Source organism: Dactylosporangium siamense (assembly GCF_016862795.1).
GTDB lineage: Bacteria > Actinomycetota > Actinomycetes > Mycobacteriales > Micromonosporaceae > Dactylosporangium > Dactylosporangium siamense.
On record NZ_BONQ01000091.1, the window covers coordinates 1 to 55,291 of the forward strand.

The window sequence follows — 55,291 nt, forward strand, 5'->3', positions numbered from 1 at the left end:
CCTGGTCATCGAGGGGTCGCGGTGATCCGCGTCCTGGTCATCGAGGGGTCGCGGTGATCCGCGTCCTGGTCGTCGAGGACGAGCCGATCGCCGCCGACGCGCACGTCGTCTACGTCGGGCGGGTGCCCGGGTTCGCTGTCGCCGGCCGGGCCGGCACCGGCGCCGACGCGCTGCGCCTGCTCAGCCGGGTGCCGGTCGACCTGGTGCTGCTCGACATGCACCTGCCGGACCTGCACGGGCTCGAGGTCGTGCGGGCGATGCGGGCGGCCGGTCACCGCGCCGACGTGATCGCCGTGACGTCGGCGCGGGACCTGGCGGTGGTCCGCGCCGCGGTGTCGCAGGGGATCGTGCAGTACCTGCTGAAGCCGTTCGTGTTCGCGACGCTGCGGGACAAGCTCGACCGGTACCGCGACTACCGCCGGCAGGTCCTCGACGCCGGTTCGGTGTCCGACCAGCACGAGGTCGACCGGCTGCTGGCCACGTTGCGCAGCGCCGACCCGGTCAACCTGCCCAAGGGTATGAGCCAGGAGTCGCTCGACGCGGTCTCCGCGTCCCTGCGCGGCGCCGCCGCCGGCCGGTCGGCCGCCGAGGTCGCCGCGGTGCTCGGCGCGTCGCGGGTGACGGCGCGGCGCTACCTGGAGCACCTCGCCGACGTCGGGCTGGCCTCCCGGCACGCCCGGTACGGCAACGCCGGCCGCCCTGAGGTCGAGTACCGCTGGAAGGCGTGACCGCACCGGTCAGCGGGTACAGCGCGCCGGTGCCCAGCAGTGCGGTCCCGGAAGAAGGCAGGTAGGCAGATGCCCACACGCGTGTTCCTCGCCGGAGCGTCCGGCGTGATCGGCCGGCGGCTGATCCCCCGGCTGGTCGACGCCGGATACGTCGTCGGCGGCATGACCCGCTCACCCGACAAGACCGACCTGATCAGCCGGCTCGGCGCCGAACCGGTCGTCTGCGACGTGTTCGACCGCGCCGCGCTGACCCGGGCCGTCCGGGACTTCGCCCCGGACGTCATCATCAACCAGCTCACCGACCTGCCGGACGACGTCGCGGACATCGGCGCCCACGCCGAGATGAACGCCCGCGTCCGCACCGAGGGCAACCAGAACCTGATCGACGCCGCCCGCACGACCGGCAAGCCCAGGATCCTCGCGCAGACCGTCGCCTGGCAGCTGCCCGACGGCCCGGACGCCGCGGCCGCGGCGGAGCTGGAGCGTTCCGTCCTCGCCGAAGAGGGCGTCGTGCTGAGCTACGGGCAGTTCTACGGCCCCGGGACCTACCACGAACGCGACGTCCCCGCGCCGCCCCGCATCCAGATCGACCGCGCCGCCGAACGGACGGTCGAGCTGCTGGACGCGCCGTCGGGGGTCGTCGTCATCACCGACTGACCGTGACGGTGAGAAACGGGGTGACGCCGGCGTCTGCCGCCCGCGTGCTCCATACGCTGGGGTGATGTCGACGATCCGTGACGCCGTCGAGCGTGTTCCGCGGCCCACCGTGTTCGTGCTGTTCGGTGCGACCGGCGACCTCGCCAAGCGGATGGTGCTGCCGGCCTTCGCCACGCTCGCCGCCGAGGGACTCCTGCCGAAGGAGTGGGTACTGATCGGCAACGGCCGTGGTGACATCCCGCACGAGGACTTCCGCGACCACGTCCACAAGGCGCTCAGCGAGTTCGGGCCGCGGCCGAAGAAACGGTGGTGGCGCGACTTCGAGCCGAGGCTGCTGTTCGCCGGCGGCGGGTTCGGGGCCGACGACCCGGGCAGCCTGCTCGACGTCATCGAGCAGGCCCGCTCGCGGACGGGCGAGGACCCGCAGCTCGTGCACTACCTCGCCGTCCCGCCGGTCGCGTTCGGCGGGCTCACCGAGGCGCTGGGCAGGCACGGGCTGGTGGACGACGCGCGGGTCGTCTACGAGAAGCCGTTCGGCACCTCACCGGACACCTTCCGCACCCTGAACCGGACGGTGCGGCGGGTGCTGGACGAGTCGCAGGTGTACCGGATCGACCACTTCCTCGGCAAGGAGGCGACCCAGGACCTGCACGTGCTGCGCTTCGCCAACGAGGTCTTCTCCGCCATGTGGGACCGCGACCACATCGAGTCCGTGCAGATCGACGTGCCGGAGACCCTCGGCGTCGACGACCGCGCCGGGTTCTACGACGCCACCGGCGCGGTGCTGGACATGCTGGTGACGCACCTGTTCCAGGTCGCGGCCGAGGTCGCGATGGAGACCCCGGCCTCGCTCGGCGCCGCCGACCTGCAGGCGGCGCGGGAGAAGGTGATCCGCGCGTTCCGGCCGCTGGATCCGGCGGAGGTGGTGCTCGGGCAGTTCGCCGGCTACCGGGAGGTGCCCGGCGTGGCGCCCCGGTCGAAGACGGACACGTTCGTCGCCGCGCGGCTGTGGATCGACAACCCGCGCTGGCGCGGGGTGCCGTTCCTGCTGCGGACCGGCAAGCGGATGGCCGACAGCCAGCAGCGCGTCAGCGTCGTGCTGCGCACCCCCGTGTGCCCGTTCCCCGGCCTGCCCGAGCAGACCAACCTGCTGTCGTTCTCCCTGTCGGGCACCGGCGAGATCGACCTGCGACTGCTGGCGAAGCAGCCCGGTGTGGGCCTGCGCGTCGAGCCGGCGACGGCACGGCTGCCGCTGTCCCAGCTGCCCGACGCCGAGCCCCTGCCGCCGTACGTGCGGCTCATCCACGACGTCCTGCTCGGCGACCGGTCGCTGTTCACCCGGCCGGACGGGCTGTCGGCGGTGTGGAAGGTCGCGCAGCCGCTGCTGGATCACCCGCCCCGCCTCGCCACATACGCGCAGGGCTCCTGGGGCCCGGCCCGCGCCCGTGCCCTCCCCGCGCCGCAGCGGTGGCTGCTCGGCGAGTAGCGCGCTTCTGCAACGCCGGCGTTTGTGTGCGGCCGGTGCGGGCAGCTTCCCCGGCGTGAGCACCTGGACCAGGCGTGAGGACGAGCGGCTGCTGTCCGGCCGGGGTCGTTACGTGGCCGACATCCAGGTCCCGGGCTGTCTGGACGCGGCGTTCGTGCGCAGCCGCGTCGCGCACGGCACGCTGCGCGACGTCGACTGCGCCGCCGCCCGGCAGGTGCCCGGGGTGGTCGGGGCGTGGTCCGCCGCCGACCTGCACGACCTGCCGCCGTGCGCGCACGCAACCGCCGACCTGCCGGACCTGCCGCCCATGCCGCACACGGTGCTGGCGAACCTGTCCTCGGACGAGGCGGTCGCCGGCCGGGAATGGCCGGTGCTGGTGAAGGACCGCGTGCGGTACCCGGGTGAGGCCGTCGCCGTGGTCCTGGGCGAGGACCGGTACCGGGCCGAGGACGGCGCCGCCGAGGTCACGGTCCGGATCGACCCGCTGCCCGCGGTGGTGACGCCCGAGGCGGCCCTGGACGACACGGTCCGCCTGTTCGAGGGGCTGAGCAACGTCGCCCTCGAGGGCTCCACCGGGCAACCCGTCGACGAGTCGGTGTGGCAGCACGCGGCGGCAGTGGTGGAGGGCAGGTACCGCCAGGCGCTGCTGCTGCCGACGCCGATGGAGTGCCGGACGCTGCTCGCGGTCCCCGACGGCGACCGGCTGACGGTGTGGTCGGGGCATCAGGCGCCGCACCGGCTGCGCCGGGAGCTGGCCGCCGCCCTGGGCTGGCCGGCCGAGCGGATCCGGGTCGTGGTGCCCGACACCGGGGGCGCGTTCGGGTCGAAGAGCGCGTCGTTCCCCGAATACGTCGCGGTCGCGTTCCTGGCGGTGCGGCTCGGACGGCCGGTGCGCTGGATCGAGGACCGGCTGGAGTCGATGCTGGTCGCGACCCGCGGCCGGGGCCAGGACCAGCGCGTCCGGCTCGCCGCCGACGCCGACGGCCGGCTGCTCGCCTACGAGCTGCACATCGACGCCGACGTGGGCGCCTACCCGCACATCGGCGCGGGGCTGCCGATGCAGACCGCGTGGATGGCGACCGGCCCGTACACGACGCCACGGGTGCACGCGACGCTGCGGTCGGTGCTGACCAACACGATGACCACCTACCCGTACCGCGGGCCCGGCCGGGCCGAGGCGACCATGGCCCTGGAACGGTCGATGGACACCCTCGCCGACCGGCTCGGCATCGACCCGGCGGAGCTGCGCCGGCGCAACCTCATCCCGCCCGACCGGTTCCCGTACGAGACGCCGACCGGCCGCCGGTACGACAGCGGCAACTACGCCGCCGCGCTCGACCTGGCACTGGAGTCGCTCGGCTACGACGCGTGGCGCGCGGAGCAGGCCCGGCGCCGCGCGGACCCGCACGCCCTGCCGCTGGGCATCGGGCTGTCCTGCTACGTGGAGCGCTCCGGCGGTGAACCCGGCGGGCTGCACGAGTTCGGCAGCCTGGAGGTCGGCGAGGACGGTGTGATCACCGCCCGGTGCGGCGCCGCCTCCAGCGGCCAGAGCCACGAGACCGTGCTCCCCGCGCTGGTCGCCGCGAGCCTCGGCGTGGACGCGGACCGGGTCCGGCTGGTCGACGGGGACACCGGCGAGCAGGCCGACGGGGTCGGCTCCTTCGCCAGCCGGACGGCGCAGGTCTCCGGCGCGTTGCTGAGCCACCTGTCCGCGCTGCTGGCCGACGAGGCCCGGGACCGGGCCGCGAAGCTGTGGGACCTGCCGCCGGAGACCGTGCGGTGGTCCGGCGGCACCGTGCACGGCCCCCACGACGGCGCACCGGCGATGGACCTCGCGGCGCTGGTGCGGGCCACCGGGCCGCTGCGGGTCGACGACCGCTTCGAGTCGGCGATGGCGTTCCCGTTCGGCACTCACGCCGCGGTCGCCGAGGTCGACCCGGAACTCGGCACCGTCCGGGTGCTGCGGCTGGTGACCGTCGACGACTGCGGTGTGGTCCTGGACCCGGCGGTGGTCCACGCGCAGGCGTTCGGGTCCGCGGTGCAGGGTCTCGGCCAGGCGCTGTACGAGGGCATGTGCTTCGACGACGACGGCGTGCCGGTGCTCACCGACGGCCTGCTGGACTACCTGCTGCCCACGGCCGCGGAGGTCCCGCCGTTCGTGGGCCGGGACACCTGCACGCCGAGCCCGGCGACGCGGCTCGGCGCCAAGGGAGCCGGCGAGTCCGGCTGCATCGGCACCCCCGCCGCCGTGGTCAACGCGGTGGCGGACGCGCTGCGGCCGGCCGACCGCGACGTGCTGCAGCTGCCGCTCACGCCGGAGCGGGTCTGGCGGGCCGCGCGGTGAAGCCACCGGTGTTCGACTACGTCGCGCCGCGGTCGGTCCGCGAGACCGTCGACGCGCTCGGCGACCCCGGACGCACCGCCGCGGTCATCGCCGGCGGGCAGAGCCTGCTGCTGGAGATGCACCTGTGGCGGCGCAGACCCGACCTGGTGGTCGACGTCAACCGGGTCGCCGGACTCGACGGTCTCGGCGTCGACGGCGGCTCGCTGCGGGTCGGCGCCCTGGTCCGGCACGCGGCCTTCGAGGCGCCGCAGGCCGTGCCGGGCCCGCTCGGCACGCTGTTCCAGCAGGCGGTGACCAACATCGCGCACCCGCCGATCCGCGCCCGCGGCACGCTGGTCGGCAGCCTCGCCTGGGCGCACCCGGCCTCGGAGTGGTGTGCGGTCGCACTGGCCCTGGACGCCGACCTCACCCTGCGGGACAGCGACGGCGCCCGGCAGGTCCCGGCCCGTGACTACTTCCAGGGGCCGCACCGGACCGCCCGCCGGCCCCGGGAACTGATCACGTCCGTGCGCTTCCCACTGCTCAGCGACGACACCGGCGTCGCCTTCATCGAGCACCGGCGCACGCACTTCTGCTTCGCGACGGTGGCCGTCTCCGCGACCCTGACCGTCCGGGACGGCGTGATCACCGGCAGCCGGATCGGACTGGTCAACGCCTCGGACCGGCCGGTGCGGGCACTGGCCGCCGAGCAGTCGCTGCTCGGCGCCGAGATCGCCGACGACCTGTACCACCGCGCCGGCCGCGCCGCCGCGGAGCAGGACGCCGCACCGGTCGCCGAGCCGTTCGCCGACCCCGGGTACAAGCGGCAGGCCGTCGCGGTCCTCGTCGGCCGGGCCCTGCGACGGGCGGCGGCGGACCAGCGGTCGCGTGCCGCCGGACGTACGGAAGGACTCCGATGAAGATCACCCTCACGGTCAACGCCACGGACTACCCGCTGGACGTGGAGCCGCGCCGGATCCTCGCCGACGTGCTGCGGGAGGACTGCCGGCTCACCGGCACCCACCTCGGCTGCGAACACGGCGTCTGCGGGGCCTGCACGGTGCTGGTGGACGGCGAGGCGGTCCGGTCCTGCCTCATGCTGGCCGTCCAGTGCGACGGCAGGTCGGTGCGCACCGTCGAGGGCCTGGCGGGAGCCGACGGCGGACCGCATCCGCTGCAGCGCGCGTTCTCCGCCGAACACGCCCTGCAGTGCGGCTTCTGCACCCCCGGCTTCCTGATGCTGGCCGCGGGCGCCCTGGACGCCGACCCCGACCTCGCCGAGCACCCGGAGCGCGTCGACAGCCTGGTCGGCTCCAACCTCTGCCGGTGCACCGGCTACGCACCGATCCGGCGGGCCATCCTGCGCGCGGCCGAGGAGCAACAGCGCCTCGATCTCCAGGCATGAATCAGCTGGACACGCCGCACCACCACGGACCGATGGTGGATCAGGCGGGCTGCGAGTCGGGTCCGGCACCCCAGCGGCTGAAGGCGATCCGCTTGCCGTCCGGGGAGTAGACCGGGCCGAGGTCCACGATCGCCGGCGTGTTGGTCAGCGCCAGTACATTCGTGCCCGCCGAGGTCATCGACATGATCTCGGGCTCGGTGCCGGGCAGGTCGTCATTGCGCGAGAACACGATACGAGCGCCGCGGACCAGGGCCGCCCCGGCCGGGCTCGCCGGGACGAACGGCAACAGCGCCGACACGATCAGCACGGCGAGGCCAGGCACGAACGGTCGCTTCATCCCGAAACCGGGACCCGCTCATTTCGGTCAATTCTTCGACGAGACCGAGAACCGACAGCAAAGTACCTGGTCGCCAGCCGGTGGCGTCCTGCCGAAGGATCTCGTTGCGCCGCGGCAGCGGCGCACAGGTTAGAGTGCGCTGTTCGTATCTTCGTTCCTGTCGATAGGGAGCCGCCGTGACCGAGCCGACGCAAACGTCGCCAGCGATCGACACGTCCGTCGCGCATCCGGCCAGGCGGTACAACTACTGGCTGGGCGGGAAGGACAATTTCGCCGCTGACCGCGAGTCGGCTGACGCGATCGAGCAGAAGTTCCCCGGCATGCGCGCCGGTATCCGCGCCAACCGGGATGTCCTCGGCCGGATGACCCGGTTCCTTGCCGCGGACGGCGGCATCCGGCAGTTCCTCGACATCGGCACCGGCCTGCCCACCGAGGACAACACCCACGAAGTGGCCCAGCGCGTCGCACCGGACAGCCGGGTCATGTATGTCGACAACGACCCGCTCGTCATGACCCACGCCCGTGCGTTGCTGACGAGCACCGGTGAAGGCGTCACCGACTACATCGAGGCGGACCTGCGGGACCCACAGGCCATCCTGGCCGCCTTGCGGCAGCGGGACACCCTGGACCTGTCCCGGCCGGTGGCTTTGATGCTGATCGCCATTCTGCACTTCATCCCGGGTCAGGGAGAAGCCCGCCCCATCGTGCGGCAGTTGCTGGACGAGCTTCCCTCCGGCAGCTACCTCGCCGCGACACATTTCACGTTGGACTTCATGCCGGAGCACGAGCAGAACACCTACCGGCAGATGCTCGACTCCGGCATGAGCGACATCTGGCCCCGCGACCGCGCCGAGTTCACCACGTTGTTCGACGGTCTGGAGATGGTCGATCCCGGCATCGTCCTGGTCTCGAAATGGCGCCCGCAAACCGACGACGACTCGGTCGACCCCAGCCGGATCAGCATCTGGGCAGGCGTCGCCCGCAAGCCGTAGCGCTCGGCCCGCTGGCGGCGTCGGGTCGTGGCGCCGCCGGACGGGCGAGGGCCGCGTTGCGTTGATCGTGGACAATCAACGTGCGTGGTATCCAAAGCAAGGAGCGCGGATGATTGCGGCAATCTTCGGATTCGCGGGCGTGATCCTTGGCTCCCTCACCACGTCGGTCCTCACCATCTATCGGGAACGGCTCGTCACGCAACGCGAGAGCGCCGTGCGTGAGCAGCAGCATCAGCGCGAGCGCAAGGCACTGCGCGACACGTTCCAACGCGACAGCATCCTGGCGCTGCAATCCGCGGTCACCGAGCTGATCAGAGCCGCATACGCGGAACTGGATCGCCTTCTGGACGAGCTGCGTCGGACCGGAGAGTGGAAAGCCCGCCAGTGGGAGACGCCCACCGCCACTGGATGGTCCACGGCGCTGCTCAGCCTCGAGTCCTCGCGAGCTCGCATTTTCGACGACGAGATCCGATCATTGGCGGATGACCTGAGAACCATCGCGGGCGAATCGGTGTGGGCGAGGGATGTCGAAACCGCGAAGGAAGCCAGTCGAAAGCTCGAGCCTCTGCTTGGCCGTTTCAACGCAACCATCAATCGCGCCCTGCCGGCCCTCTACTGACCGCATGCATGGGCACAGCCCAGCCCTCGCATGCGTCGATCGCCGTCCCGGCGAGTGACACCCGGCGAGTGACACCCGGCGGGCTGTCGGCACACCCGGTCGACGGCAGGACCGCACGCGATCATCCCCTGCGCCCCCGCGGACGAACGCGCAATGATGGTTGAGTGAAGGCGATCTACCCAGACGGCGGCGGTGGCGACCCGGAGGCCATGCCCGGCGTGTGTCCCGAAACCCAAGGTGCGGCCGGCGTCAGGTCACTCACACTTGCCGTCGACGGAGAGTCGTTCGCCCTCAGCCCAAACGAGTTCGGAGGCACCGACTACGCCTGGCTGAGCGGGCCGAACCCTGGCTACGGATTCGGCGTGAGTCCGACCCGGAGCCTGTCGCTCGACGAGCACATGGAGAACATCCGCAACTTCCTGGCCCAGGTTGACCCCGCCACGGGATACATCGAGGACGACTGAACCCTGCGTGGGCCCCGCCCTGCCGAGCCGGCAGTCATCGCCGGAAAAGTGTCAGGGGGTCCTCGTAGCATCCAGGGCGAGACGGGGGTGCACGATGGTCGGAGGGCCGTTCGCGGCGCTGGATGAGTGGCGGCTGATCCGCCGGTATGCGGTTCCCGCGTGGATGATCGCCGAATGCGCCGAGGCGCGGGAGCGCGGCGACTGGCGGGCCGCGTGCGAGGCGGCGCGGGTCACGGTCGCGTTCGACGATGCCGGGCCGGTCGCCGACCTGCTCGCCGGGCTCGCGCCGGACCTGCTGCGCTGGCACCTGCCGCGGGCGATGGACGGCACGGCGGCGCTGCTGCCGAGGACCCGCTACGTGCTCGCGCCCGAGGGACCGGTCACGGCGGAAACCGTCGTCCTGGGAGTCCGGTCGCCGCACTGGGTCTCGGCATCGCAACGCCTCACGTTGCAGGCGGTGCGCATCGGCGACATCTCGCCAGGGCCGGTGTTTCCGGTGCCGCCACACATGTGGGACGCGCGCCGGGCACACGAGCTGCGGGCACTGCCGGTCGACGAGTCGACCTGGGTGAACGATCCGTGGAAGTCGGCCGGCTGGATCATCGACGCGCCGAGCTCACGGCGGCGGATGCGCGATGGCCACGAGTTGCTCCGCCTCACGAACCCGCGGCTCGCGGCGGTCGAGCTGCGGCGCGTCGCCGCGCAGTATGGGCAGAGGTCGTGGGAGCTGCGCTCCAGCATCCTCAAGCGGCGGTCGTGGTTCTCCCGGCAGCTGCTGCTCGAGGTCGCCGGCCGGCGCAACCGGGTCGCTGTCGTCGACGACGAACAGCAAGGGGCGCAGGGAGGGCGGGCGCGGCACGAGGAGCCGGCCTCGGTCGAGTTCTGCCTGCACCCGTCGCTGCTGCGCGGCGCGGTCGACCTGGAGCTGGTCCAGCACGGGCGGCTCGGCGTCGCGGACGTGCACCCGCTGGTGCGGGCCGCCCTTTTCCCGTCGAGCGCGCCTGCTCCGGACGTGGTCGCTCCGGGTTTGGCACCGCCTGCGCCCCGCGAGCCGGCCGTGACGCCCGCCGGTTTCAGGGATGGGGAGCGGGTCAGGGTTCGCTGCGGGCCGGACTGGCACTGGCTTGCCCTGCGGGGCGGGCAGCTGGAGCCGCTCGACCACACCGCCGACGAGCGACGGCGTGAGCTGGCGCTGCAAGCGTTCGGCGGGATGCTGCGGGGTTGCTTCGCCGCCGAGGTCGCCTGGCACCAGGGTGGGGGCAGGCTGCCCAGGCGGCTCGCCGAGTATCGCCGCGACCTCTGGCGCCGCATGCACCACGGCGGCGGCAGGGTGGTCAGCTCGTTGCTCGACGAGGGCATGGACCCGCGGGTCCGCGACAATGTCGGCAGGACGCTGCTGCACCGGATCCACCAGTTCGAGCACGCCGACGTGCTGACCCGCCTGCTCTCCGCGGGCGCCGATGTCAACGCCGTCAACCATCTGGGTTACACGGCGATGTGTGAGGCCCTGGTCCACGGCGCCCCAGCCGATCTGGTCGCCGCCTTGAGCGACGCGGGTGCCATTCCCCGGCTGTCCCGGCTGGACCCGGCGACCTGGCCGGAGCCGGAGCCGGAACCAGTGCCGGCCGGGCCGCTGGCGGTGGGCCTGGACTGGGCCGACGTGGAGCAGGAGGCCAGGCGCGGCCACGACACCGCCGAACGCCCGCCATAGTGGATGACCCGCGTGTTGTGATCACCGACGTGCACACCATGCGCAGAGACAGGACCGAGCGGGCGTCGTCGTCGTCCGTCAGTCGGTGGTCAGCTGCCGCAGGAGGCGGTGCGCGACGTCGCGGGCGCTCCGGAACGCCGCCCACCGCGCGGCCCGCCCGGCGGGCGTGGTGCCGGCCGGGATGGTGACGGGGGTGGCGGCGAGGAACAGGTTGACGGTGAAGGGTTCCAGCGCGTCGACGTCGGTGACCCGGTCCAGGATGTGCCAGTGGCCGGCGTGGTCGTCGTGCGGCAGCGTCACGTACAGGGTGGCGAGGTCGCGGCCGGGAAGGTACATACCGGCCCGGTCGAACCCGGTGAAGGTGAGCCGGCCGGACGGCAGTTGCTTCACGCAGTGCATGGTCAGGGAGCCGTGGGCGAACATCCGCACCGGTTCGCACCAGCGCACCAGGTCGTGCAGGCGGCGGGCGTCGTCGTCGGTGATGGTGTGGGCGCGGTGGCGTTCGTCGATCATGCGGTGATGGTCGATCTGCCAGATCTGCGCGTCTTCGTCGTCCGGTCGCCAGGTCGACAGCTGCGCGGCCGCGGTGACGACGTCGCGCAGGTGCGCGGAGGTGAGGGCCGGGTCGGGCTCCTCGCGGGTCTGCAGCATCGTGCCGGGGCCACCCGACAGGATCAGGAACCGGTCGTTGTCGCTCCACCGGTAGGCGCCGGCGACGACCGGGGGCGGTGTCGGCCCGAACGCCGAGTACACGTGGATGCGGTGGACGAATCGGGCGCGGGCCTCGGCGGTGTCGGTGATGCGGATCTTGATGGTGGCGTTCTCGGCGTGGAAGCGGCCACGGAAGACCACCTCGTCGCGCGACATGCGGATCGGCGGCCGGGCGTCGATGCGGAAGTCGGGGAACAGCGCGGTCGGGTTCCACGAGGCCGGGTTGCCGGCGGCCGGCGGGTGATCCGCCGGTCCGGTGCCCGCCGGAGGCTGCTGACGCGGGGGCGGGGGATCCGGCTGGTCCGGCTCCGTGTCCTGCCGGCTGAAGCGCTGCCCGCAGCGGGCCGCGTAAGCGGCGATCTGTCGCAGTTCGCTGCCGGTCCAGGAGCGGGGGGCGCTGTCAGTGGCGCAGAACGCGCCCAGGACGTGGCCGGCGGCGGTGACGATCGGCGCGCCGGCGTAGGCGACCGTGTTGAGGTCGCTGATCGCCGGGTTGTCGTGCAGGACGGGATGCCGGCGGGCATCGGTGACGACGAGCGGCCGGCGGGAGCCGACCACGTACTGGCAGAACGAGTGGGTCAGCGGCGCGACGCGACGGCGCTGCCACTGCGGCGGCAGGCCGAGGGCGCCGGGGAAGCGTTGACCGTGCCGCTCCACGATCGACACGAGCGCGGCCGAGGTGCCCAGTTGGGTCCGGGCGGATGCGACGAGTTCGTCGCACCAGGCGTCGACGGTGGCCTCGCCGATCGCGGCGACCGCTCTCAGCCGGGCCGGATCACGGACCGCTGCCGCGGTGCGGACCGGATCGATCGAGTCCAGGGCTGCGTCCAGGTCCAATGGGGTACTCCTTCCGGCCTCGACGGTCTGCGGGGCGGCACCGTCCAGCGGCGATGCCGACATTCATCGCGAGTATGACGCGAGTGGCCCAGTGTTGCGTTTCGGTAATACCGGCGCGAAAAAAGTCTGACGATCCGTCGAAGGTAGACACACGTTCCGTTGATACGGCAGGGTGGCCACACGGACCGTCCTATCGATGCTGCCCACCGACTCGATGGGACTAGCGGAAGATCGCCAGCGGACGTCGGAGGTGCAAATGGGTTCAAATCCGTGCATCACGTGGCGCAACACCCGCTCAAGGTCGGGCGTTCAGGACGTTTCGTGATGGCGGGCCTCGAGGATGCGGCATCGCCGGGGAACGCGTTGTCGCCCCGGCACGTGCGCCGGGACCGCCTGCACGACGCCCTCGACCGCGCCGCAGGACACCGATGCGTCCTGGTGATCGGGATGGCGGGCATCGGCAAGACCGAGCTGCTGCGGGCCTGGTGCGCCGAACAGGCCGTGGTCACCTTCTACGACCTTGCCCACGACAGCCCGGCGCGGTTGCGCCCACCTGTCCGGACCAAGACGTCGATGTCGATGGTATTGGACAACGTACACCGCGCGAGCACGACGCAACTCGACGACATCATCGGTCTGCTCGCCCAGCCGGCCGGCCCGAGGCTCGTCCTCGCCGGCCGGTGGGTGCCGCCCCGGCTCCGGGCCGGCCTACCGTCCGCCGGCACCACAGAGATCGACGGTTCCGCGCTCGCGCTGACCGAGGACGAGACCGCGCGACTCTGCGCCCGCTACGGCCACCTGACGCCGGAGACGCTCGCCGAGGTGTACGCGGTGACCGGTGGCTGGACCGCGGGCGCGGTCGTCGCCGCCACCAGCATCGCCGGCGATCCGGTCGGCACCGAGCATCATCTGCGCCAGCTGCACGCCATCGGCGTGACCCTGCACGACTATGTCGTCGGCGACGTCTTGGCGCACCTGTCCGACGACGACCGCCGGGCCGTCGCCGACACCAGCGCGGTGGAGACCGTCTGCGCGGCGCTGTTCACCGCCCTCACCGGCCGCCCGGACGCCGGGCGGCTCCTGGAGGACCTCGCCCGGGACCGCATGTTCGCGGTGCCCGTCGGTGAGCGCGGTTGGCACCGGTACCGCCGGCTGTGGCGCACGGCCCTGTACCTGCACGCCCAGCACTTCGAACCGGAACGGCAGCGGACCCTGCATCGCAGCGCCGCCGACTGGTACCTCGGCCACGGCCGGTATCGCGAAGCGGTCCACCACGCGACCGCCGCCGGCGATCATCTGCTCGCCGCGGAGCTGAGCAACAGGTACCGCTTCCACCTCATCGCCGACGGCCCGCTGGTCACCGTGACGCCGGCGCCGTCACCCACCTGGCCCGTTCCGCTGACGGTCGTCAACCGACCGTTCCGGCAGGCCGGACCGGTGACCGCGGCTGCCGGCGTGATGTCGCAGCCGACGGCCGCGGCCCGGGACGCGCCGGACGCGGACGTCGCCCGGCACGTCGTCGAACACGCCGCGCCCGTCATCGCCGCCCTCGACGCCGGCTGCCCGCTCGAAGCACGGGCGCACCTCGTCACCTGGCTCCACGCCGCCCAACAACTCGGACCGCTCCCCCACGCCCGGGCACTGCGGCACTCCGCCGCCACGGAGCTGCAGCTCGGCAACCTCCACCTGGCCGCGGCCCACGCCGGCCAGACCCGCCGGATCCTCGCCGAGCACGGCGTCGGCGGCGCGCACGACGACGGCTGGGCCCGGATCGTGCTGGCCGCCGTGCACATCCAGCGCGACGAGCTCACCGCCGCCGCCGAGCAGCTCCGCGGGCTCGCCGTCGACCTGTGGCGCACGGACGCCCCGCTCACCGCCGCCGAGCACCTGCACCACGCCATGATCGAGCAGCAGCGCGGCGACGCCCGGGCCGCGCTGCGCACCACCCGGCAGCTCGTCGAGACCGAGCCGCCGTCGGCGGAGCTGCTCTACCTGCACATCCAGCTGCTGCTGGCCAACGGGGACGGCGCCGACGCCGGACGCTGCGCCACGACCCACGCGGCGCGGCTCACCGACCCGCTGCGCCGTCTCGTCGACGCCAACCTGCTGCTCGCCCAACGCCGGGCTGCCGAGGCCACCGAAACGCTGCAGGCCTTCGTGCAACGCACCGACGGATCCGTCCCGCACCGCATCGACGCCCTGCTCCTGCTCGCGGACGCGGCGGCGCAGATCGGTCACCTCGACCACGCCGCCCACCTGCGCCGCCAGGCCGAACGGGTCGCCGCACCGGCCGGCATCCGGCGCCCGTTCCTGCTCAACGCGGCGTACAGCCTCAACGCGGCGTACAACGGCGCGGACCCGAGCCGATCAGCCCGCGCCGAGCGGCTGCCACCGGCGACGGCCACGCTCACCGACCGCGAACTGACCATCCTGGGCCTGCTCGACACCCTGCTCACGGTCAGCGAGATCGCCGATGCGCTGCACCTGACCGACAACACCGTGAAATCCCACATCAGCGGCATCTACCGCAAGCTCAAGGTCCACCGCCGCCGTGACGCCGTGCGGCTGGCCCGCGCGCTCGAGCTGCTGTAGTGGGTCGCGCGAAGCGCGACCGACCCAGGACCGCCGGCTCCGGCGACGGCCGGCGGTCAGGACAACCCGGCCAGGAAGCACAGCCCGGCGGCGAGCAGGCCGGCCTCGACCAGGGACACGTTTCAGCGGGCTCAGTGGGGCGTGTGTCAGCAGCAACGCGCCGGCCACGGCGAGTGGGACGGCGCCGGCCGCGAACCAGCCCACCAGCGGCCACCGCACCGCGTCGCGGTTGAGCCACGTCCGGGAGCCGTTGCTCGACAGTTGCGTGAGGGTCAGCATCGGCACGGCGAAGCGCAGCCCGAACAGTGCCGTGAACACCGGCAGCAGCAGGACACCACCGCCGAACCCGGCGACCGCCGACAACACCGCCAGCAGGAACGCCGCCGCCGACGCGATCAGCAACGTGGGTCCCATCAGCCGCTCTCAACCGGCGGTGTGGCCCAGCAACGCCACGGCGGCATGGCCGGCGAGGAAGGCCGCGGTCAGCCCGGCCACGACGCTGCCGATCGCGTAGGCCGCGGCGAGCAGCTTCGCGCCGGTCTCGGACAACCGCACCGTCTCGAAGGAGAACGTCGAATACGTGCTCAGCGTCGCGCACAGTCCCGGCCCGATCAGGTGCTGCAGGGCGTCGGGCACCGCCGCCGCGGCGGTGACGCCGGTGAGCAGGCCGAGCACGGTGCAGGCGGTGAGGTTCACGGCGAAGGTCCCCCACGGGAACACGGTGCCGAGCCGGGCCTGGACGGCGCGGTCCATCAGGTACCGCAGGGGCGCGCCGACAACCGCGCCGGCGATGACCATCAACCAGTTCACGAGGCATCTCCACGGGTGCCGGAGGCGGGTGCGACGAGCCGCCGGGTGAGCGTGGCCGAGGCCCACACGGCGATCAGGGCCGCCACCAGCGTGGCGGTGAGGTACAGCAGGGCGAGCCCGGCCCGGCGCCCGTCGAACAGGTGCTGCGCGTCGACGGCGTAGGTGGAGAAGGTGGTGTAACCGCCGAGCACGCCGGTGCCGAGGAACGGCCGTGCCAGCGGGTGGGCGGCGCCCCGTTCGGTGATCAGGACCATGAGCACGCCCATCAGCGTGCAGCCGGTGATGTTGATCCAGAACGTGGTCCACGGGAACGTGCCGGGCGCGGTCGGCCACACGAGGCTCGCGCCGTAGCGGGCGCAGGCACCGAGCACGCCACCCGCCGCGATCGCCGCGAGGACCTGCGCCTGCCGTCGCTGTTCGGGTGGGCCCGGCTCGACGGCGGTGTCGGGGTCGAGCGGTTCGCGCTGCCAGCCCGAGTCGCGCTGCACGGGGCCTCCTACCTGATGCGTTCCACCCCGCACGCGGGCGCGCACGAGGAAGGTCAGGTAGGGACTGTTGGCGGCCGGTCACGGCCACGGTTCGGGTCCGGCGAGCCCCACCGCCGTGCGGTCACCCCGGGAGATGTCCGCACGCCTACGGTACCAAGCCCGCCCGGTATCGTGAATCGGGTCCTGACCTCGAAGGGCGGCGGTACCGGGCGGCGACCGTACCGTGGACCGACATCGCCGGCGGGCGGCAGCTCGCACCGGTGCACCGCACCTGGGACGGCCGGTTCTCGGTCCTGCCGCTGACCGAACTGACCATCGACGTCGTCGGCACCACGGCGCGAGGCCTGGACGACCTCGACGAGCACCTCGACGACGACCCTCTCGACGACCTGCGCGACCTGTACGGGCCGCTGTGGCGGCCCGGCACCGTCCCGCTGACCGCCTGGCTGTCCTCACCGGCGGGCCTGCTCGACCTGATCACCGCCCGGGCGCAGGGCCGGCCGAGCCGGTGATCGGCGCTCGTGGTCCAGGTGTCCGGTCACCTCGCGCATTGCGGTGCGCCGGTCGGGCGGCGACAGTGGACACATGAGGAGGCGGGGGCGCATCGACGCGCCGGTCCCGCCTCGCCTCACCGGGTGGCTGTGGATCGACCGCAAGCTGTTGCGCCAGGCGCTGCGGCGTGACGAGGCGCTCGTCACCGCCCTCGCCGGGCTCGTGCCGGCCCGGCCGGGCTGGAGTTTCCGCCGGGCCGGTGTCACGGCGGTGGCGGTGCTGGTCCACCTCGTCGCGCTCGGCGCCCTCGTGTTCGGTGGATGGCTGTCGACCCGCGACTTCCCCGGCGTCGGGCTGTTGCCCGGCGTGATCTCCCTCGCGTTCGGCGCGCTGTTGCTGCCACGTCCGGCGAGCCTCCCCCGCTACGCCACCCGCCTGCGCCGCGCCGACGCGCCGGACCTGTTCTCGTTCGTCACCGCTGTCGCCGGGGCGGTCGGCGTCCGCTGCCCCGACCTCATCGTCGTCGACGACCGGTTCGCCGCCGACGGTGGCACGGCCGGCCTGCTGCGCCGGCGGCACCTGCGGCTGGGCGCACCGTTGCTGGCGGCGCTGGACGGGCAGCAGCGGGCCGCGGTCGTGGCGCATCAGCTCGCGCACTTCAGCAACGGCGACCCGCTGCGCGGGCCGGTGGTCGGCTCGGTCGACCGGAGCATGAGCGCCCTCGTCGAACTGTTCGAGCCGCGCAAGGACACCACGTTGCGGGCCTTCCAGGACCCGGCGATCCTGAAGGCAAAGCTGGGCATCGGCGGCGGCGCGGGCAACGCCGGCACCACCGTCGCCGCCGTCTGGTACGCCGAGCTGCTCGTGCGCCCGTTCATCGCGGTGCTGCGGTGGGCGTCGGTGCTGGGACGGTTCCTGCTCGCCCTGCTGGTCAAGCCGGACGTCCACCGCGCCGAGTATCACGCCGACGCCGTCGCCGCCCGGGTCGCCGGCACCGCCGCCGTCCTCGAGGTGCTCGACGTCATGACCCTGCGCGAGTCGGTGCTGACCGTCCTGCGCCGGGAGGTCCGCGCCGCCGACGGCGACACTCCGGACCCGCCGGCCTGGCGGGCCGCCACGCGGCAGGTGCTGGAACACTCGGCGGCCCGCCTGCCGCAGTTGCGTGCCGCGGCTCTTCCGGCGTCCACCTCACCGTTCGCCGACCACCCGCCCCTGGCGCTTCGGGTGCGGCTGCTGCGTACCCAACCCACCGCCGAACCGGCATTGCACTTCACCGAAGCCGACTGCGCGGCGATGGACCGCGAGCTCGCCGACGAGCACCGGCGTTTCGCCCGGGACCTCCGCCACGGCTGAGTGCGGCGGGTGGTCAGGGATCGGCAGCCCGTCACACCACCGGCGTCAGGGGCGGCGCTGCGATGACGATGTCGGGCCGTGCACCACCGGCCGGCCGCCCTCCCAGGTGACCTCGTCGAGCCACAGCTGCCGGCCGGGAGCGATCGAGCCTTCCATGCCGGCCGGCCACGCGTGGTACAGCAGCCAGGTCCGCCCGTCGTGCTCCACCATGGACGCGTGGCCGGGCCCGGAGGCGCCGTTGCCGGACGTGAGGATCGGGTTGCCGGCGGGCTTGTGGCAGGGGCCGAGCGGGGTGTCGCACAGCGCGTAGCCCTCGGCGTAGTCGGCCTTGTCGTAGGCGTTGGCCGCGTAGAACAGGAACAGCTGTCCGTCGTGCCGCCAGAGGAACGGGCCCTCCACGACGTGGCCCTCCCACGCCTCGGTTTGCCGGAGCAGCCGCGACGGCTGTCCCAGCAGCGTCAGGCCGTCCGGGGACAGGCGCTGCGACCACAGCCACGTGTCCTGGCCGATGGCGTTGCCGTCGTTCTTCCACAGCAGGTAGAGGCTGCCGTCGGTGTCGCGGAACGGGCTGGCGTCGATCGAGCCGCCGAGGTCCGCCTGGCACACCAGCGGACCGGCGGCATGGTCCACGTAGGGTCCGCCGGGGGCGGTCGCGGTTGCCCGGCCGATGCACTGCCGTCCGGAGGCGCGGTCGGCGACCGTCGGGTAGAGCACGTAGCGCCCACGGTCGAGCGCGAGCACCTCCGGCGCCCAGGTCTTGCCGGGCGCGGCCCAGGCCGGCAGGGCCGGGAGCGCGTCCCCGGCCGGCGTCCAGGTGACCAGGTCCGGCGACGTGAGGACGGGGACGTTCGCGCCGGCGGCGTTGGTGTGGAAGAGGTGCCAGGTGCCGTCGACGAGGATCGCCTGCGGGTCCGGGGTGTCGGCGGTGTGGACCGGGTTGGTGAACATGCTGGGACCTTCCGCGGCGGGTGGGGGGCCGCCGCCGGCACAGCCGCCAAGGCAGAGCGCGGCGACGACGGCGGCGGCCAGGAGCGGGCGGTTCACCCCTTCAGCCCGCTGCGTGAGATGCCCTCGATCACGTACCGCTGGGCGAGGACGAAGAGCACCAGCGCCGGGACGCTGGCCAGGACGGCGCCGGCCATGACGACGGGGTAGTCGGTGACGTAGGCGCCCTGCAGCAGGCCCAGGCCGGCGGGCAGGGTCAGGTGGTCGGCGCTGAACAGGGTGAAGACCGGCCAGATGAAGTCGTTCCAGTTGGTGAGGAACGACAGCACGAGCAGCGTCGCGAGGGCCGGCCGGGACAGCGGCAGGACGACCTTGACGAACACCTGCCACTGGTTCGCGCCGTCGAGGATCGCGGCCTCCTCCAGTTCGCGGGGCAGCGACAGGAAGAACTGGCGCAGGAAGAAGACGCCGAAGGCCGAGGCCGCCGTGGGTACGACCAGCACGGTGAGCGTGTCGAGCCAGCCGATGGTGTCCACGATGAGGAAGCTCGGGATGATCAGGGTGGCCGGGGGCACGAACAGGGTGGCGACGATGAGCCCGAACATCGCGCCCCGGCCGCGGAACCGCATCCGGGCCAGGGCGTAGGCGGCGGTGGAGGCGGTGCCGAGCACGAGCGCGGCGTGCAGGGTGGCGGCGAGCATGCTGTTGGCGAACCAGCGCAGCACCGGGTTCTGCGAGCCGGCCTCGAACAGCCGGCCGTAGCCGTAGGTCGAGGCCGGGTCCGGCAGCCAGGTCGGCGGGCTCTGCTGGGCGGCAGGGTAGGTCTTGAACGAGGTCAGCACCATCCACACCAGGGGAATGACGAAGACGGCGGTGAAGACCAGGAGGGTGGCGTACAGCGCGATGCGGCGGATCGTCACGAGTCCTCCTGGTAGCGGAAGATCCGGAAGTTGGCGATGCTGACGACCGCGAGCATGAGCGTGAGGGTGACGCTCATCGCGGCCGCGCGGCCGGCGTCGTTCTGGCCGATGCCGAGGGCGACGACGTAGGACACGACGGTGCGGGTCTCGTTGCCCGGCGCGCCCTGGGTGATCAGGTAGGACTGGCCGAACATGTTGGCCGAGGCGAGGATCGTGGTGGTGATGACGAACAGCAGCACCGGCCGCAGCCCGGGCAGCGTGACGTGCCAGAACCGCTGCCAGGCGGAGGCGCCGTCCATCTTGGACGCCTCGTAGAGCTCGGCGGGGATGTCCTGCAGCCCGGCGAGGTAGATGACGGCGTTGAAGCCGCAGGTCCACCAGACGGTGACGCCGACGAGGGACACCCACGCCCACGGGGTCGCGGTCAGCCACGGGGTGTGGGTGCCGAAGAGGTGGTTGACGAAGCCGAGGTTCGCATCGAGCAGAAACCGCCACAGCAGCCCGACGACGGCGACGCCGAGCACGTAGGGCGCGAAGTACACCGCCCGGAAGAACGTGCGGCCCGGGAACCGCCGGTTGAGCAGCATCGCGATGCCGAGCGGCAGCGCGACGAGCAGCGGCACCGAGAGCACGGTGAAGATCGCGGTGGCGCGGACGCTCTCCCACCAGTCGCTGTAGACGAGCGAGTCGGGCGTGAACAGCTCCGTGTAGTTGTCCAGGCCGGTGAACGGCTTGTTGGGCAGCTGGAAGTCCCACTGGTGCAGGCTCAGCCACACGCCCAGCCCGATCGGCAGCAGCCCGAACACGCCGAAGATCAGCAGGTACGGCAGCAGGAACAGGTACGGCGTCGACGTGCCGTGCATCACCCGGGCCGACGATCCGGGTGATGCCACGGGCGTTGGCATCCCGGTCAGCTCCCGTACTTCTTGCGGTTGTCCTCGAGGAGCTTGTCGGCCTTGGCCACGCCGTCGTCGAGGGCCTGCTTCGGTGCCTTCTTGCCCAGTACCGCCTCGTTGAACGCCGTGTAGAACAGGTTGGTGACGTCGCCGATGCCGGGTGCGGCCGGCGGGAACGCGGCGTCGGGCAGCTCCGCGGCGAGGGTGTTGACCTCGGTGAGCTCCTTGAACTTCGGGTCGTCGCGGACCGCGTTGCGGGCCGGGACCTGCCCGCCGGCGGCCCAGTCCAGGGAGTGCTGGCTGAGCCAGTTGATGAAGACCTTCGCGCCGGCGACCTTGTTCGCGTCGGTAGTCTTCTGCTGCACGATGGTGAAGTTGTGCGAGTTGGCCCAGACGGCCTTCCTGGTGCCGATCTGCGGCACGGGCGCGACCCCCCACTGCACGTCGGGGCTCTTCTTGAGGTCGTTGACCTGCCAGATGCCGTTGATGTTGATGGCGTTCTGATTGCTCTTGAGCGCCAGGTAGTCCGCGTCCTGGCCGACGTTGGCCGGTGAGTGCCCGTCGGCGATGAGCTTGGTGAGCCAGCTGACGGCCTCGACGGCCTGGTCGGAGTTGAAGGTGGCCTTGGTCGCGTCGGCGTTGTAGAGCGCGCCGCCGAACTGGTGGACCAGTGAGTAGCCGGTCATGCCGCCGGTGAACTGGAACGGGCTGATCCAGAAGCCCTGGATGCCGGCTCCCTTCAGCGCGGTGAGCGTGGCCTCGAACTCGCTGCGGTTCGTCGGCGGCTTGGCCGGGTCGAGCCCGGCCTTCTGGAACAGGGCCTTGTTGTAGTACATGCCGACGGGGTGCATGTCGAGCGGGATGCCGTAGCGCTTGCTCTGGTAGAGGCCGCCCTTCCAGACCGTCGCGGCGAAGTCGGACTCGCTCAGGCCGAGCGCGGAGGCGACGTCGTCGACCGGCTGGATGACCTTGCGGGCGGCGAATGTGGCGATCATGTCCATGTGCATGACCGCGATGTCGGGGCCGTTGCCGCTGGACACCGCGCCGGGGAGTTTCGCGTAGTAGTCCTCCCACTTGTACGTGGCGACGGTGATCGCGATGTTGGCGTGCTCGGTGTTGAACTGGTCGACGAGCTTCTTGAAGATGTCGCCGTCGCCGCCGGTGAAGCCGTTCCACAGGTTGATGGTGACCTTGGGGCCGGTGTAGTCCTTGCCACCGTTGCCCGTGGTGGCGGGTCCCTTGTCGTCATCGCCGCAGGCGGCCAGGGAGACCGCGGCGGCGGCACCGAGGCCCAGGCCCAGCAGCTGTCGTCGGTTGAAGGTGGTCATGGTTCAGCGCTCCTCGTGGGGGTGTGCGAAGCGGATGAGGTTCCAGGAGGCGGCCTCGAGTCGGACCAGGCCGTCGGTGGGCGGTGCGAGCAGGCGTGGGGTGACGCGGTCGGGCGTTTCGGCGGTGTTGGTGGCGTCGCCGGCGGCGATGCTGAGGTGTTCGTGGGCGACGAGCCCGGGCAGGGCACGCAGGTCCAGCTGCAGCTGGATGTCGGTGTCGCCGCGGTTGACCGCGAAGACGGCGAGGGCGCCGGTCTCCTCGTCGTGGACGGCGACGGTGTCCACGGAGGGCACCCGGCCGTAGCGGGCGGTGTCGTGGGAGGGGCCGGTCGGCTCGGTGCGCAGGACCGTGCCGCGGGCGTGCCGGGCGGTGAGGGCGAACGGGTGGAAGATGCTCTGCCGCCAGGCCGACCCGCCGGTGACGGTGCGGATCGGCGCGATGACGTTGGCCAGTTGCGCCTGGCAGGCGACGCCGACCCGGTCGGCGTGCCGCAGCAGCGTGATGAGCAGGTCGCCGACGACGACGGCGTCGGTCGCGGTGAACGTGTCCTCGATGAGTGCGGGCGCCTCGGCCCAGTCGCGGTCCAGGTCGGCGGCGAGGCGCTGCTGGTACCAGACATTCCACTCGTCGAAGGAGATCTTGAGCCGGCGGGCGCGGCGCTGCTTCGCCGCGACCTGGTCGGCGGTCGCCACGACCTCGGTGATGAACGCGTCCATGTCGACCGCGGAGGCCAGGATGCTGGCGCGGTCGCCGTCGGTCGGGTCGTAGTAGGTGTGCGCGGAGATGTAGTCGACGTGCTCGTAGGTGTGTTCGAGGACCGTGGCCTCCCAGGCGGCGAAGGTGGGCATCCCCCGGTTGGAGCTGCCGCAGGCGACGAGACTGACCCGCGGGTCGACCATCTTCATCGCGCGGGCCGTCTCGGCGGCGAGCCGGCCGTATTCGTCGGCGGTCTTGTGCCCGACCTGCCAGGGGCCGTCCATCTCGTTGCCGAGGCACCAGAGGCGGATGTCGTACGGGTCCTCGGCGCCGTGTTTGCGCCGCAGGTCCGACAGGTGCGTGCCGCCGGGGTGGTTGGCGTACTCCAGCAGGTCGCACGCCTCCTGCACGCCGCGGGTGCCGAGGTTGACCGCCATCATCGGCTCGACGCCGGCCGCCCGCGCCCACACCATGAACTCGTCCAGGCCGAAGGCGTTGGTCTCGATGCTCTTCCAGGCCAGGTCGAGGCGGCGGGGCCGGTCGCCGGTGGGGCCGACGCCGTCCTCCCAGCGGTATCCGGAGACGAAGTTGCCGCCGGGGTAGCGCACCACCGACACCCCGAGCTCCCGGGTCAGTTCCAGCACGTCGCCGCGCAGCCCGAGCGGGTCGGCGGTGGGGTGGCCGGGCTCGAAGACGCCGCCGTAGACGCAGCGGCCCATGTGCTCGACGAAGGAGCCGAACAGCCGCCGGTCGGCAGGGCCGATGCGGAACGCCGGATCGATCGTGACCTTCGCGGTGTCCTTCGCCGTGTCCAATGCTGTCGCCTTCCGTTCGAACGTGATGACTTTCTACAACGTTGAATACAACGTTGTAAAGAGCTGGACACACGGTAGAGTCCTCGCGTGCGCCACAGACTGAAGGACGTCGCCGAGCGCGCCGGGGTGTCGGTGAAGACGGTGTCCAATGTGGTCAACGGATATCCGCACGTCCGGCCGGACACCCGTGCCAAGGTCGAAGAGGCGATCGCGGCCCTGGAGTACCGGCCCAATCTCTCCGCCCGCAACCTGCGCCGCGGCCGCACCGGCATCATCGCCCTCGCCGTGCCCGAGATCGGCCTGCCCTACTTCGCCGAGCTGGCCCGGCACGTCGTCGACGCCGCGGCCGAGCACGACTGGACCGTGCTCATCGACCAGACGAACGGCTCCGCCGAGCAGGAGCGCATGGTCGCCCTCGGCATCCGCGACCACCTCATCGACGGGATCATCTTCAGCCCGCTCGCCCTGACCGCCGCCGACCTGGCCACGGGCTCCGAGCGGGCGCCGATGGTGCTGCTCGGCGAGCGCGTGCACCACGGACCGGCCGACCACGTCGCGATCGACAACGTCGCCGCCGCCCGCGACATGACCGCGCACCTGATCGCGCTCGGCCGGCGCAGGATCGCCGCGATCGGCGCCCAGCACACCGCCGAGGGCGTCACCGCCCGGCTCCGCCTGGCCGGCTACACCGCCGCGCTGACCGCCGCCGGGCTACCCGTCGACGAGACCCTGATCGTGCCGGCCTCGGCCTGGCACCGCACCGACGGCGCCGCCGGCATGCGCGCCCTGCTGGCCACCGGCACCCGCCCCGACGCCGTGTTCTGCTTCAACGACACCCTCGCCCTCGGCGCGCTGCGCGCGCTGCACGAGGCCGGCCTGCGGGTCCCCGACGACGTTGCGGTCGCCGGCTTCGACGGCATCGAGGACGGCCGCTTCAGCGTGCCGACGCTGACCACGATCGCCCCGGACAAGGAGCGCCTGGCCCAGGTAGCGGTCGAGCTGCTCGCCGCGCGGCTCGCGGACCCCGACGGCGCGCCGCCCCAGGAGCGCCTCGTCGACTACGAGCTCCGCCGGGGCGAGAGCGCCTGACCCCGGCGACGCTATTTCCGGCGTCCGGGCGCGCTCACGGTGTCCTCCACGGCGGCCAGGTGCAGCTTCATCGCATTGGCCGCCCCGTTGGCGTCGCGCTGCGAGATGGCGGCGAGGATGGCGTCGTGCTCGTCGGCCGCCTGGACCGCCCGGCCCGGGACGGCTGCCGCGGCGATGGCCTGCTCCTGCAGGACCGAGCGGAGTTCCGAGACCAGCCGGGGAAACAGCGGGTTGGCGGTCGCGGTGGCGATGGCCACGTGGAAGTCGGCGTCGATGCCGACCCGGATGGAGGGGTTCTGCTCCTCACGGAACCGCACGAGCAGCGCGGTCATCGTCTTGAGGTCGGTCCGCGAACGGCGCTCGGCCGCGAGGGCGGCCAACGGCACCTCCAGCGTCCGGCGGACCTCGTGCAGGTCGCGGGGAAGGTACTTGCCGGTCAGCAGCTGGGACGGCGCGAACTGCGCGTCGACGAAGGTCCCCTTGCCCGCATATGAACGGGTGAGGCCGAGCGCGCTCACGCTGTGCAGCGCCTCACGGATCACCGAACGGCTGACCTCGAACGACTTGGACAGCTCGGCCTCGGAGGGCAGCCGCTGACCCACCGCGAACTCGCCCGACTCGATGAGTTCGATGAGTTGCGATCGCACGTGTTCCGCGGCGGTGCGCTGCGCGACGGGGATCACCTTCACGGCTGCCAGGTTAACAGCCTGTCGGGCAGCCGTACGGTCAGAACTAGGCATCGATGCGCACCGGCGCTGACCAGGTCGACTCGCACGGGCTGCCGGCGGCGTACACCAGCGAGCGGGCCGAAAGGTCCATCACGATCCCCGCGACGGTGCAGGTGCGCTCGGCCACGGGCTGAGCCGCGTCCGGGTGCTGGCACACGCTGTGCGGTGCGTCCGCGTGGTCGGCGAGGGCCTCCTGCAGGCTCTCGATCGTGTGCGTGTCGTGTTGCCGCACGCGCGCGGTCAGGTGGTGCAGCCGGTTGCGGGTGTGCGCCTTGCGCTCGAGGTAGCGGTCCACCCCCGTGAGACCGTCGACCAGGAAGTGGTTGGCGTGCGTGACCGCACCGTCGACGGGAGTGATCACGCCGCACGGGCCGTCGCCCGGTCCGGTCTCCAGGTCCGCACAGAACCCGCCCACGTCCGCGATGAGATAATTCGCGGAGTTTGCCCGCGACGTGGATTGGATCCGCTGGACGGCCTCCGCACCGCTGTCGCTGTCGAGCACCGATCGCAGCAGCACGTGGTATGGGACGCCGAACCGGCCCTCGTCCCCGTCCGAGATGAGGGTGTTGGTGCACAGGCCGACCCCGCTGGAGTTGATCCCGACCTTCGCCAGCATCCCGGCCTCGACCACCGTGACGAAGTCCGGGCCGTCGTCCCGGCGCACCCGCAGCACGATCGCGGTTTCCCGGGCCCCCTCGATCCAGTCCCAGTTCTGCCCCATCAGCGCGGCGCCGGAGGTCGTGCGCTCGGGGGTCAGCGCGAACGACGTGCACTCGGTGGATGCCACCGCCCGGGCCCGTCCGGGAGCGGCGAACATGATCTCGCTGCGGGTGTTCAGGGCCAGGATGTCGGCCACCTCGACGCCGGCCCCGCGGGCGATCGCCCGGATCTCCCGCGCGGACGCCGGCGAGAAGTCCTCGATGGGACCGGCGAACCGGAGTCCATGTCGCCGCACGGTGTCCCAGTCCCACGACGCGTAGTGCCGGAACACGCCGGCATAGGTCCGCAACGCGTGCTCGATCCGGGACTTCGCGGCGAGGCCGTACTGGTATCCCCGCTCGTCCGGGTCACCCGCGACGGCGATGACGTCGTACCCGGAGGCGACTGTCCGCGCCATGCCCGCACCTCCACTCGTAGCTCCTGGCTTCACTCGCCTGGCAGGCTATCAGGTTGCATGACAAGTTGTCCCTTCCCCGGCGGGGTCGCCGTTGCTTAGACTCCTGTCGGACTGTCGGACAGGAGTCGCGCAATGCGGGTGGACCTTCCCCTCGATCAACTGGTGCGGTACGAGTACCCGCACCCCGAGCCCGGGGACTTCGACGCCTTCTGGAGCCGGACCCTGCGCGAACAGGGCGCGCATGCCCTCGATCCGCGGTTCGAGCGGGTGGACGCGCTGGTTCGGACCGTTGACGTGTACGACGTCACCTTCGGCGGATATGCCGGGGACGAGGTACGGGGCTGGCTGCTGCTGCCACACGAGCGAACCGGTCCCCTGCCGCTGGTGGTGGAGTATCTTGGCTACGGCAGCGGACGCGGGCACCCGGTCGAGTCGCTCGCCTACGCCAGTGCCGGCTTCGCGCACGCCGTCATGGACTCCCGCGGCCAGGGCAGCGCCCTACGGGCCGGCCACACCGCGGACCCCCATGGGGCCGGCCCGTCCGCGCCGGGGTTCATGACCCGGGACATCCTCGATCCCGAGCGGTACTACTACCGCCGCCTGTTCACCGACGCGTACCGGTTCGTCGACGCCGTGGCGACCCATGAGGCCGTGGCGGGCGACCGGATCGCGGTGACGGGACGCAGCCAGGGGGGTGCCCTGGCGCTCGTGGCAGCCGGCCTGCGGGACGATGTCCGGCTGGCCATGCCGCATGTGCCGTTCCTGTCCGCCTTCCGGCGCGCGCTAGAGGTGACGGACCACAATCCCCATGGGGAGATCGTCAGGTGGCTGGCCGCCCACCGCGGTTCGGTGGAGCGCGCCTTCGAGACCCTCGCCTATTTCGACGCCGTGTCCTTCGCCCGCCGGGCCGCCTGTCCCGGCCGGTTCTGCGTCGCCCTGCACGACGTCGTAAGCCCGCCTTCCACCGTTTTCGCTGCATACAATGCCTACGCCGGGCCCAAGGAGATGACCGTGTGGCAGTTCAACGCCCACGAGGCGGGCGGGCCCGAAGACCTCTTGCGAACCATCCATGCCGTCCGAGAGCTGGTGTCATGACCATCGTCGACTTTCACCACCACGCGCCACTGGCGTCCTATGTCAGCCGGTTGACGGCACTGGGCATCCAGGCTCAGCCGGGCGCCCCGTTTCCGGTGTGGGAGCCGGCCGACTCGGTCCGGATGATGGATCGGCTGGGCATCGACCTGGCCGTGCTGTCCGTCGCCTCACCCGGGTTCTACTTCGGCGATCAGACCTTCACCACGGCCCTGTGCCGGGACACCAACGACGAGCTGACCGAAGTGGTCCGCGATGGCGACGGGCGGTTCGCGGCGGTTGCCTGCCTGCCGCTGCCCTCGGTGGATGCCGCGCTCGCGGAGGTCGAGCGGGTGTTCGACCGGCCGGAGTTCGTCGGCGTCGGCCTGCTCACCAGCTACGCCGGGTCCTACGTCGGCCATCCCAAGTTCGACGGCCTGCTGGAAACCCTGAACGACCGCGGTGCGTTCATCCACGTGCATCCGGTGCTGCCCGCATGGTGGCCCGAGGGCGAGATCCCCATCCGGCCGTCGGTCCTGGAGTATCTCTTCGACTCGACGCGCCTCATCACGAACCTGCTCCTCACCGATGTGCCGCGCCGGTTTCCGCGAATCCGGTGGGTCTTCTCGCACTGCGGCGGCGCGATGCCGGTCGTCGCTCCGCGCATGGTGCTGGCCGAGGGCATGCCGGAGCTCGCGGCCGTCGCTGCGCAGGGCGGCGTCCTGCGCGCGCTGGCGGCGTTCCGCTATGACACCGCCCTGTCCCACACCGCCGCCGACCTCGGCGCGCTGCTGTCCTTCATCGACGACTCGCGGGTCGTGCTGGGAACGGACTTCCCGTTCTCGTCGCTCGACGAGGTGGCCGAGCGCTTCGCCCTGTTGCGCGAGTATCTCGGCGACACGCACCGGTCGGCCGTGCTCAGCGAGAACGCCCGCGAGCTCCTCGGCGACCGGGGGCGGACGCGGTGACCCGGGCCGGCGGCTGGATGGTCAGCGCCCGGTAGATGGCCGCCTGCTCGGGGCCCAGCGGCGTGGTCTGCGTGACGGTGCCGGCCGGACCGGTGAGGGTCACCTGCGCCACCCGCCCGAGCTGCCGGTTGATGGTCCGCCAGGGTTGACCGCTGGAGTGCTCGGCGACGCGGATCAGCAGCAGGGCCAGCCACCAGATCAGCACGTGCGCGCGGATGCGCTGTCCCGAGCGGCGGGCGGCCGCTCCGGGCAGCAGCCACGCCTTGAGGTCACGGGCCTCCAGAAGATTCTTGTAGCCCAGGGCGACATCTTCGGCGCTGATGTGCGGGTCGGAGGTGGCGATGAGGTGCTTGCCGTCGAGCCTGGCCTCGGCCCTGGCCTTCGCCAGGTCCACCTTCAGGCGCCCGTCGGGCAGCCGGATCAGCCAGCGGCCGAGGGTGGGGTGGGCGCGGAGGGTGCACTCGGCCCGCACGCGGGCGGCTTCGTCTCGGGCGTGCTGGTCGGCGATCCGGGTCAGTTCGGTTTGGAGGTGGACGATGGCCTCGTCGCGCTCCCGGCGGTCGTGCTGTGCCTGGTCCAGATCGTGGCAGACGACGAACCGGGCGTCCTGGCCGTCGAGGCGGACCTCCCGGACGCGCAGGTCGTCGCGGACGTGCCGGTAACGGCCCGGGCGGGACAGCACCGCCGCGACGAGGCGGTTGCCGTCGGACATGCGCATTCCGGCGATGTAGTGTTCGCCGGCGCGGCGGAGGCCGGCCAGGTCGTCCGCGCCGGAGAAGGCACGCTCGACCACGGTGATGACCCGCCCCGGATGCCGGTCCAGCAGGTCGTCGCGGACCTCGGCCGGGACGGCGTCGTCACCGGCGCCACCCGGCCAGCACCAGCAGCGGACCGGGATGCCCTCCTTGGTCACGGCCAGGCCGATGACGATCTGCTCCCCGTCGTCGCAGGCGAACTGGATGGTGTCGAAGAACAACGGGTCGAGCCGGTCGGTCCCGGCGAGGGACAGCGACTCCTGCACCCGCGCCTGCGTGTCCGCGCCCACGAGCAGATCCATCGCCCGGCGGACGTGTTCATCGTCCATCGTGGATAGTCCCGGCACGGCGGCCTCCTCGCGCACCCATTCCGCGGCCGGCAGCCCGCTCATCGGGGCCACCGCCCGGTGGGCGACCAGCGCGAACAACGCCCGTTCCAGGCCGGCGGTGAACCGCCGCGCGCCGGTGGCCGCACGCACCGCCGCGCCCACGTCGAGGCGGCGCCACAGCGCGTCGAGCAGCCAGGTGGCTCCGATGGTCCGGACGTCGATGACCTCCAGCGACGCGGCCCGGGCGGCCGCACCCGCCGGCGCGGCTCCGGCCGGCTCGTCGCCGCCGAAGTGCCTGCCGATCGACGCGGCCAGCCGCTGCAGCCCGGCCACGTCAACCTGGTCCTCCCGGCCCAGATTCATCAGCACGTCCGGCTTGATCTGCCCGTCCACCCGCCGGTTGTGGGCCAGCGCGACATAGCGCACCACCGCGCCGTCGGCGTTGGTCCGCGAGGTGAATCGCAGGAACATGCCTACGACCAAACCATTCTTGACCTGCTAACACAAGGTCAAGATACTGAGTCGTGTTACTACATGTTCATCCTTCCGAGCCGTTCGCGACCGGTCGATACCGCTGCTGACCAGCGGCGATCCGAAACCGATCACTCCCGCGTGTGTACCAAACTGCGGGCCCCGGACGCAAGGAAACTTCGTAACGAACCGAGCGGAGGCCCTTGCGATCCACCTCACCACGGTGCACCCTGAGGGACAACTTATCCGGCTGTCTGACAGCCGGGCAGGTGGACAGGTCCGGAGGCACCGCGTACCCCGCGCTTTGGCAGGTCTTCGGTCCCCAGCAGAGGAGAGCAGCGATGCGTGCAAGGAACTTATGGCGCGGCCGTGTCGCCGTGGCCATCGGCCTGGCGGGGGCCCTGGCCCTCGCGGCCTGTGGTGGAGCAAGCGACTCGGGCGCGAACAGCTCGGGCGAGATCAAGGGAACCATTGACTTCTGGATGGGCGACCCCATCGGGGATGCCCAGCAGCCAATCATGCAGAAACTGGCGGACGACTACGCCGCCGCACATCCGGGGACCAAGGTGAACCTCCGGTTCCTCGGCAAGGACGCACACCAGACGTACCTGACCTCGATCGCCGGTGGCAGCGTTCCCTGTGTCGCGCTCATCGGCAACACCTGGACCCCCGAATTCGCGGCGCTCAACGCCCTCGAGGTCTACGCGAACGACCCCAAGACGCTGCAGGGCACCTACGTGCCCGGCATGATCGAGTCGACCATCTTCAAGGGCAAGTCCTACGCCGTTCCCTACGACACCGGTGTCCGCGCCCTGATCTACCGCAAGGACATGCTCGAGGCGATCGGCAAGACCGCGGCCCCCGCCACCTGGCAGGAGCTGCGCGAGGACGCCCTGGCCATTCAGGCCAAGAACCAGGGCGTCAACGGGTTCGGCATCATCGGCGGCGCGCATTGGTACTACCTGCCGCTGATCTGGAACTGGGGCGGGGAGATCGCCAAGCAGAGCGGTGACAAGTGGGTCTCCGAGGCCGGCTCGACGCAGTCCGTCCAGGCGTTCCAGTTCTACTCCGACCTGCTGACCAAGGACCGCCTGTCGCCCGCCGGCGCCTCGGCCTGGACCGCGGCCGACGTCGACAAGTCCATGGGCCTGGGCCAGACGGCGATGATGGTCGGCGGATCGTGGGACCTGCGGACCATTCTCAAGCAGAGCCCCGATCTGGAGGGCAAGCTGGGCACGGCCGTCCTGCCCAAGGGGCCGGGCGGGAACAACGACACGTTCGCCGGCGGCAGCAACCTCGCCGTGTTCCGCGAGTGCAACAACAAGGCGGTGGCGAACGACTTCGTGAAGTTCATGATGACCAAGGAAAACCTCGTGCCGGTCACGTCGAACCTGGGCCTGCTCCCGGCGACGAACGACGCGCTGGCGCAGGAGAAGGCCACCGGGTCGTTCTCCGCCCCGCTGTTCAAGGCGTACGCCGAACAGGCCGACCACACCCGTTCCATTCCTCCGGTGGCCAGCTGGGGCAAGGTCGAGGGGGCCAACTCCATCGTGAACGCCATGCAATCGATCATGAGCGGCAAGAAGACGGCCGACGTCGCCATGAAGGAACTCGCGGACCAGGTGAACCAGGCAATTGGCTAAGACTGTGAAGACCACGATCCGTCGCGCGGCGTCCTCGGCCATCCCGAGGGCGCTGCGCGAGCGGCGCTTGCTGCAGGGGCAGCAGGGCTTCGAGAGACGATTCCTGCCGTGGGCCTTCCTGGCGCCGCTGCTCGCGGTGATCGTCGGCGTGGTCGGATATCCTGTGGCGCGCACGATCTGGCTGTCGTTCTTCGACGGTGAGTACCTGCAGAGCGGACCGTTCGTCGGGCTGCAGAACTACCGCGACATCTTCGCCGACCCGTACTACACCGGCGCGCTGGTGCGCACGACCCTGTTCGCGGCAGCGGTGGTCGTCACCACGATCCTGCTGAGTCTGGCCATCGCCCTGGTCCTTGACGCCGCACCCCGCGCGGCCAGGGTGCTCAGCGTCATCGTGCTGCTCCCCTGGGCCATGCCGCGGGTCGCGTCGGGCATCGTCTGGAAGTGGATGTTCGACGACCAGTACGGCGTGGTCAACTGGCTGCTGGTCAACTGGTTCGGCCTCGACTCCTTCAACGGCTACTCCTGGTTCAGCACGGGCACGCCGGCCATGGTCGCCATCACCGTCGCTGTCGTCTGGCACTCGGTCCCCTTCGTGGCGGTCTCCCTGTTCGCCGGGTTGCGCGGCACCCACGGTGAAGTGGTGGAGGCGGCCCGGGTCGACGGTGCCAGCGCCTGGCAGATCCTGCGACGGATCCGGCTGCCCATGATCCGTCCCCTGCTGGTCGTGATGACCACGATCTCGACCATCTGGGCGTATCAGTCCTTCGACCACTTCCTGGTGATGACCACACCGCCTGGCGGGCCGGACCACTCGACCGAGGTGTTGTCCCTGCTGACCTGGCTCGAGGCGTTCGCCCAGCTCGACCAGGGCTCCGCCGCGGCCATGGCCGTGGTCTTGTTCCTCATGCTGGCCGCGGTGAGCGTGCTGTACGTCCGGCTGAACCGAGAGGACGTTCGATGACGTCGCTGTTGCGCCGTGGGGCGCTGTTCCTGCTCGTTGCCGTGATCGTGGTGAGCAGCCTGTTCCCGTTCTTCTGGATGCTGGTCACGTCGGTCAAGCCCGACAGCGAGCTGTTCACCCGCACCCCGCGGTTCATCGTCACGTCGCCGACCGTGGAGCGGTACACGCACCTGCTCGACGGCAACATCCCCACCCAGTTCCGCAACTCCCTCATCGTCGCCGTGGCGACGACGGTATTGACCGGCCTGATCGCTCTGCTGGCGGGCTACGCTCTGGCCCGCTACCGGCTGCGGACCCGGCACATCCTCACGGTCGTCATCCTCGTCACGCAGTTGCTGCCGCAGACCATCCTCGTCATCCCGTTGTTCACGCTGTTCCGCAACGCCGGCCTGCTCAACACGTTTCAGGGGCTGACCCTGAGCCACCTGGCCCTGACCGTGGGCCTGTGCACGTTCATGCTGCGCTCGTTCGTGGTGGAGATCCCGTTCGAGCTCGAAGAGGCCGCTCTGGTCGACGGGGCGAGCCGGCTGCGCGCCGTCTGGTCGATCGTGTTTCCGCTGGCGTGGCCGGGGCTCGCCGCGAGCTCCGTCTACGCGTTCATCACGTCGTGGAACGAGCTCATGTTCTCGGCGACGTACATGCAGCGGCCCGCGATCGAAACACTCCCCGTCGCCCTGCAGCAGTACTTCTCCAGCTACTACACCGACTGGGGCGGGGTGATGGCGGCGAGCGTGATCTTCACGATCCCCGTGGTGATCTTCTTCCTCATCGTGCAGAAGCGGCTGATGCAGGGAATGGCATCGGGCGCGATGAAGGGCTAGACAGAAGAGGGGATAGAAGATGAAGGGTCAGAAGCGGAACAGCGACGCCTGGAACCGGTAGGAGTCCCCGCGGTACAGCTGGCGGCCCACGTCAAAGCACTGATCGTGCTGGTCGAAGGTCTTCTGGTAGCCGACCAGCACCGGATCGCCGGGCGCGAGGCCGAGCACCTTGGCCTCGCGCGACTTGACCGCCTCCGCCGCGAGCTCGTAGTCGCACCGGCTGGCCGCGATGTCATACCGGTCGCGCAGCACGTCGTAGAGCGACTGCCCGGTGAAGTCGACGTCCTCGATGCCGGGCACCCGGGCGGCGTCGAGGCACGACTGGTCGACGCTGAGCGGCGAGCCGTCCAGGAACCTGACCCGGCGCAGGTCGACCACCGGCTGGGCGGCGTCGATGCCCAGGACCTCCGCCTCGGCCAGGGTGGCCGGGCGGACCACGGCCCGCATGACCCGGGACGTCGCCTCCATGCCGCGCTCGCGCGCGACCTCGCTGAGCCCGCGCAGCCGGTTGGGCTCGTGCACGAGCCGGTTCTCCGCGACGAACCAGCCGCGCTGCGGCGACGGCACGATCCGGCCGGCATCGGCCAGGGCGCTGAGCACCTTCCGCAGCGTCACCCGGCTGACCCCGAGATCGGCGGCCAGGGTGCGCTCACCGGGCAGCCGGGTGCCGGCCGGGAACTGCCCCACGGTCAGCGCTTCCTGGAGGGCACGGTAGGCCTCGACCGCGTTGTTGCGGCCCTCCACCCGGGCCGGGGAGACCTTGAGGTCGAGTGCCTTCGCCACGGCTGCCACTCCTCGGTTGGTTCGTGTGCGCTGCATCCTAACGCCCTTGACACGCATGACCCGTTCTCTCCAGACTGGTCTACTATACAGACCAGTTCGGCACGAGAGGGCGACATGACAGACGAGAGCATCCGCGAGCCGCAGGTCCTTCGATACCGGGACCTCGAGCGGCGCACGTGGGGCGACGAGACCACCGGACGGCTGTGCGACTGGTTCTACGCCGACGACGCGACGATGAACCTCAACATCGTCGGCATGCCGCCGAACGGGTCCGCGATCTCCTCGCCCGAGCACCCCACCGTGTTCGGCGCCGACGAGCTCTTCTACGTGCTCGAGGGGCGCATGGTCCAGAGCAACCCGGTCACCGGCGAGGTCTTCGTCGTCAACCCGGGTGAGGCCATCTTCTTCCGCAAGGACACCTGGCACTACCAGTGGAACCACAGCAACGTGCAGCTGCGCATGTTGGAGTTCTTCCAGCCCGCCCCCAAGGCCGGCACGGGCGGCGCCTACGCGCGGGCCCAACCCCCGCTGGACGGCCCGCCGAAGCAGGGCCAGGACGAGCTGCTCGGCAACTGGCCGATGGCCCGTGACACTCCGCGCGAGCGGACCACCTGGATGATCCGGGAGGCCGACATCCTCTGGCGGATGGAGGGCACCACGCGGGGCCGCGAGATCCTCGTGGGCATCCTGGCCAGCACCGAGCACCTCACCGGCGGGAAGATGTCGTTCCTGGGCGGCCAGCGCAGCGACGTCTACAGCCACGGCGCCGACAAGGTGATCTTCGTGGAGTCGGGCAACCTGCACGTCGAGCTGACCGGCACGAAGAAGTGGGTCGAGCTGGACGCCTGGGACGGTGTGCGGATCCCGGCCGGCACGCCGCACTCGTTCTACAACATGAGCCACGAACCCGCCACGTGCCTCTTCTCGGTGGCCGGCGAGTACCGGCCGGGCTGCGTTGCCTGACATCGCGGTCGGCGGCGGTCACGACACCATCGTGGCCGCCGTCGACTGGGGTGGGACCTGGATCCGGGCGGCCGCCGTGTCCGGCGACCGGATCGTGCGCAAGGACCGCCGCGCCAAGCCGGCGAGCCTGGCCGAGCAGTACGTCACCGTCGCCGAGATGGTCCTGCACGCCACCGCGGACCTGGCCCAGCCTCCGGCGGCGGTGGGCGTGGGACTCGCGGGCGTGGTGCAGGACGGCATCGTCGGCACCGCCGTCAACCTCGGTTTCACCGACGGGACCGACGTCGCGGCGGCACTGCGCCCGCACCTGCCGCTGCCCACCTATCTGCTCAACGACGCGCAGGCCACCGCGCTGGGTGTGGCGGCGCGCTGGCCGCACGGCACGACCGCCGTCCTGACCATGGGCACCGGCATCGGCGGAGCGGTGATCAGGGACGGCTCGCTGGACTCCGGGCTCGGCGGCGCCGGCGACTTCGGCCATGTGGTGGTCGACGTGTACGGCCCCCGCTGCCCCTGCGGCGGCACCGGCTGCCTCGAGGCGCTGGTCTCCGGACGGGCCCTGGCCGAAGCCGCGGGCGCGCTCGCGGAGGACGGGTTGAGTCCCCTGCTCGCCGCCCGCGCACAACTCGGACGCGCCCTGCACGCCGGAGACCTGCAGGACGCCGCCGAGAACGGCGACGGCCAGGCGGCCGGCGTGCTCGACCGGTCCGCGTTCGCCCTGTCCGCCGGCCTGCGCACGATCGTCGCGACGCACGATCCGCAGCGCATCGTCCTGGCCGGGGCGCCGCTGGCCCCGGACACGTGGTTCGGCCGGGCGGTGCGAACGCACTGGGATCGCGCCCGGCCGCGCTGGGCCCGCACGGAGCTGCACCACGTGGCGGAGGACGAGGACGCGGCACTGCGTGGAGCCGCGTCCTACGCGCTCGGCAGGCTCGCCGCGGCCCGGTCCGGCTCCTGACGACCTTCCCTGCCCATCCTTCGTGTGACACACTCCAACTGGTCCTTCTTGTAGACCAGTTTTCCTGAGAGGCCAGGTCACTCCTCATGAGTTTGTCCAACCGTTCGATCGTCGTCTTCGCCTTCGACGGCTACCAGGAGCTCGAGTTCTGGTATCCGGTCCTGCGCGCTCGGGAGGAGGGGGCGGAGGTCAAGGTCGTCGCTCCGGGGGACGGTCCGTGCGAGAGCCACCTGGGCTACCCGATCCTCGGGGACACGGTCCCGGACGAGGTCGTGTCCGAGGACGTGGACGCACTGGTGGTGCCGGGGACGGTGACCGGTCGCCCGGCGGTCAGCGACGAGCAGGTGGCGCTCCTGCGCCGGTTGCGCGCCGCGGAGGTGCCCATCTTCGCCAGCGGCTCCGGCGCCCACCTGGTCCGGGAGCTCGTCCTCGACGTCGATCCCGACCGCGTCGCGGTGGACGCCGACGCCCTTCCCTCCCTGTTCACCCGGCTGCGGACCGAGCTGGCCGGCTGAGCCTCCGCTCGCCGACGTCGAAGGAGCGTTCGTCATGCAGATCTTCCGTACCGTGCTCGGTGACGTCCCGGCCGAGGAGTCGGGCCGCATCCTCACCCACGAGCACCTGCTCTACGGCTACCCCGGGGCCGAGCTGGACCACCGGACCGCGTTCGACCACCCCGCCGCCGTCGAGCGGGTCAGTCGCCAGGTCATCGACGGCATGATTCCCAACGGGTACAACACCCTCATCGACATGACCCCGGCCGAGGTCGGCCGCCACCCGCAGTTCATGGTGGACGTCGCCAAGCGCACCGGCATCAACGTCGTGGCGATCACCGGGTTCTTCCCGGAGCGTATGGGCGTGCCGTACTACTGGCGCCGGCAGACCATCGAGGAGCTCACCGAGTTCTTCGTGCGCGACCTCACCGAGGGCATGGTGTTCGCGTGGCAGCAGACGCCGTACAAGGCCGGCGCCATCAAGATCGCCACCGGTCAGGAGAGCGTCTTCCCCAAGCCGAGCCCGGTGGGCGCGTACGGTCGCCACGTCCACGAGGTGGAGGACCGCCTGATCCGGGCGGCCGGCAAGGCGGCCATGGCAACCGGCTGCGGCATCAACACCCACATCGACCCGATGGACTTCGAGGTCACGAACCCCGGGCGCGAGCAGCTCGAGATCCTCGACGAGGTCGGCATGGACCTGTCCAAGGTGATCATCGGCCACGCCTTCGTGCCACCGCAGGTCAACATGATGCGCGAGATCCTCAAGATGGGCGCGAACGTCCAGCTGGATCACATCGGCATCCCCTGGCGCGTCGGCAGCGCCGAGGAGCTGGACGAGGCGATGGCCAATGCCCTCATCGAGCTCATCGAGGACGGCTACCTGGATCGCATCGTCCTGTCGTTCGACCGGTGGTTCTTCAACCCCCGGGCGACGGTCACCGAGTCCGACCCGCAGCTGGAGAACGAGAAGGTCAACCTCAACTACATGTTCACCAGCTGGGTGCCGCGCCTGAAGGCCAAGGGCGTCACCGACGCACAGCTCGACCAGATCATGATTCACAACCCCCGACGCATCCTGTCGATCGCGGTCTGACGGAGGACTGAATGGAACTGCAGAAGGCTCGAGTGGCCGTCCTGGCCGAGAACCTGTACCAGGAGCTGGAGCTGTGGTACCCGGTCCTGCGACTGCGTGAGGCCGGTGTACAGGTCACGATCGTGGGCTCCCGCGCGGGCGAGGTGTACGCCAGCAAGCTGGGCTACCCGGCGGTGGCCGAGGTCGGCATCGCGGATGTGTCGCCCGACGACTTCGACGCGGTGATCGTGCCCGGCGGCTTCTCGCCCGAGTACCTGCGCCGGGAACCGCGCTTCGTCGAGTTCGTCCGCGCCCTGAACGACCGGGCCGCCCCGGTCGCGGCGATCTGCCACGCGGGGTGGCTGCTGGCGACGGCGGACATCGTGAAGGGGCGGGCCGTCACGTCGGTCCCCGTCATCAAGGACGACGTGATCCACGCCGGCGGCGACTGGCGCAACGAGGCCGTCGTGGTCGACGGCAACCTCATCACCTCGCAGCTGCCCAACGACCTGCCCCAGTTCCTCACCCGGATCCTCGACGCCCTGGCCGACAGCGACGCGAAGGGTGGTGAGGTCCCGGCCGTCGTCCGTGATGCCACGCCGAGCTCGGCGGTCTACCGCGCGGCCGCCGTGGTGAAGAACCGCGCGGCCGGGCCGGGATCGGCCAACTACCGGGCCTACGCGGTGGCCGGCGAGTGACCGTCGCGCTGGTCGCCGGCGGCGCCACCGGCATCGGACGGGCAACCGTCCGGGCCCTGCGCGCCGCCGGGACCGACGTCTACCTGGCCGACGTCAACGACTCGGCGGCCCGGGAGGTGGCCGCGCAGGAGGCCCCGGGGCGGATCGTCGTGGGGCACCACGACCTGGCCGACCGGCACGCGCCGAAGGCCGCGGTGGACGCCGCCCTGGAGGCGTTCGAGCGGCTCGACCACGTCGTCGTGACCGCCGGTCTGCACGTCGTCGCTCCCCTGGAGGCCTTCGCGTTCGAGGCGTGGGAAGCGACCATGGCGGTGAACGTGCGGGCGCCCTACCTGCTGGCTCAGGCGGCCGTGGCGGCGCTGGCCGACACCCGCGGCAGCATCGTGTTCACGGGCTCGACCGCGGCCCACCGCGGCAGCCCCGGCACGTTTGCCTATGCCGCGTCCAAGGGCGCGCTCATCAGCCTGACCCGATCATTGGCGGTCGAGCTCGCGGGCCGTGGAGTTCGCGTCAACAGCGTGTGCCCTGGGTGGATCGACACCCCGTTCAACGATCCGTACTGGAGTGCCCAGGCCGACACCGAGGCCGCCCTGAACGGCATCGTCACGCGGGTGCCGCTGGGCCGGCAGGGCGATCCGGAGGAGGTGGCCGCCCTCATCGTGTACCTGCTCGGTCCGGGCTCCGCCTATCTGACCGGACAATCCGTGGTCATCGATGGTGGTCTGCTCTCCGCCTGAGCTACGCCAGGCGGGAGACCGGGAGGTGCGACGTCACCTTCCGGTGGAAACCCCTGGCTGGTCACGGTGGGTCGCGCGGCAGCAGCGGACCGAGCGGACCGAGGTCGAGGTTGAGGTCCTCGGGCGACAGGCCGAAGTGCTCGCGCAGTTCGGCCATCTGTTCCTCCAGCGCCATGAGGGTCTCGCCGATCCGCTCGATCTGGTCGTCGGTGAGGTCACCGACGTCGACCCGGCGCAGGGCCTGCCGCTCCATCAGCTGGCGCAGGAGCTCGACGACGGTCAGCACCAGGCTGGCGAACCCGTGCTCGACCGCGTCGCGGTCGACCTCGATCCGGCGGCCCAGCCGACGGACCGGCGGCTCGGCCCCGGTCACGGCGCCCAGTCCCGGCCGACGGGCGGGTCGGCAGCGACCGTGCCGGCCGACGCGATGAGCGCGCGGAGCGAGATGTACACCAGGTCGACGTCGGCGATGGACAGCGTCACCTCGCCCGTGACGACCACGCCCGTGGAGAGCAGCCGGTCGAGCAGGTCGACCAGGGCGACCCGTTCGGGCGTCGCCACGGTGCCGTTCGCCGGCGGCGTCATCGCGGCGGCTCCTCTTCAGCCGTGACGAATTCGTTCGTGACGAACGAGTAGGGCGGCCACGGTCCGGTCAGCTCCAGGTGGAGCCCTGGATGGCGGGCCGCCTGCGCGGTGACCGCGGCGCCGAACCGGTCCGCGTCCCGCCGTTCGACCAGGTACGCGCCGTTGAGCAGCATCGGCTCCGTCCGGCCGCTGAGGCGGCGGTCCTGTGGCGGATGACGCCGGGCCGCGGCCGCGCAGCCGGTGAGCGCCGCGTGCACCTCCTCGGCGCCGGCCACCGCCAGTTGCCACCGCTGGTCCTCGGCGGACAGCTGCGCGCGGCGCCGCTGGAGATAGGCCGTTCCCGGGCGGGCCGTTTCGGCGGGTGGCGTGCCGCTGAGACGTTCGGACGTCGGCACGGCGTATGTCTTCACGCCCCATTCCGTCCGGCCGCTGACCCGGTCCAGCACGGCGTCGAAGTCACCGCGCCGCTGCTCGAGCATGGCCCGCAGCCCGGCGTCGTCGCGGTAGACGGTGGTGAGCCGGGCCGGAACCACCGGGCGGGAACGGCCGACCGTCTCGACGACGGAGTGATGGGCCCGGGCGACCGTCTCCAGCCAGTCCAGGTCCTCGAGGTTGCGGCGCAGGGGCTCCTCCCCGAACTGCGCCAGGTCCACGGAGCTGACCACCGCGACCAGTCCCCCGGCGTGGACGGTGCGCACGGCGCGACCGCCGATCCCGGCGACGCCGTCCAGCTCGCACGGACCGGCGTCACGGGTCACGGCGTGCAGCCAGACACCGGCGGGTTGCCGGTTGTCATCCACGCCGGACCTGCCGGTGTGCTGGCCGGGTGTCAATCGCCCCGGCCCCAGCCTCCGACGATTCGGCGCCGGCCTCCAACGACTCGGCCCCGGCCTCCAGCGGTTCGGCGCCGGCGGAGCCCGCGGGCAGCTCGCCTCGCGCGCGGGACGTGAGCCACGGGTCGTGCTCCCACCAGTCGATGCCCATCTGGCGCGCGGTGTCGACCGAGGCGACCACCAGCCGCAGCTTGAGCGTGAGGAGTTCGATGTCCAGCAGGCTCACCCGGATGTCGCCCACGATCACGATGCCACGGTCGAGGACGCGCTCCAGGATGTCGCCGAGGTTGGCCGGCTCGTGCCCGGACGTCGCCGGGCTCGCTGAGCTCGGACCGAACATCGCGCCGGAGTGGGAGGCCTGGGTCATCGCGTGCCACCTAGTCGTCGCCGTGTCCGCGCTGATAGCGGCGGACCCGGCGGAACCCGGTCAAGGCCCCGGCGGCGCTGGCCTGCGCCCGGTAGATCGACAGGATGTCGCCGGACGACGGGACGCGCCGCTCCTCGACGACCTCGACCTCGACCACCCAGCCGTCATCGTCGCGCTCCAGGGCCGTGACACCCGACGGTTGTTTGCCGGTCAGCTCCGCGACGTCCCGCAGGACGGCCTGGGTCACGGTCGCCGGTGACAGCGCCTCCCGGGGTCGCCGTTGCGACCTCTCGGCCCGCTCGTCGTAGTCTTCGTCGTACACCTCATCCGCGCGCCTGTCCGCAGCGGTGCGTCCACCAGGCACGGATCAGCCCTCCTGCCTCCTGCCGGTCGCAGTCGTCGGTTCCGGTTGCCCGACCGGCCGGACCAGCCGGGCGATGAGTTCCCGCTGCCGCCGGTCGGCCTCCTCGGGGGCGATCCGACCGGCCGATCTGTCCTGATCGAGCTGCTCGATCTGGCCCCGGATCACGGCCGGGTCGTACAGCTCGTGCTCGACCTGCTCGCGGATCAGCTCGCCCACCCAGAGCGCCACCCGAACCGGCGCGAAGGGCAGGGTCACGATCCCGCCGATGAGTCCCATGCTCACTCCCCCGGCTGCAGTTCCGTGACGAAGTCGTATGGTGCCAGCGGGCCGAGCAGCCGGACCTCGACCCGTCCCGCCCAGTCCCGGGCCAGATCCCGCACCACCTGTTCCAGCTCCGGCTCCCGGCTGGTCTCGGCGAGCACTGCCACGTTGGCGGCGTCGAGCTCGCCGGCCGCCTCGCGCACGACGACGCCGGCGGTCGACGGCTCGATCGCCTGCGCCACCCGTGCGCCGTCCGCCTGCCGCCGAGCGTCGATCGCGGTGTTGATGGCTTCACCGAGCGCGATGCGTTCGCTGCGGGTCGTCTCCTCCGGCTTGTCCCGGATGCGCACACGGAGCCGTTCGAGCGCCGGATCCGACTCGATCACCTCGCGCAGCACCGCTCCTTCCACGTAGCGGGCGCGCACGACGTATTCGGCCTTGCCCTCCAGTTCGCGCAGCGCCGCGGCGAACCAGTCGTGGTGGGGCGCGAGGAGCTCGTCGACCGTGGCCTGCCGGTCCGCCAGCACCGCACCGAAGCGCGCCGGCAGCACCGGCACCACGGCCGCGGTGGCGTCCAGCAGCCGTTCGTGCCCGAGCAGATCATCGGGTGTCCCGAGTGGACGGTCGAGGGCCAGCTCGGTCACCAGGGCCGCGATCCGGCCGTGGCGCACCACCGTCACGGTTGCCGACTCGCCGCCAACACCGTGGGCCTCGGGGTCCGTCTCGACGTCCTCCGGAACGATGCCGTAGACGTAGACTCCCGTTGCCTGCGCCTGTCCGGCCGTGCCGGCGGGTGCGGTGGCCGTCGACATGTCACTCCTCCTCCGCCTGGCGTCGGCGACGCGGAACACGTTCCGGTTCGGCGGGTTCGTCGATCACGTCCCGCACCTTCTCCCCGGCCGCCTCCAGAACGCCCTGGACTCCGCCCTTCACCTTGTGCTTGGCGCCGCCCTGCGTCATGTCCTGCATGAGCTCGGGCAGCCCCTCCTTCTCCTGCGAGATGTCCATGCGGTTCACCGCCTCCGCGAACCGCAGATACGTGTCGACGCTGGCCACGACGATGCGCGCGTCGATCGTCAACAGTTCGATGCCGACCAGCGACACCCGCACGTAGGCGTCGATGACGAGTCCCTTGTCGAGAATCGTGTCGATCACGTCGGCCAGCGACGCGGACGTCGGCCGGTCGACGGCGCCGCTCTGCTGGAGGGCCGAGGTCATCGCGCCGGCACCTCGCGCCTCTGGTCCTCGCTGTCACGGTCGGCGCCGGCGTCATCGTCCGGCCGGCGGGATCGGACGTTCTCCCGCCGTTGCCGCAGCGGCCGCTTCTGCTTGCGGCTCGCCGTTTCCTCCGCTTCATCCTCACGGCCGCCTTGCTCCCGCTCGGACGCTTCCGGCTCCGCCGGCTCCTCAGGCTCCTCAGGCTCCTCAGGCTCCTCCGGCTCCTCCGGCTCCCGCTCCGGTGCTTCCTGCTCTTCTGCTTCCTGCTCCTCGCGCATCGCGGTCTCGTGGTCCTTGACGACCTCACCGTCGCGGATCTCGCCGCGCCAGCCCTCGACCTCATCCGGTTTGAGGATCGTCTGCGTCATCACGTGCCGGCGGAAGTGCTTGAACTCCAGACGGGCCCGGCGACCCTGCGCCCGCCACAGGTTCCCGGTGCGTTCGAAGAGCCCCTGCGGGTGGTACTCCATGACCAGCATGATGCGCGTCAGGTCCGGCGACAGCTCGTGGAACGTGACGGCCCCGTCGACGTGCCCCTTCGGTCCCTTGGAACGCCAGACGATGTTCTGGTCCGGCACCTGCTGGATGGTCGTGGCCTCCCAGGTGCGGTGCGACCAGAAGACCTGCGCCTTCCAGTTGGTCTTCTCGTCCGACGGGCGATCGACGTTCTCGACCTTCTTCATGAAGCTGGGGAAGTCCTCGTACTGGGTCCACTGGTTGTAGGCGACCCGCACCGGCACACCGACATCGATCGTCTCCTCGATGTTGGTCATCTTCAGCTTCTTGGCCTTGCCGCCCTTGCCCCCGCCGAACAGGCCCTTGACCTTCTCCTTCATGCCGGCCAGCCCTCCGCTGAACGCCGCCCGCAGCGGCGACTTGCCTTCGGCGACCTTCTTCGCGCCGGCCGCCGCGGCGGCGAGACCCGCTCCGCCCTGACCGTTCGCGTACTCGGTCAGGCGATCCGTCATCGAACCGACCTTCTGGCCGGCCGCGTCGACCGCGCGCTGCCCGACTGCCGAGAGGAGGTTCCCCAGCTCCCGCACGAGCAACTCGGCGACCTTCTCGCCGATACCCCCGGCGGCGTTGGTGCTCGATTGCCCAGCCATGGCACGCTACCTTTCCCTGCGGCGCACCGGTGGCCGCCGCCCGTCCGACCGCCCACGGGCCGGCACCAGCTCCTCTTCGTCGTCGTCACGCTCGTAGTCCTCTGCGGGCGGTGATCGACGGGCGGCCCGGTCGTCGCCACGCTCGGCGTACTCTTCCTCGTCGTCTCGTCGCGACTCGGGCGATGCCGCTCGCGGGCGCCGGGCCGGACGCTCACGCACGTCCTCCTCCGGCTCCTCAGGCTCCTCGGGCTCACGGGCCTCGGGCTTGCGTGCCTTGCGCGGCTCGCGGAGCGCGTCTGCCCGGCCGCGGATCCGGTCGCTCATCGAGCCGATCCGGCCGGTCACCGCGGCCTTGGCCGCATCCTTCGTCGCCTCCACCAGCGGCGCACCCAGCTCGCCGAGCTTGCCGATCTCCGGTGACGAACCGAGCGCCCGAATCCCGTGGTGCAACAATCCGCCCGGGCGGCTGAGCCGGCCAGTGGCCGCGGCGGCGCCCAGCAACAGTCCCCATCGCAGCTTGCGCTGTCGCCCCAGCAGATAGCCGATACCGGCCGCCATCACCACCTGCGTCCTGCAGTTCACGGTGTCCCCCTTCGGCCCAGGTCCACCCGGCCGGCATGTGCGGCGACCCGTGCGACGTAGGGAAGGCAAGCAACCGGCCCGCGAACATGAACAAAAAACTCTCGTCCTGCCGCACTCAACGCGTTCTACCGCACAAGATCCGCTACCCCACCCTCCAGGGGCGAAACCCGCATCGCACCGCCAACGCGACGCGCGACGTCACCCGCGACGTCCAGCCGCCGCAACGACAGGTGTGCGGCAGCGACGTGCACCACGTGGCGTGGCATCGTCGCGTGCCGGGGCGCTGCGATCGCCACGCGCACCGGTGGTCGGGTCGACCACCGGTGCGCGGGCGCCCGCCGGAACTGCCGGCGCCGGTCCCGCTCTTGAACCGCCGCCAAGGTTCCCGGGCGGGCCGGCTACGGCAGGAGTGTCCGCTGCGTCGGGTCCCACCCCGACGGCAGCGGCTCCGGTCGAGCCGTTGTGCTCGCCACCTCGACCGGCCGACCGAGTCTCGCCGATTCCTCGATGGACAGCATGATGTCGAGCACGTGGAACGCGAACCGTCCGGTCGCCCGCTCGGGACGGCCGGCCCGGATCGCGCGGGCCAGTTCGAGCACGCCGATGCCCCGGCCCTGCTGTGATCCGACCTCGGCGACCTCCTGCTCGGGGTCACCGCGACGGAACACCGTGGTGGGTCCGGTGAACTGGTTGGGGTCGGGCAGCAGGGTCGTGCCGTCGACGCCGGTGACCTCGATGCTCGCGCGGTACACCGGGTTGTCGAAGCTGAACAGGACCGTTGCCGAGCCGCCGTCCTCGAACTGCACCAGCGCGCTGTGGTAGGTGGGCACCTCGACCGGGAACACCGTCCCGGCCCGCGGACCCGACCCGATCACGCGGCTGGTGCGCGCCGTGGAGGACACCGCGGAGACCCGGCTGGCCGGCCCGAAGACCTGCACGAGTGCGGTGAGGTAGTACGGGCCCAGGTCGAGCAGCGGCCCGGCCCCGGCGAGGTAGAGGAACTCCGGATCGGGGTGCCAGCTCTCCGGGCCGTCGCACTGGAAGACGGCCGTGGCGGTCAGCGGCCGCCCGATCCGTCCGGCGTCGATCAGTCGCTGGGCCGACTGCAGACCGGCGCCGAGGAAGGTGTCTGGTGCGCACGCGACGCGCAGGCCGTTCTCCTCGGCGTAGCGCAGCAGCTCCGCGCCGGACTCGCGGTCGGTGGCGAACGGCTTCTCGCTCCAGACGTGCTTGCCGGCGGCGATGGCGTGGCGACCGACCTCCACGTGCACGGCGGGCACGGTCAGGTTGACGACGATCTCGATGTCGTCGCGGGCCAGCAGCTCCTCGACACTGCCGTGGGCCGGCACGCCGAACTCCTCCGCCCGGACCTTCGCCCGGTCGAGGTCGAGATCGGCGACGAAGCGCACCTCGACGTCGGGGAACCCCGAGAGCGTCTCGAGGTACTGGCCGCTGATGACGCCCGCACCGACGACACCCACACCGACGGCGGTCATGCGTCCTCACTTCGTTCCGGGCGCCTGACCCAACACTGACCTTCTGATGACCGGCCCGAGACGCTCCGCTGGCCGGTCATGCCGCGATCCCGGACAGGTGGCGCAGGCTCGTCTCGACGGCCTCGAACAGGTCACCCTGGAACGCGTCGAGCTCGACGATCGGCCTCGCCTGGGGCGCCGCGGCGAGGATGGCCTCGACCGGCATCCGGCCGCTGCCGACGGGCTGCTGCAGCTCGGCGTCCGGCGTCACGGGCCCGTCCTTGATGTGCAGGAGGCGGACCCGGTCGCCGAGCCGCTGGAGCAGGGCGGGCACGTCGGCACCGCCGACCGCGGCCCAGTAGGTGTCCACCTCGAGCACCACGTCCGGGTCCAGCGACGCCGCGAGGACCTCCAGGCCGTGCCGGCCGTCGACGGACGAGGACAGCTCCCAGACGTGGTTGTGGTAGCCGATCGCCACGCCGGTGCCGCGGGCCACGCGGGCCAGGGCATTCAGCCGCTCGGCGGTCCGGGCGATCGACGCCGCGTCGGCCCACCGCTCGGCCGGGGTGTAGGGGTCCACCAGGATCTCGACGCCGAGCCCGGCCGCGATCTCGATCGTGCCGGCCGGCTCGGGGTTGTCGATCAGCCAGGCGTGGGCCGCGGGTGCCGTCAGGCCGGTCTCGCGCAACGCGTCGGCCATCTCCTCGGCGCGATCGACGAAGCCGAACAGCTCGATCTCGCGGTAGCCCATCGCCGCCACGCGGCGCAGTGTGCCGCGGAGGTCCTCGCCGACGGCGTCGCGCAGCGTGTACAGCTGCAGGGCTGGGGAACGGGGCATCAGGTCGGTTCTCCTCGGACGGGGGTCGTTCACAGGTAATGGGCGGCGAGCACCAGGAACACGCTCGCCGTCCAGGTGTACGCACTGTCGCGCAGGCCGCGACCCGTGCGGGCGTCATAGTTCTCCGCCATGTCGCTGCCGGCGACCATGTCGCAGAACCGGCGCGCGATCTCGGCGGCCAGCGGCGCGTGGCCGGCCCGCCGGAGCCCGTCGACCACGATGAGCGTCGACGGCGCCCAGATCGGGCCGCGCCAGTATCCGTCGGCCTCGTAGCAGGGGCTGGTCGGCAGCTCGGTGGCCAGGCCGTGCCCGGTGAGGTAGCCGGCGGTGACCAGTTCGCCGACGACGCTGTCGGCGACCGGCCGGGGCAGCCGCTCGCCGAGGACGAGCGGCATGAACCGTAGGAGGGTGTCGGGGTGGTACAGCTCCCCCGTGTCCGCCCGGCGCACGCCGAACCTGCCGTCGGCGAAGCACCCGCGCATCAGGCGGTCCAGCATCGCGTCGGCGTCGGCCGTCCACCGGTCGGCCTCGTCGTCCCGGCCGAGCAGCCGGGCGAGGCGGGCCAGGCAGTCCAGCTGCAGGACGAGATAGGCGGGCAGGTCGGGGCTCTGGAACGGCACCCCGTCGCGGAACGCCGTGCTGTTGTCCCAGCCCGAGTCGTTGCCGTGCTCGTAGTGGGGAACGCCGTCGCCGTGCGGGTCGCGCGCCGTGAGCCACCAGCGGGTCCAGCGGCGCAACGGCTCGTAGCAGGCCTCGACCTGCTGCCGCGACACGTCGGCGTGGTCCAGCAGCCAGCTCAGCGCCCAGCCGTGCACGGGTGGCTTGACGAAGGACCAGGCCGCGTGGGCGTCGTTGACGTAGTCGGGCAGCGCACCGTCGTCACGCTGCTGGTCGAAGACCGTCAGGAACTGATCGATCGCGGCCGGCGCGTCGGCGGCGAGCGCCATCGCGTTGAAGCAGTGGTCCCAGCTCCAGACGTTGGTCATCCCGTTCTTCGACATGAGCATTGTCGGTCGCCTGAGCAGCCCGGCCGGTGCCACCACCGACGACCAGGTGACGTAGTCGGCCAGCTGCGCGGCGTCGTGGTATCGGTCTGGCACCTCGGGTGTCGCGGCCCGCCAGGCGGCGAAGTCCGCCCGTGCTCCCGCCTTCACGGTGGCGAACAGCCCGCCGGCCGGGTCCGGGTGTCGGGTCCCGCCGATCCGGATCACGAACGGGCCGTCGGCCGCCGGCCGGGCCACGAAGGCGATCCGGGTGTGCCGGCTGCCGTTCCAGACGCGGTCCACGTCGAACGCGCCGGCGTGCCGGGTGATGGTGAGGTCGAGGCCCGCGCCGCAGGCGATGTACCGGGCGCTGTCGGTGCCGTTCGGCACGACGTGATCGTAGGGGTTGGAGATCAGCCCGGTCAGCCGGAGGGCCGCGCCGTGGCCGGTCGCCACGACGCTGCCGTCGTCGTCGAACGCGAGCTCGACGCGGGCGCCCGCGGCGCCGGTCAGGGCCAGGGACTCCGGGTGGAGCTCCGCCGTCTCCTGGACCGGCTGCCCGTCCACGAGCAGCTCGATCAGCAGCAGCTCCCGGACGCCGGCGTGGCCGCGCACCGTGCGCAGGTACAGGCCGCCGGGGCGCTCGGCCGTCGCGTCCCGGCGCGACAGCGCGAAGTAGGAGCCGCGCCGGCTGAACGGGACGCGGTGCAGGTCGACGCGCACGTCAGTCCGTGGCCGCCGCCGGCCCGTCGCCGAAGTCGGGAATGCTCAGGCGCTCCCCGTGCCGGCGGGCGGACTCGTGCGCGATGATGCCGGGCAGCGTGTACCGCGCCGCCGTCCAGGCGTCGACCGGTGGCCGGCCGCCGGTGTTGACGGCGGTGACGAAGTCGTCGGCCAGGAAGTGGTGGCTGCCCTCGTGGCCGTTGTGGGCCCCGGTGTATTCACGCGGGAGGCGGGAGCGGTCGTGGACCGGTGCGCAGCCGGACACGAACGCGTCGCGCAGCGCCGGGGAGATGTGCGCGAGCGACGGGTCCTCGACGGACACCGTGTGGGACGACTCGAGCAGCTCGGTGACGTCCTCGACGCCCTTGCGGTCCTGCCACAGCGCCGTGGTGGTGGCCTGTTCGAAGGTCGCTTCGGTGCCGAAGAACCGGAAGCGCGACTCCCGCAGGGACGACGGGAACCCCACCCGCCGGAACTCGTTGATGCGGAACGATCCGCCTCCGGCCACCTCGAACAGCGCGGTCGCGTTGGAGAAGTCGTTGTCGAACAGGCTTACGCCGCGGTCGAACACACCGTCGCCCCGGTCGTCGACGACGCCGATGGCGCTCACCGACACCGCGTGGGTGCTCCAGGCGCCGAGCACCCCGCCGATGGAGTGGGTCGGGTAGAGCAGGGGCGGATAGCTGGCGGTCGCCTTCCAGTCCGCGCCGCCGCTGTAGCGGTACGCGTCGTAGAAGCCGAGGTCCATGTCGTGGACGTAGTCGCCCTCGGCGTAGAACAGCCGGCCGAAGGCGCCGGCCTCGGCCTTCGCCCGGGCGTAGACCGTCGCCGGGTTGTAGTGGCTCGTCTCGCCCATCATGTAGGTCAGGCCGGTGGCCTGGACGGCTTCGACGATCGCGGCGATCTCGGCCGTGCTGACGGCCATCGGCACCGCCGAGTACACGTGCTTACCGGCCTCGAGCGCGGCCACGACCAGCGGTCCGTGCGTCCATCGCTGGGTGAAGACGGCAACCGCGTCGATCGCCGGGGAGGCGATCATCTCCTCGAAGCTCGCCATGGTGCCGGCGAGGCCCAGGTCCTCGACCATCGCCGTCGCGCGTTCCGGCAGCAGGTCGGTGCCGTAGACCGCGTCGACGCCCGGATGCAGGTTGAACAGGTTGGCGAACGAGCCGGCGAACTGGCCGGCGCCCACGATTCCCAGGGTGAAGCCCATGCGGATTCCTTGCCGTGCGCGGGGATGGCGTCCTGACTGGTGCCGATGCGGTTCGACGGGGCGGGGACCCTGGCTCGAACTCCGATTTAGTTTCACAGTAGAATTTATTGGTGTCAAGCCGCTGCGCCTACTCCCAGCCAGCGCGTCGCGAACCTAGGATGCGTCCATGACCGACCAAGCCACGCCGCTCGGCGTGACACCCGCCGCCGGGGATCTGCCGGAGAGTGCCGGGCGGGTCCTTCTCGAAATCCTGATCAACGGGCCCTTGCCGCGCGTCGAGCTGGCCCGCCGGCTGGGCCTGTCCGGCCCGAGCCTGACCCGGCTGACGCGACCGCTGATCGCGTCCGGCCGGCTCATCGAAGGGGTGGCGCGCCACCAGTCGGTCGGCCGGCCGTTGCAGCCGCTGGACATCGACGTCAGCTCCGAGCACTTCATCGGCATCAAGCTGACCGGCGGCGCGCTCTACGCGGTCGTCACGGACCTGCGCGGCGAGGTCCTGGCCGAGAGCGAACGCTCCCTGAACGGCAACGACCCCGCCGTCGTCGCGGCCGAGATCGCCACCGAGGTGGCCCGGTTCGGCACGACGTTCGCCGGGCTGACCGGGGTCGGCATCGCCCTGGGGGGCCGCTCACCGGACGGGCGGGTCGTCGGCGAGGCCAACTTCCTCGGCTGGCGCAACGTGCCGCTCGCCGATCTCGTCGAGGTCGCCTGCAACCTCCCGGTCGTCGTCGCCAACGACGTCAACGCCCTCACCCAGGCCCAGCACTGGTTCGGCGCCGGCCGGGGCCTGGACAGCTTCGCCGTCGTCACCGTCGGCGCCGGTGTCGGGCTGGGTCTGGTGATGCACGGCCGGCTGGTGCAGGGCGTGCACGGCGGGGCCGGCAGCATCGGTCACCAGGTGCTCACCAACTCCGACGCCACCTGCTGGCGCGGCCACCGCGGCTGCGCCAACGCGCTGCTGTCCGCGCAGGCGATCGAGGCGGCGACCGAACGGGCCACCGGATCACCGGCTCCACTGGACGTGATCCTGCGCGGCGCCGAACGCGGCGACCCGGCGCTGCGCGCGATCGTCGACCAGGCCGGCGAGGCGCTCGGCCTGCTCATCGCGGGCGTCGCCAACTTCGCCGATCCCCAGAAGATCCTGATCGCGGGCGAGGGCGCCCGGCTGGGCACGGTCGGCGGGCACGCGATGCTGCGCGCCTTCCACCGGGCCGGCGCCTGGGAGACGACGGAGACGCCGATCGACGTTCAGCCCTTCGCGTTCAACGAGTGGGCCCGGGGCGCGGCGGCCAGCGCCATCTACGCGCGGGTCATGGCCTGACCGGCGGCCCGTCGCCGCCGCTCCAGCCGTCGCCGTCGCTGTCGCCTTTGCCGTCCAGCCACGACGCGATCCGGGCAATCGAGCGGTCGGCATCGGGCTCGGCCGTGTTGAGGTGCCCGTGCCGGGCACCGGGCTCGAGGTGCCGCCACACCGGCCGGCCCGCCGTCCGCCGCGCCGCCACCAGCGCCTCGGCGGACGGCCGGAAGATGTCGTATTCGCTGATGAGCACCAGGGCCGGCGGCAACGCGGCGAGGTCGCTGGGCGCCGGCACGACCGCGGCGGGCGCGGCGTCGACCGGCCCGCCCAGGTAGTTCTCGTACATCTGCCGGATGCCGGTGAGCTCGTCGGCCACCTGCTCCGGGGTCAGCTCCAGCGCGGCGCACACCTGCGGGTCCGGGGGGTCCTGCCGGGCGTGCAGCGTCGGATACGCCAGCACCAGCGAGGCGGGCCGGGGGCCGGGCACCTGCCCGGCCGCGATCCGCACGGTGACGCCGACCGCCAGGTTGGCGCCCGCGCTGGCACCGCCGAGGTGCGCCCGGGACACCCCGGGCCGCTCGCCGAGCCACTGCCAGGCGGTCAGGACGTCGTCGGACGGCACCGGATAGTGCGTCGCGCCGTCGGCGAGCCGGTAGTCGACGGCGAGCACGTGGTGACCGTGCTCGGCGAGCCGCCGGGCGACCCGGTCGGACTCCGGCATGTCCAGGTCACCGTGGCCGAACCCGCCGCCGTGCACCCAGAGCAGGTGCGCGCCACCGGACGCCGCCGTGCCGTACTCGCGCACCGGCACCGGTCCGTGCGGTCCGTCCAGCGCCAGATCGCGGATCGTCACCTCGGCCACCTCCAGGCATCACCCTAATACTTTCACTGAAACACAAATAGGGGCTTCAGCGCCTCGACGCGCCGGCGACGAGGAGGTCGGTGAGCGCGTCGACGTGCGGGTCGACGCGCCGGCGGCCGGGATCCGCGTCGAACCACGCCACGATCTCACGGGCGCCCCGGGAGAACGGGACGTCCGGCCGGAACGCCGGCACCAGCGACCGCAGGGCGGCGGTGTCGTAGCTGGCGGAGTGCGCCTGGTTGTCCAGGAGCAGGGCGCCCCACTCCGGGTCGGCGGCGGCGATGACGTCCGACGGCACGTGCACGATCCGCGGCCGGACACCGGCGGCTTCGGCGAGGTGCCCGACGATCGCGTCCCAGGTGAGCAGCTCGTCGGAGACGATCTGGAACGCCCGGCCCAGCGCCGCCGGGTGCCCGAGCAGCGGCACGAACCCGGCGGCGAAGTCGGTGTGGTGGGTGAGCGTCCACAGCGAGAGCCCGTCGCCGTGGACCACGACCGGCCGCCCCTCGCGCAGCCGGGCCAGGGCCGTCCACCCGCCGACCAGCGGCACGAGCGTCCGGTCGTACGTGTGCCCGGGCCGCACGATGGTGACCGGCAGCGAGCCGTCGGCGGCCAGCAGCTCCTCGCAGGCGATCTTGTCGCGGGCGTACTGCCAGCCGGGTGTGCCCAGCGGGCTCGACTCGGTCAGCGGGAGCCGGGCGGCCGGCAGCCGGTAGACCGAGGTGGTGCTGATGAACACGTACTGGCCGGTCCGGCCGGCGAAGAGCGCGATGTCGGCCCGCACGTGCTGCGGGGTGAAGGCGATCCAGTCGACCACGACGTCGTATTCGCGGCCTCGCAGCGCCGCCCTGACCGCGGCCGGGTCGCGGTGGTCGGCCCGCAGCGTCGTGACCCCGGCCGGCAGCGGGCGGCTCGTGACACCCCGGTTGAGCACGGTCAGGTCGTGCCCGGCCCGCACCGCCACGTCGGCGCAGGCCGAGCTGATCACGCCGCTGCCCCCGATGAACAGCACCCGCAGTGCCACCTCAGGCCGGCCCGTTGGCCCTGATCACGTCGCGGTACCAGCCGGCGCTGGCTTTCGGCACCCGCCGCTGGGAGCCGTACTCGACATAGATGAGGCCGAACCGCTTGCTGTACCCCTCGGCCCACTCGAAGTTGTCCAGGAACGACCAGACGAAGTAGCCCCGCAGGTCGACGCCCTCGCCGATGGCCGTGTGCGCGGCCCGCAGGTGGGCGTCGAGGTAGGCGATCCGCTCCGGGTCCTCGACCCGGCCGGCCGGGTCGAGGTAGTCGTGGAAGGCGGCGCCGTTCTCGGTGATGTACAGCGGGACCGGACCGTACTCGCGCCGCAGCCGCAGCAGCAGCTCGGTGAGCCCGTCCGGCTGGATCGGCCAGTCCATCGCGGTGACCGGGACGCCCGGCGGCAGGCGCAGGCCGGCGGCGACGGGATCCGCGCCGGGGGGCTCGGCGGCGGCCAGGTTGGGGCGGTAGTAGTTGACGCCGAGGAAGTCCAGCGGGGCGGCGATCGTCGCCAGGTCGCCGTCCTGCACGAAGGCGAAGTCGCTGACCGGACGGTAGAGCTCGACGACGTCGGCCGGGTAGGCGCCGCGCAGCACCGGGTCCAGGAACAGGCGGTTGAGCTGCCCGTCCATCCGGTCCGCGGCGGCCTGGTCGGCGGGGTCGGCGGTGGCCGGGCCGACCGGGGCGAGGTTGAGGGTGATGCCGACCTGGGCCGACGGATCGCGGCGGCGGATCGCCTCGGCCGCGAGGCCGTGGCCGAGCAGCAGGTGATGGGTGGCGGCGAGTGCGGCGGCCGGCTCGGCCCGGCCCGGGGCATGCCAGCCGTAGCCGTAGCCCAGCCAGGCCGAGACCCACGGCTCGTTGAGCGTGGTGTAGTGGGCGACACCGTCGGCGAGGGCCTCGTGCACGATGTCGGCGTACTCGGCGAAGCGCTCCGCGGTCGCCCGCTCGACCCAACCGCCCTCGTCCTCCAGGTACTGCGGGAGGTCCCAGTGGTAGAGCGTGGCGTAGGGGGTGACGCCGCGCTCGTGCAGCCCGTCGACGAGGCGGCGGTAGAAGTCGAGCCCCTTCTGGTTGACCTGCCCGGGCTCCGGCACGATCCGGGGCCAGGAGATCGAGAACCGGTAGGCGCCCACCCCGAGCCGCGCGATGAGGTCCAGGTCGGGGTCCAGCCGGTGGTAGTGGTCGCAGGCGATCTCGCCGGTGTCACCGTTGCGGACCGCGCCCGGGGTCGCGGCGAACGTGTCCCAGATGGATGGTGTGCGGCCGTCGTCGCGGGCCGCGCCCTCGATCTGGTAGGCCGCCGTGGCGGTGCCCCAGACGAAACCCTCCGGGAACCGGAACATGCACCCTCCCTCGTACCGATCGAAAGTCTTTCGATCGGTGCTCAGGGTACGGTTCTGGCAATCTGTCGGTCAATGGAGGCACGGATGTCGCGATCCACCCGTCTGCCGCTGGCGGCCATCGCCGCCGAGGTCGGCGTCTCCGCGCCCACCGTCTCCAAGGTGCTCAACGGCAGGTTCGACGTGGCCGAGGCGACCCGGGTCCGGGTCGAGGCCGCCCTGGCCCGGCACGGTTACGCCGTGCAGCGGTCCCGGGCCGGCGGCCTGATCGACCTGCTGCTCAGCGATGTGCACAGCCCCTGGGCGGACGCGATCGTGCGCGCCACCGTGGACGCCGCCGCGCAGGCGGAGCTCAGCGTCGTGGTCTCCACCGAGCGCGCCCGCGTCGCCCGCGGCGACTGGCTGGAGGCGATGCTGCGCCGGGGCACCGACGGACTGGTCGCGGTCGTCGACCCGGTCCGCCCAGCCGACCGCGACCGGCTCATCGGCTGCGGGGTCCCGGTGGTCCTGCTGGATCCGCTCGGCGGGCCCACCGACACGCTGCCGTCGGTGGGGGTGACCAACTGGGAGGGCGGGCTCGTCGCCACCGAGCACCTGATCGGGCTGGGGCACCGGCGGATCGGAATGATCGGCGGCCCCCGGGAGTTCTGGTCGACCCGGGCCCGGGTCGAGGGCTACCGGGCCGCGCTCGGCGGCGCCGGCCTGCCGGCCGACGAGCGCCTGATCCGGTACGGCACGTTCAGCGAGCCCGGCGGGCTGGAGCACACCCACACGCTGCTGGATCTGGCCGAGCCCCCGACGGCGATCTTCTGCGGCAACGACGAGCAGGCCGTCGGCGCGCTACGGGCGGCGTTGGACCGGGGCCTGCGGGTGCCGCAGGACCTCAGCCTCGTCGGCTTCGACGACATTCCCGTCGCCCGTTGGCTGAGCCCGGCCCTCACGACGGTCCGG

The 55,291-nt window shown here is 71.7% G+C and carries 57 protein-coding genes and 1 pseudogene (1 of these 58 cut by a window edge); 27 read left to right on the forward strand and 31 right to left on the reverse strand.

Annotation, left to right across the window (positions count from 1 at the left end):
- Nucleotides 1-53: 53 nt before the first annotated feature.
- From Dsi01nite_RS29915 to Dsi01nite_RS29940, 6 genes are all read left to right on the forward strand, one after another.
- The gene (locus Dsi01nite_RS29915) at nt 54-728 is read left to right on the forward strand and encodes a response regulator (protein ID WP_203849642.1); all 675 of its coding nucleotides are present in this window, start codon (nt 54-56) and stop codon (nt 726-728) included.
- A gap of 69 nt (nt 729-797) precedes the next feature.
- A complete protein-coding gene (locus Dsi01nite_RS29920) occupies nt 798-1,385 on the forward strand; it encodes an SDR family oxidoreductase (RefSeq protein WP_203849643.1) in 588 nt (195 codons plus the stop codon).
- Nucleotides 1,386-1,449: 64 nt separating this feature from the next.
- Nucleotides 1,450-2,871 carry a glucose-6-phosphate dehydrogenase gene (locus tag Dsi01nite_RS29925; RefSeq protein WP_203849644.1) on the forward strand — a complete coding sequence of 474 codons (1,422 nt, stop codon included), beginning with the start codon at nt 1,450-1,452 and terminating at the stop codon, nt 2,869-2,871.
- A gap of 55 nt (nt 2,872-2,926) precedes the next feature.
- Nucleotides 2,927-5,215 carry a xanthine dehydrogenase family protein molybdopterin-binding subunit gene (locus Dsi01nite_RS29930; protein WP_203849645.1) on the forward strand — a complete coding sequence of 763 codons (2,289 nt, stop codon included), beginning with the start codon at nt 2,927-2,929 and terminating at the stop codon, nt 5,213-5,215.
- A gap of 8 nt (nt 5,216-5,223) precedes the next feature.
- A complete protein-coding gene (locus Dsi01nite_RS29935; protein ID WP_203849646.1) occupies nt 5,224-6,114 on the forward strand; it encodes an FAD binding domain-containing protein in 891 nt (296 codons plus the stop codon).
- On the forward strand, nt 6,111-6,599 hold the full coding sequence (locus Dsi01nite_RS29940; protein WP_203849647.1) for a (2Fe-2S)-binding protein: 489 nt from the start codon (nt 6,111-6,113) through the stop codon (nt 6,597-6,599). Before Dsi01nite_RS29935 ends, Dsi01nite_RS29940 begins: the two co-directional genes overlap by 4 nt.
- Nucleotides 6,600-6,639: 40 nt before the next feature.
- On the opposite strand, the gene Dsi01nite_RS29945 is transcribed toward Dsi01nite_RS29940, so the two are convergent.
- Nucleotides 6,640-6,936 (reverse strand): TolB family protein, encoded by a 297-nt coding sequence (locus tag Dsi01nite_RS29945; protein ID WP_203849648.1) that lies wholly within the window; start codon nt 6,934-6,936, stop codon nt 6,640-6,642.
- Nucleotides 6,937-7,112: 176 nt separating this feature from the next.
- Here Dsi01nite_RS29945 and Dsi01nite_RS29950 point away from each other — a divergent pair, with 176 nt between their 5' ends.
- From Dsi01nite_RS29950 to Dsi01nite_RS29965, 4 genes are all read left to right on the forward strand, one after another.
- Complete coding sequence (locus Dsi01nite_RS29950; protein ID WP_203849649.1) at nt 7,113-7,928, forward strand: SAM-dependent methyltransferase; 816 nt, start codon at nt 7,113-7,115, stop codon at nt 7,926-7,928.
- 109 nt (nt 7,929-8,037) lie between these two features.
- A complete protein-coding gene (locus tag Dsi01nite_RS29955) occupies nt 8,038-8,547 on the forward strand; it encodes a hypothetical protein (RefSeq protein WP_203849650.1) in 510 nt (169 codons plus the stop codon).
- A gap of 164 nt (nt 8,548-8,711) precedes the next feature.
- Nucleotides 8,712-9,011 carry a hypothetical protein gene (locus Dsi01nite_RS29960; RefSeq protein ID WP_203849651.1) on the forward strand — a complete coding sequence of 100 codons (300 nt, stop codon included), beginning with the start codon at nt 8,712-8,714 and terminating at the stop codon, nt 9,009-9,011.
- 94 nt (nt 9,012-9,105) lie between these two features.
- On the forward strand, nt 9,106-10,722 hold the full coding sequence (locus Dsi01nite_RS29965; protein ID WP_203849652.1) for an ankyrin repeat domain-containing protein: 1,617 nt from the start codon (nt 9,106-9,108) through the stop codon (nt 10,720-10,722).
- A 78-nt stretch (nt 10,723-10,800) separates the two neighbouring features.
- Here the strand turns inward: Dsi01nite_RS29965 and Dsi01nite_RS29970 are convergent, their stop codons facing one another.
- On the reverse strand, nt 10,801-12,333 hold the full coding sequence (locus Dsi01nite_RS29970; protein WP_203849653.1) for a GAF domain-containing protein: 1,533 nt from the start codon (nt 12,331-12,333) through the stop codon (nt 10,801-10,803).
- A 261-nt stretch (nt 12,334-12,594) separates the two neighbouring features.
- On the opposite strand from Dsi01nite_RS29970, the gene Dsi01nite_RS29975 reads away from it, so the two are divergent.
- Complete coding sequence (locus tag Dsi01nite_RS29975) at nt 12,595-14,862, forward strand: winged helix-turn-helix domain-containing protein (protein ID WP_203849654.1); 2,268 nt, start codon at nt 12,595-12,597, stop codon at nt 14,860-14,862.
- 129 nt (nt 14,863-14,991) lie between these two features.
- Here Dsi01nite_RS29975 and Dsi01nite_RS29980 read toward each other — a convergent pair.
- The 3 genes and pseudogenes from Dsi01nite_RS29980 to crcB all read right to left on the reverse strand — a co-directional run.
- Nucleotides 14,992-15,276: pseudogene (locus Dsi01nite_RS29980) on the reverse strand (sulfite exporter TauE/SafE family protein); the annotation flags it as partial.
- 9 nt (nt 15,277-15,285) lie between these two features.
- Nucleotides 15,286-15,672 carry a fluoride efflux transporter FluC gene (locus Dsi01nite_RS29985; protein ID WP_203849655.1) on the reverse strand — a complete coding sequence of 129 codons (387 nt, stop codon included), beginning with the start codon at nt 15,670-15,672 and terminating at the stop codon, nt 15,286-15,288.
- Entirely contained in the window at nt 15,669-16,160 is a 492-nt protein-coding gene (crcB, locus tag Dsi01nite_RS29990; protein WP_203849656.1) for a fluoride efflux transporter CrcB, read from the reverse strand. The genes Dsi01nite_RS29985 and crcB overlap by 4 nt, the downstream gene beginning before the upstream one ends.
- Before the next feature lie 260 nt (nt 16,161-16,420).
- Here crcB and Dsi01nite_RS29995 point away from each other — a divergent pair, with 260 nt between their 5' ends.
- Nucleotides 16,421-16,672 carry a hypothetical protein gene (locus Dsi01nite_RS29995; protein ID WP_203849657.1) on the forward strand — a complete coding sequence of 84 codons (252 nt, stop codon included), beginning with the start codon at nt 16,421-16,423 and terminating at the stop codon, nt 16,670-16,672.
- Nucleotides 16,673-16,745: 73 nt separating this feature from the next.
- Nucleotides 16,746-18,005, forward strand: a complete 1,260-nt coding sequence (locus Dsi01nite_RS30000; RefSeq protein ID WP_203849658.1) for a M48 family metallopeptidase — start codon at nt 16,746-16,748, stop codon at nt 18,003-18,005.
- A 45-nt stretch (nt 18,006-18,050) separates the two neighbouring features.
- Here the strand turns inward: Dsi01nite_RS30000 and Dsi01nite_RS30005 are convergent, their stop codons facing one another.
- From Dsi01nite_RS30005 to arfA, 5 genes are read right to left on the reverse strand one after another with little or no spacing between them, the layout of a single operon-like run.
- A complete protein-coding gene (locus Dsi01nite_RS30005; RefSeq protein ID WP_239136284.1) occupies nt 18,051-19,049 on the reverse strand; it encodes a glycoside hydrolase family 43 protein in 999 nt (332 codons plus the stop codon).
- Entirely contained in the window at nt 19,046-19,870 is an 825-nt protein-coding gene (locus tag Dsi01nite_RS30010; RefSeq protein WP_239136285.1) for a carbohydrate ABC transporter permease, read from the reverse strand. The genes Dsi01nite_RS30005 and Dsi01nite_RS30010 overlap by 4 nt, the downstream gene beginning before the upstream one ends.
- Nucleotides 19,867-20,775 carry a carbohydrate ABC transporter permease gene (locus tag Dsi01nite_RS30015; RefSeq protein ID WP_203849659.1) on the reverse strand — a complete coding sequence of 303 codons (909 nt, stop codon included), beginning with the start codon at nt 20,773-20,775 and terminating at the stop codon, nt 19,867-19,869. The genes Dsi01nite_RS30010 and Dsi01nite_RS30015 overlap by 4 nt, the downstream gene beginning before the upstream one ends.
- Nucleotides 20,776-20,780: 5 nt before the next feature.
- Entirely contained in the window at nt 20,781-22,094 is a 1,314-nt protein-coding gene (locus Dsi01nite_RS30020) for an ABC transporter substrate-binding protein (protein WP_203849660.1), read from the reverse strand.
- Nucleotides 22,095-22,097: 3 nt separating this feature from the next.
- Complete coding sequence (gene arfA / locus Dsi01nite_RS30025; RefSeq protein WP_203849661.1) at nt 22,098-23,606, reverse strand: arabinosylfuranosidase ArfA; 1,509 nt, start codon at nt 23,604-23,606, stop codon at nt 22,098-22,100.
- 87 nt (nt 23,607-23,693) lie between these two features.
- On the opposite strand from arfA, the gene Dsi01nite_RS30030 reads away from it, so the two are divergent.
- Entirely contained in the window at nt 23,694-24,695 is a 1,002-nt protein-coding gene (locus tag Dsi01nite_RS30030; protein ID WP_203849662.1) for a LacI family DNA-binding transcriptional regulator, read from the forward strand.
- Between the two features lie 11 nt (nt 24,696-24,706).
- On the opposite strand, the gene Dsi01nite_RS30035 is transcribed toward Dsi01nite_RS30030, so the two are convergent.
- Together Dsi01nite_RS30035 and Dsi01nite_RS30040 are read right to left on the reverse strand one after the other, a co-directional pair.
- Nucleotides 24,707-25,384, reverse strand: coding sequence for a FadR/GntR family transcriptional regulator (locus tag Dsi01nite_RS30035; RefSeq protein ID WP_203849663.1), 678 nt, complete (start codon nt 25,382-25,384; stop codon nt 24,707-24,709).
- 43 nt (nt 25,385-25,427) lie between these two features.
- Nucleotides 25,428-26,540 (reverse strand): C45 family autoproteolytic acyltransferase/hydrolase, encoded by a 1,113-nt coding sequence (locus Dsi01nite_RS30040; protein ID WP_203849664.1) that lies wholly within the window; start codon nt 26,538-26,540, stop codon nt 25,428-25,430.
- A gap of 132 nt (nt 26,541-26,672) precedes the next feature.
- On the opposite strand from Dsi01nite_RS30040, the gene Dsi01nite_RS30045 reads away from it, so the two are divergent.
- Together Dsi01nite_RS30045 and Dsi01nite_RS30050 are read left to right on the forward strand one after the other, a co-directional pair.
- Nucleotides 26,673-27,635, forward strand: a complete 963-nt coding sequence (locus Dsi01nite_RS30045; protein WP_203849665.1) for an acetylxylan esterase — start codon at nt 26,673-26,675, stop codon at nt 27,633-27,635.
- Complete coding sequence (locus Dsi01nite_RS30050; protein WP_203849666.1) at nt 27,632-28,579, forward strand: amidohydrolase family protein; 948 nt, start codon at nt 27,632-27,634, stop codon at nt 28,577-28,579. The genes Dsi01nite_RS30045 and Dsi01nite_RS30050 overlap by 4 nt, the downstream gene beginning before the upstream one ends.
- On the opposite strand, the gene Dsi01nite_RS30055 is transcribed toward Dsi01nite_RS30050, so the two are convergent.
- Nucleotides 28,530-30,134, reverse strand: coding sequence for an IS1634 family transposase (locus Dsi01nite_RS30055; RefSeq protein ID WP_203849667.1), 1,605 nt, complete (start codon nt 30,132-30,134; stop codon nt 28,530-28,532). The genes Dsi01nite_RS30050 and Dsi01nite_RS30055 overlap by 50 nt on opposite strands.
- Before the next feature lie 269 nt (nt 30,135-30,403).
- On the opposite strand from Dsi01nite_RS30055, the gene Dsi01nite_RS30060 reads away from it, so the two are divergent.
- From Dsi01nite_RS30060 to Dsi01nite_RS30070, 3 genes are read left to right on the forward strand one after another with little or no spacing between them, the layout of a single operon-like run.
- Nucleotides 30,404-31,777 (forward strand): extracellular solute-binding protein, encoded by a 1,374-nt coding sequence (locus Dsi01nite_RS30060; protein WP_203849668.1) that lies wholly within the window; start codon nt 30,404-30,406, stop codon nt 31,775-31,777.
- A 4-nt stretch (nt 31,778-31,781) separates the two neighbouring features.
- Nucleotides 31,782-32,741, forward strand: a complete 960-nt coding sequence (locus Dsi01nite_RS30065; RefSeq protein WP_203849669.1) for a carbohydrate ABC transporter permease — start codon at nt 31,782-31,784, stop codon at nt 32,739-32,741.
- Nucleotides 32,738-33,562 (forward strand): carbohydrate ABC transporter permease, encoded by an 825-nt coding sequence (locus tag Dsi01nite_RS30070; RefSeq protein WP_203849670.1) that lies wholly within the window; start codon nt 32,738-32,740, stop codon nt 33,560-33,562. Before Dsi01nite_RS30065 ends, Dsi01nite_RS30070 begins: the two co-directional genes overlap by 4 nt.
- Nucleotides 33,563-33,589: 27 nt before the next feature.
- Here the strand turns inward: Dsi01nite_RS30070 and Dsi01nite_RS30075 are convergent, their stop codons facing one another.
- Nucleotides 33,590-34,345: a GntR family transcriptional regulator gene (locus Dsi01nite_RS30075; protein WP_203849671.1), complete on the reverse strand. Its 756-nt coding sequence runs from the start codon at nt 34,343-34,345 to the stop codon at nt 33,590-33,592.
- Nucleotides 34,346-34,459: 114 nt separating this feature from the next.
- Between Dsi01nite_RS30075 and Dsi01nite_RS30080 the strand changes: the two genes are divergently transcribed.
- The 6 genes from Dsi01nite_RS30080 (at nt 34,460) to Dsi01nite_RS30105 (ending at nt 39,270) form a co-directional block, all read left to right on the forward strand.
- A complete protein-coding gene (locus Dsi01nite_RS30080; RefSeq protein WP_203849672.1) occupies nt 34,460-35,308 on the forward strand; it encodes a cupin domain-containing protein in 849 nt (282 codons plus the stop codon).
- Nucleotides 35,301-36,266 carry an ROK family protein gene (locus Dsi01nite_RS30085; protein ID WP_203849673.1) on the forward strand — a complete coding sequence of 322 codons (966 nt, stop codon included), beginning with the start codon at nt 35,301-35,303 and terminating at the stop codon, nt 36,264-36,266. Before Dsi01nite_RS30080 ends, Dsi01nite_RS30085 begins: the two co-directional genes overlap by 8 nt.
- Before the next feature lie 86 nt (nt 36,267-36,352).
- The gene (locus Dsi01nite_RS30090; protein WP_203849674.1) at nt 36,353-36,781 is read left to right on the forward strand and encodes a DJ-1/PfpI family protein; all 429 of its coding nucleotides are present in this window, start codon (nt 36,353-36,355) and stop codon (nt 36,779-36,781) included.
- Nucleotides 36,782-36,815: 34 nt separating this feature from the next.
- The gene (locus tag Dsi01nite_RS30095) at nt 36,816-37,856 is read left to right on the forward strand and encodes a phosphotriesterase family protein (RefSeq protein WP_203849675.1); all 1,041 of its coding nucleotides are present in this window, start codon (nt 36,816-36,818) and stop codon (nt 37,854-37,856) included.
- Between the two features lie 11 nt (nt 37,857-37,867).
- Nucleotides 37,868-38,533 (forward strand): type 1 glutamine amidotransferase domain-containing protein, encoded by a 666-nt coding sequence (locus Dsi01nite_RS30100; RefSeq protein WP_239136286.1) that lies wholly within the window; start codon nt 37,868-37,870, stop codon nt 38,531-38,533.
- Nucleotides 38,530-39,270 (forward strand): SDR family NAD(P)-dependent oxidoreductase, encoded by a 741-nt coding sequence (locus Dsi01nite_RS30105; protein ID WP_203849676.1) that lies wholly within the window; start codon nt 38,530-38,532, stop codon nt 39,268-39,270. Before Dsi01nite_RS30100 ends, Dsi01nite_RS30105 begins: the two co-directional genes overlap by 4 nt.
- Before the next feature lie 61 nt (nt 39,271-39,331).
- On the opposite strand, the gene Dsi01nite_RS30110 is transcribed toward Dsi01nite_RS30105, so the two are convergent.
- The 14 genes from Dsi01nite_RS30110 to Dsi01nite_RS30175 form a co-directional block, all read right to left on the reverse strand.
- Nucleotides 39,332-39,643: a gas vesicle protein K gene (locus Dsi01nite_RS30110; RefSeq protein ID WP_239136287.1), complete on the reverse strand. Its 312-nt coding sequence runs from the start codon at nt 39,641-39,643 to the stop codon at nt 39,332-39,334.
- Nucleotides 39,640-39,855, reverse strand: a complete 216-nt coding sequence (locus tag Dsi01nite_RS30115; RefSeq protein WP_203849677.1) for a gas vesicle protein — start codon at nt 39,853-39,855, stop codon at nt 39,640-39,642. The genes Dsi01nite_RS30110 and Dsi01nite_RS30115 overlap by 4 nt, the downstream gene beginning before the upstream one ends.
- On the reverse strand, nt 39,852-40,655 hold the full coding sequence (locus tag Dsi01nite_RS30120) for a GvpL/GvpF family gas vesicle protein (RefSeq protein ID WP_203849678.1): 804 nt from the start codon (nt 40,653-40,655) through the stop codon (nt 39,852-39,854). Before Dsi01nite_RS30120 ends, Dsi01nite_RS30115 begins: the two co-directional genes overlap by 4 nt.
- Entirely contained in the window at nt 40,648-41,055 is a 408-nt protein-coding gene (locus Dsi01nite_RS59210) for a gas vesicle protein (RefSeq protein WP_203849679.1), read from the reverse strand. Before Dsi01nite_RS59210 ends, Dsi01nite_RS30120 begins: the two co-directional genes overlap by 8 nt.
- Before the next feature lie 10 nt (nt 41,056-41,065).
- Nucleotides 41,066-41,377, reverse strand: a complete 312-nt coding sequence (gene gvpO / locus Dsi01nite_RS30130; RefSeq protein WP_203849680.1) for a gas vesicle protein GvpO — start codon at nt 41,375-41,377, stop codon at nt 41,066-41,068.
- 45 nt (nt 41,378-41,422) lie between these two features.
- Nucleotides 41,423-41,695 carry a gas vesicle protein GvpG gene (locus Dsi01nite_RS30135; protein WP_203849681.1) on the reverse strand — a complete coding sequence of 91 codons (273 nt, stop codon included), beginning with the start codon at nt 41,693-41,695 and terminating at the stop codon, nt 41,423-41,425.
- 2 nt (nt 41,696-41,697) lie between these two features.
- On the reverse strand, nt 41,698-42,492 hold the full coding sequence (locus tag Dsi01nite_RS30140; RefSeq protein WP_203849682.1) for a GvpL/GvpF family gas vesicle protein: 795 nt from the start codon (nt 42,490-42,492) through the stop codon (nt 41,698-41,700).
- Between the two features lies 1 nt (nt 42,493).
- Nucleotides 42,494-42,898: a gas vesicle protein GvpJ gene (gene gvpJ / locus Dsi01nite_RS30145; RefSeq protein ID WP_203849683.1), complete on the reverse strand. Its 405-nt coding sequence runs from the start codon at nt 42,896-42,898 to the stop codon at nt 42,494-42,496.
- On the reverse strand, nt 42,895-44,004 hold the full coding sequence (locus Dsi01nite_RS30150; protein WP_203849684.1) for an SRPBCC family protein: 1,110 nt from the start codon (nt 44,002-44,004) through the stop codon (nt 42,895-42,897). Before Dsi01nite_RS30150 ends, gvpJ begins: the two co-directional genes overlap by 4 nt.
- A 6-nt stretch (nt 44,005-44,010) precedes the next feature.
- Nucleotides 44,011-44,586, reverse strand: coding sequence for a hypothetical protein (locus Dsi01nite_RS30155; RefSeq protein ID WP_203849685.1), 576 nt, complete (start codon nt 44,584-44,586; stop codon nt 44,011-44,013).
- A gap of 398 nt (nt 44,587-44,984) precedes the next feature.
- Complete coding sequence (locus Dsi01nite_RS30160; protein WP_203849686.1) at nt 44,985-46,082, reverse strand: Gfo/Idh/MocA family protein; 1,098 nt, start codon at nt 46,080-46,082, stop codon at nt 44,985-44,987.
- A gap of 76 nt (nt 46,083-46,158) precedes the next feature.
- A complete protein-coding gene (locus Dsi01nite_RS30165; RefSeq protein WP_203849687.1) occupies nt 46,159-46,899 on the reverse strand; it encodes a sugar phosphate isomerase/epimerase family protein in 741 nt (246 codons plus the stop codon).
- 29 nt (nt 46,900-46,928) lie between these two features.
- Nucleotides 46,929-48,605 carry an amylo-alpha-1,6-glucosidase gene (locus tag Dsi01nite_RS30170; protein WP_203849688.1) on the reverse strand — a complete coding sequence of 559 codons (1,677 nt, stop codon included), beginning with the start codon at nt 48,603-48,605 and terminating at the stop codon, nt 46,929-46,931.
- A gap of 1 nt (nt 48,606) precedes the next feature.
- A complete protein-coding gene (locus Dsi01nite_RS30175; RefSeq protein ID WP_203849689.1) occupies nt 48,607-49,818 on the reverse strand; it encodes a Gfo/Idh/MocA family protein in 1,212 nt (403 codons plus the stop codon).
- 166 nt (nt 49,819-49,984) lie between these two features.
- Here Dsi01nite_RS30175 and Dsi01nite_RS30180 point away from each other — a divergent pair, with 166 nt between their 5' ends.
- Nucleotides 49,985-51,139 (forward strand): ROK family transcriptional regulator, encoded by a 1,155-nt coding sequence (locus Dsi01nite_RS30180; protein WP_203849690.1) that lies wholly within the window; start codon nt 49,985-49,987, stop codon nt 51,137-51,139.
- On the opposite strand, the gene Dsi01nite_RS30185 is transcribed toward Dsi01nite_RS30180, so the two are convergent.
- Genes Dsi01nite_RS30185 through Dsi01nite_RS30195 form a run of 3 tightly spaced genes read right to left on the reverse strand, consistent with a single transcriptional unit; the run spans nt 51,129 to nt 54,343 of the window.
- Nucleotides 51,129-51,968, reverse strand: a complete 840-nt coding sequence (locus tag Dsi01nite_RS30185; RefSeq protein WP_203849691.1) for an alpha/beta hydrolase — start codon at nt 51,966-51,968, stop codon at nt 51,129-51,131. The genes Dsi01nite_RS30180 and Dsi01nite_RS30185 overlap by 11 nt on opposite strands.
- 55 nt (nt 51,969-52,023) lie before the next feature.
- On the reverse strand, nt 52,024-52,989 hold the full coding sequence (locus tag Dsi01nite_RS30190) for an NAD-dependent epimerase/dehydratase family protein (protein WP_203849692.1): 966 nt from the start codon (nt 52,987-52,989) through the stop codon (nt 52,024-52,026).
- A gap of 13 nt (nt 52,990-53,002) precedes the next feature.
- Entirely contained in the window at nt 53,003-54,343 is a 1,341-nt protein-coding gene (locus Dsi01nite_RS30195) for a GH1 family beta-glucosidase (protein ID WP_203849693.1), read from the reverse strand.
- Between the two features lie 84 nt (nt 54,344-54,427).
- On the opposite strand from Dsi01nite_RS30195, the gene Dsi01nite_RS30200 reads away from it, so the two are divergent.
- Nucleotides 54,428-55,291, forward strand: partial view of a LacI family DNA-binding transcriptional regulator gene (locus Dsi01nite_RS30200; RefSeq protein WP_203849694.1) — the 5' portion only. The gene runs 135 nt beyond the window's last position; 864 of the gene's 999 nt are visible here — the first part of the coding sequence; the start codon lies at nt 54,428-54,430; its stop codon lies off the right edge, out of view.

Excerpts from the sequence above, each read along its gene's own strand:
- Dsi01nite_RS29920 (WP_203849643.1), top strand. The coding sequence starts at position 798 with ATGCCCACACGCGTGTTCCTCGCCGGAGCGTCCGGCGTGATCGGCCGG.
- Dsi01nite_RS29925 (WP_203849644.1), top strand. The coding sequence starts at position 1,450 with ATGTCGACGATCCGTGACGCCGTCGAGCGTGTTCCGCGGCCCACCGTG.
- Dsi01nite_RS29940 (WP_203849647.1), top strand. The coding sequence starts at position 6,111 with ATGAAGATCACCCTCACGGTCAACGCCACGGACTACCCGCTGGACGTG.
- Dsi01nite_RS29945 (WP_203849648.1), bottom strand. The coding sequence starts at position 6,936 with ATGAAGCGACCGTTCGTGCCTGGCCTCGCCGTGCTGATCGTGTCGGCG.
- Dsi01nite_RS29955 (WP_203849650.1), top strand. The coding sequence starts at position 8,038 with ATGATTGCGGCAATCTTCGGATTCGCGGGCGTGATCCTTGGCTCCCTC.
- Dsi01nite_RS29965 (WP_203849652.1), top strand. The coding sequence starts at position 9,106 with ATGGTCGGAGGGCCGTTCGCGGCGCTGGATGAGTGGCGGCTGATCCGC.
- Dsi01nite_RS29970 (WP_203849653.1), bottom strand. The coding sequence starts at position 12,333 with ATGTCGGCATCGCCGCTGGACGGTGCCGCCCCGCAGACCGTCGAGGCC.
- Dsi01nite_RS29975 (WP_203849654.1), top strand. The coding sequence starts at position 12,595 with ATGGCGGGCCTCGAGGATGCGGCATCGCCGGGGAACGCGTTGTCGCCC.
- Dsi01nite_RS30000 (WP_203849658.1), top strand. The coding sequence starts at position 16,746 with ATGAGGAGGCGGGGGCGCATCGACGCGCCGGTCCCGCCTCGCCTCACC.
- Dsi01nite_RS30015 (WP_203849659.1), bottom strand. The coding sequence starts at position 20,775 with ATGCCAACGCCCGTGGCATCACCCGGATCGTCGGCCCGGGTGATGCAC.
- Dsi01nite_RS30020 (WP_203849660.1), bottom strand. The coding sequence starts at position 22,094 with ATGACCACCTTCAACCGACGACAGCTGCTGGGCCTGGGCCTCGGTGCC.
- Dsi01nite_RS30040 (WP_203849664.1), bottom strand. The coding sequence starts at position 26,540 with ATGGCGCGGACAGTCGCCTCCGGGTACGACGTCATCGCCGTCGCGGGT.
- Dsi01nite_RS30045 (WP_203849665.1), top strand. The coding sequence starts at position 26,673 with ATGCGGGTGGACCTTCCCCTCGATCAACTGGTGCGGTACGAGTACCCG.
- Dsi01nite_RS30050 (WP_203849666.1), top strand. The coding sequence starts at position 27,632 with ATGACCATCGTCGACTTTCACCACCACGCGCCACTGGCGTCCTATGTC.
- Dsi01nite_RS30055 (WP_203849667.1), bottom strand. The coding sequence starts at position 30,134 with ATGTTCCTGCGATTCACCTCGCGGACCAACGCCGACGGCGCGGTGGTG.
- Dsi01nite_RS30070 (WP_203849670.1), top strand. The coding sequence starts at position 32,738 with ATGACGTCGCTGTTGCGCCGTGGGGCGCTGTTCCTGCTCGTTGCCGTG.
- Dsi01nite_RS30080 (WP_203849672.1), top strand. The coding sequence starts at position 34,460 with ATGACAGACGAGAGCATCCGCGAGCCGCAGGTCCTTCGATACCGGGAC.
- Dsi01nite_RS30090 (WP_203849674.1), top strand. The coding sequence starts at position 36,353 with ATGAGTTTGTCCAACCGTTCGATCGTCGTCTTCGCCTTCGACGGCTAC.
- Dsi01nite_RS30095 (WP_203849675.1), top strand. The coding sequence starts at position 36,816 with ATGCAGATCTTCCGTACCGTGCTCGGTGACGTCCCGGCCGAGGAGTCG.
- Dsi01nite_RS30100 (WP_239136286.1), top strand. The coding sequence starts at position 37,868 with ATGGAACTGCAGAAGGCTCGAGTGGCCGTCCTGGCCGAGAACCTGTAC.
- Dsi01nite_RS30115 (WP_203849677.1), bottom strand. The coding sequence starts at position 39,855 with ATGACGCCGCCGGCGAACGGCACCGTGGCGACGCCCGAACGGGTCGCC.
- Dsi01nite_RS59210 (WP_203849679.1), bottom strand. The coding sequence starts at position 41,055 with ATGACCCAGGCCTCCCACTCCGGCGCGATGTTCGGTCCGAGCTCAGCG.
- Dsi01nite_RS30135 (WP_203849681.1), bottom strand. The coding sequence starts at position 41,695 with ATGGGACTCATCGGCGGGATCGTGACCCTGCCCTTCGCGCCGGTTCGG.
- Dsi01nite_RS30140 (WP_203849682.1), bottom strand. The coding sequence starts at position 42,492 with ATGTCGACGGCCACCGCACCCGCCGGCACGGCCGGACAGGCGCAGGCA.
- gvpJ (WP_203849683.1), bottom strand. The coding sequence starts at position 42,898 with ATGACCTCGGCCCTCCAGCAGAGCGGCGCCGTCGACCGGCCGACGTCC.
- Dsi01nite_RS30150 (WP_203849684.1), bottom strand. The coding sequence starts at position 44,004 with ATGGCTGGGCAATCGAGCACCAACGCCGCCGGGGGTATCGGCGAGAAG.
- Dsi01nite_RS30160 (WP_203849686.1), bottom strand. The coding sequence starts at position 46,082 with ATGACCGCCGTCGGTGTGGGTGTCGTCGGTGCGGGCGTCATCAGCGGC.
- Dsi01nite_RS30165 (WP_203849687.1), bottom strand. The coding sequence starts at position 46,899 with ATGCCCCGTTCCCCAGCCCTGCAGCTGTACACGCTGCGCGACGCCGTC.
- Dsi01nite_RS30175 (WP_203849689.1), bottom strand. The coding sequence starts at position 49,818 with ATGGGCTTCACCCTGGGAATCGTGGGCGCCGGCCAGTTCGCCGGCTCG.
- Dsi01nite_RS30180 (WP_203849690.1), top strand. The coding sequence starts at position 49,985 with ATGACCGACCAAGCCACGCCGCTCGGCGTGACACCCGCCGCCGGGGAT.
- Dsi01nite_RS30195 (WP_203849693.1), bottom strand. The coding sequence starts at position 54,343 with ATGTTCCGGTTCCCGGAGGGTTTCGTCTGGGGCACCGCCACGGCGGCC.